33 protein-coding genes, 2 tRNA genes and 1 pseudogene are annotated in these 40874 nt (G+C 44.1%); 19 read left to right on the top strand and 17 right to left on the bottom strand.

Going from position 1 to position 40874, the window contains the following annotated elements; all coding sequences use genetic code 11:
• Both F6K52_RS02920 and F6K52_RS02915 read left to right on the top strand, forming a co-directional pair.
• The coding region (locus F6K52_RS02920) for a peroxidase family protein (protein ID WP_293073787.1) at nt 1-672 on the top strand (672 nt) is incomplete at its 5' end.
• Nucleotides 673-878: 206 nt separating this feature from the next.
• On the top strand, nt 879-2045 hold the full coding sequence (locus F6K52_RS02915) for a catalase (RefSeq protein ID WP_293073783.1): 1167 nt from the start codon (nt 879-881) through the stop codon (nt 2043-2045).
• Nucleotides 2046-2185: 140 nt separating this feature from the next.
• Here the strand turns inward: F6K52_RS02915 and F6K52_RS02910 are convergent, their stop codons facing one another.
• Nucleotides 2186-2893, bottom strand: coding sequence for a PEP-CTERM sorting domain-containing protein (locus F6K52_RS02910; RefSeq protein WP_293073780.1), 708 nt, complete (start codon nt 2891-2893; stop codon nt 2186-2188).
• Between the two features lie 276 nt (nt 2894-3169).
• The gene (locus F6K52_RS02905) at nt 3170-4489 is read right to left on the bottom strand and encodes an NAD(P)/FAD-dependent oxidoreductase (protein WP_293073777.1); all 1320 of its coding nucleotides are present in this window, start codon (nt 4487-4489) and stop codon (nt 3170-3172) included.
• Nucleotides 4490-4742: 253 nt separating this feature from the next.
• Between F6K52_RS02905 and F6K52_RS02900 the strand changes: the two genes are divergently transcribed.
• The gene (locus tag F6K52_RS02900; RefSeq protein ID WP_293073774.1) at nt 4743-4988 is read left to right on the top strand and encodes a hypothetical protein; all 246 of its coding nucleotides are present in this window, start codon (nt 4743-4745) and stop codon (nt 4986-4988) included.
• A 421-nt stretch (nt 4989-5409) separates the two neighbouring features.
• Here F6K52_RS02900 and F6K52_RS02895 read toward each other — a convergent pair whose 3' ends face one another.
• A complete protein-coding gene (locus F6K52_RS02895; protein WP_293073771.1) occupies nt 5410-5799 on the bottom strand; it encodes a RidA family protein in 390 nt (129 codons plus the stop codon).
• 708 nt (nt 5800-6507) lie between these two features.
• Between F6K52_RS02895 and F6K52_RS02890 the strand changes: the two genes are divergently transcribed.
• Nucleotides 6508-7071, top strand: coding sequence for a hypothetical protein (locus F6K52_RS02890; protein WP_293073768.1), 564 nt, complete (start codon nt 6508-6510; stop codon nt 7069-7071).
• 2 nt (nt 7072-7073) lie between these two features.
• The gene (locus F6K52_RS02885) at nt 7074-8126 is read left to right on the top strand and encodes a HAMP domain-containing sensor histidine kinase (protein ID WP_293073765.1); all 1053 of its coding nucleotides are present in this window, start codon (nt 7074-7076) and stop codon (nt 8124-8126) included.
• Nucleotides 8127-8145: 19 nt separating this feature from the next.
• Here F6K52_RS02885 and F6K52_RS02880 read toward each other — a convergent pair whose 3' ends face one another.
• A complete protein-coding gene (locus F6K52_RS02880) occupies nt 8146-9801 on the bottom strand; it encodes a HAMP domain-containing sensor histidine kinase (RefSeq protein ID WP_293073762.1) in 1656 nt (551 codons plus the stop codon).
• 377 nt (nt 9802-10178) lie between these two features.
• Here F6K52_RS02880 and F6K52_RS02875 point away from each other — a divergent pair, with 377 nt between their 5' ends.
• The 3 genes from F6K52_RS02875 (at nt 10179) to F6K52_RS02865 (ending at nt 14144) form a co-directional block, all read left to right on the top strand.
• On the top strand, nt 10179-11363 hold the full coding sequence (locus F6K52_RS02875; RefSeq protein ID WP_293073759.1) for an NAD(P)H-quinone oxidoreductase subunit H: 1185 nt from the start codon (nt 10179-10181) through the stop codon (nt 11361-11363).
• 567 nt (nt 11364-11930) lie between these two features.
• Nucleotides 11931-12275 (top strand): hypothetical protein, encoded by a 345-nt coding sequence (locus F6K52_RS02870; RefSeq protein WP_293073756.1) that lies wholly within the window; start codon nt 11931-11933, stop codon nt 12273-12275.
• Between the two features lie 600 nt (nt 12276-12875).
• Nucleotides 12876-14144 (top strand): MFS transporter, encoded by a 1269-nt coding sequence (locus tag F6K52_RS02865; RefSeq protein WP_293073753.1) that lies wholly within the window; start codon nt 12876-12878, stop codon nt 14142-14144.
• Between the two features lie 9 nt (nt 14145-14153).
• On the opposite strand, the gene F6K52_RS02860 is transcribed toward F6K52_RS02865, so the two are convergent.
• A tRNA-Arg gene (locus tag F6K52_RS02860) sits at nt 14154-14227 on the bottom strand.
• Nucleotides 14228-14302: 75 nt separating this feature from the next.
• On the opposite strand from F6K52_RS02860, the gene moaC reads away from it, so the two are divergent.
• On the top strand, nt 14303-14797 hold the full coding sequence (gene moaC / locus F6K52_RS02855; RefSeq protein WP_293073750.1) for a cyclic pyranopterin monophosphate synthase MoaC: 495 nt from the start codon (nt 14303-14305) through the stop codon (nt 14795-14797).
• 102 nt (nt 14798-14899) lie between these two features.
• On the opposite strand, the gene moaB is transcribed toward moaC, so the two are convergent.
• Complete coding sequence (gene moaB, locus F6K52_RS02850) at nt 14900-15421, bottom strand: molybdenum cofactor biosynthesis protein B (protein ID WP_364415763.1); 522 nt, start codon at nt 15419-15421, stop codon at nt 14900-14902.
• A 92-nt stretch (nt 15422-15513) separates the two neighbouring features.
• Between moaB and F6K52_RS02845 the strand changes: the two genes are divergently transcribed.
• Both F6K52_RS02845 and F6K52_RS02840 read left to right on the top strand, forming a co-directional pair.
• Entirely contained in the window at nt 15514-15792 is a 279-nt protein-coding gene (locus F6K52_RS02845; protein ID WP_070390954.1) for a 2TM domain-containing protein, read from the top strand.
• A gap of 252 nt (nt 15793-16044) precedes the next feature.
• On the top strand, nt 16045-16359 hold the full coding sequence (locus F6K52_RS02840) for a DUF3181 family protein (RefSeq protein ID WP_075896146.1): 315 nt from the start codon (nt 16045-16047) through the stop codon (nt 16357-16359).
• Nucleotides 16360-16495: 136 nt separating this feature from the next.
• Here the strand turns inward: F6K52_RS02840 and fba are convergent, their stop codons facing one another.
• The 3 genes from fba to F6K52_RS02825 all read right to left on the bottom strand — a co-directional run bounded on the left by fba (nt 16496) and on the right by F6K52_RS02825 (nt 19232).
• The gene (gene fba, locus F6K52_RS02835) at nt 16496-17575 is read right to left on the bottom strand and encodes a class II fructose-bisphosphate aldolase (protein ID WP_070390956.1); all 1080 of its coding nucleotides are present in this window, start codon (nt 17573-17575) and stop codon (nt 16496-16498) included.
• A 649-nt stretch (nt 17576-18224) separates the two neighbouring features.
• Nucleotides 18225-18296: transfer RNA gene (locus tag F6K52_RS02830), tRNA-Lys, on the bottom strand.
• Nucleotides 18297-18362: 66 nt separating this feature from the next.
• A complete protein-coding gene (locus tag F6K52_RS02825) occupies nt 18363-19232 on the bottom strand; it encodes an aldose epimerase (RefSeq protein WP_293073744.1) in 870 nt (289 codons plus the stop codon).
• Between the two features lie 992 nt (nt 19233-20224).
• Between F6K52_RS02825 and F6K52_RS02820 the strand changes: the two genes are divergently transcribed.
• Both F6K52_RS02820 and F6K52_RS02815 read left to right on the top strand, forming a co-directional pair.
• A complete protein-coding gene (locus tag F6K52_RS02820) occupies nt 20225-20464 on the top strand; it encodes a hypothetical protein (RefSeq protein ID WP_293073742.1) in 240 nt (79 codons plus the stop codon).
• Between the two features lie 34 nt (nt 20465-20498).
• A complete protein-coding gene (locus tag F6K52_RS02815; protein WP_293073739.1) occupies nt 20499-20810 on the top strand; it encodes a DUF6679 family protein in 312 nt (103 codons plus the stop codon).
• Between the two features lie 79 nt (nt 20811-20889).
• Here the strand turns inward: F6K52_RS02815 and F6K52_RS02810 are convergent, their stop codons facing one another.
• Nucleotides 20890-22521, bottom strand: coding sequence for an MBL fold metallo-hydrolase (locus F6K52_RS02810; RefSeq protein ID WP_293073736.1), 1632 nt, complete (start codon nt 22519-22521; stop codon nt 20890-20892).
• A 554-nt stretch (nt 22522-23075) separates the two neighbouring features.
• Between F6K52_RS02810 and F6K52_RS02805 the strand changes: the two are divergent.
• Nucleotides 23076-23468: pseudogene (locus F6K52_RS02805) on the top strand (UDP-N-acetylglucosamine 2-epimerase); the annotation flags it as partial.
• Between the two features lie 65 nt (nt 23469-23533).
• On the opposite strand, the gene F6K52_RS02800 reads toward F6K52_RS02805, so the two are convergent.
• The 5 genes from F6K52_RS02800 to F6K52_RS02780 all read right to left on the bottom strand — a co-directional run bounded on the left by F6K52_RS02800 (nt 23534) and on the right by F6K52_RS02780 (nt 32140).
• Nucleotides 23534-24301 (bottom strand): class I SAM-dependent methyltransferase, encoded by a 768-nt coding sequence (locus tag F6K52_RS02800; protein ID WP_293073733.1) that lies wholly within the window; start codon nt 24299-24301, stop codon nt 23534-23536.
• A 378-nt stretch (nt 24302-24679) separates the two neighbouring features.
• Nucleotides 24680-26599 carry a DUF4335 domain-containing protein gene (locus F6K52_RS02795; RefSeq protein WP_293073730.1) on the bottom strand — a complete coding sequence of 640 codons (1920 nt, stop codon included), beginning with the start codon at nt 26597-26599 and terminating at the stop codon, nt 24680-24682.
• A 354-nt stretch (nt 26600-26953) separates the two neighbouring features.
• Nucleotides 26954-27541 carry a DUF3038 domain-containing protein gene (locus F6K52_RS02790; protein ID WP_293073727.1) on the bottom strand — a complete coding sequence of 196 codons (588 nt, stop codon included), beginning with the start codon at nt 27539-27541 and terminating at the stop codon, nt 26954-26956.
• Between the two features lie 462 nt (nt 27542-28003).
• Nucleotides 28004-30688, bottom strand: a complete 2685-nt coding sequence (locus F6K52_RS02785; protein ID WP_293073724.1) for an endonuclease MutS2 — start codon at nt 30686-30688, stop codon at nt 28004-28006.
• A gap of 567 nt (nt 30689-31255) precedes the next feature.
• Nucleotides 31256-32140: a hypothetical protein gene (locus F6K52_RS02780; protein ID WP_293073721.1), complete on the bottom strand. Its 885-nt coding sequence runs from the start codon at nt 32138-32140 to the stop codon at nt 31256-31258.
• Nucleotides 32141-32440: 300 nt separating this feature from the next.
• Here F6K52_RS02780 and F6K52_RS02775 point away from each other — a divergent pair, with 300 nt between their 5' ends.
• Nucleotides 32441-32641: a hypothetical protein gene (locus tag F6K52_RS02775; protein WP_293073718.1), complete on the top strand. Its 201-nt coding sequence runs from the start codon at nt 32441-32443 to the stop codon at nt 32639-32641.
• Nucleotides 32642-32877: 236 nt separating this feature from the next.
• On the opposite strand, the gene F6K52_RS02770 is transcribed toward F6K52_RS02775, so the two are convergent.
• Both F6K52_RS02770 and F6K52_RS02765 read right to left on the bottom strand, forming a co-directional pair.
• A complete protein-coding gene (locus F6K52_RS02770) occupies nt 32878-34512 on the bottom strand; it encodes an amidase family protein (RefSeq protein ID WP_293073712.1) in 1635 nt (544 codons plus the stop codon).
• Nucleotides 34513-34620: 108 nt separating this feature from the next.
• Nucleotides 34621-34905, bottom strand: coding sequence for a transposase (locus tag F6K52_RS02765; protein ID WP_293073709.1), 285 nt, complete (start codon nt 34903-34905; stop codon nt 34621-34623).
• An 84-nt stretch (nt 34906-34989) separates the two neighbouring features.
• Between F6K52_RS02765 and F6K52_RS02760 the strand changes: the two genes are divergently transcribed.
• The 4 genes from F6K52_RS02760 to F6K52_RS02745 all read left to right on the top strand — a co-directional run bounded on the left by F6K52_RS02760 (nt 34990) and on the right by F6K52_RS02745 (nt 40266).
• Nucleotides 34990-35133, top strand: a complete 144-nt coding sequence (locus F6K52_RS02760) for an IS630 transposase-related protein (RefSeq protein WP_293073791.1) — start codon at nt 34990-34992, stop codon at nt 35131-35133.
• An 806-nt stretch (nt 35134-35939) separates the two neighbouring features.
• Entirely contained in the window at nt 35940-36641 is a 702-nt protein-coding gene (locus F6K52_RS02755) for an OB-fold-containig protein (RefSeq protein WP_293073705.1), read from the top strand.
• Nucleotides 36642-36757: 116 nt separating this feature from the next.
• On the top strand, nt 36758-38860 hold the full coding sequence (locus F6K52_RS02750; RefSeq protein WP_293073701.1) for an SPFH domain-containing protein: 2103 nt from the start codon (nt 36758-36760) through the stop codon (nt 38858-38860).
• A gap of 242 nt (nt 38861-39102) precedes the next feature.
• Complete coding sequence (locus tag F6K52_RS02745; RefSeq protein ID WP_075896321.1) at nt 39103-40266, top strand: GuaB3 family IMP dehydrogenase-related protein; 1164 nt, start codon at nt 39103-39105, stop codon at nt 40264-40266.
• Nucleotides 40267-40874: the final 608 nt, after the last annotated feature.

Raw genomic sequence — 40874 nt, 5'->3', positions numbered from 1 at the left:
TCCCCAGCGTTTACCAATCAGAAGTGGTATCGCCAGAATTGGATGACAGTGGAATTTGGTTTGGTATATCGTTGGCACAGTGCCCTTCCGGAGACTCTGACCTATGACAGCAAGCAAATTCCGATGATGGATAGCCTCTGGAATAATGAAATGCTGATCAATAAAGGCTTGGGACCATTGTTTGAAGAGACCTGTTCCCAACCAGGCAGCAAAATTGGTTTGTTTAACACCTCAGAATTCCTAATACCTGTTGAATTGAAAAGTATCGAATTAGGTCGTCAAGCTCAACTGGCTAGCTATAATGATTACCGGGAAATGTGTCAGTTTCCTCGGGTGACGGATTTCGATCAGATCACAGCTGATGAAGATACTCAAAGGGAACTAAAACGGTTATACGGTGATGTCAACAAGATTGAATTCTATGTGGGACTCTATGCCGAGGATGTGCCACAAAATTCAGCAGTAGGTGCCCTGGTTACCCGAATGATAGCAGTTGATGCGTTTTCCCAAGCATTGACTAATCCCTTGTTGGCAGAAAATATCTTCAACGAAGAAACTTTTTCTCAGGTCGGTTGGGAAGTAATACAAAACACCAATACTCTCTCAGAACTGGTAAACCGCAATAGTCCACAGCAAGATAAAAAGTATAAAGTAACATTTGACAATCCGTAAGCAAGGCATCGGGTATTGTCAAGCAAAAATTCAACAAAAAATATAGCTGGATCTGTGATTAAAAAATCACCATTAAAGTAAAATTTGAGTCTCAATACCCAGCTATATTATCACTAAAAGTGACAATAACCGAATGAATAATTCTGCTGAATAACGGAGTTTTTATTACCACCAATTCATGATTTTTTATATATAAAAAAATAACCATGAAGCTATTTACAGAATATCCCGAAAAGGACGAACGAAACTATTACGACCTTGTAGCCGAGCAAGTTAGGATTCAGATGGATAAGCTTTACAAGGATCAGGAACGGGCTTTGCGAGACACCCATACCAAAACCCACGCCTCGGTGGAGGGAAACCTAGAAATTTTTGATTTTGATGAACAGAAGATTAAAAGCGAACTGGCGAAACGAACTCGGCTTACTCAAGAACAACTCAATGGGATTTCCCTCAAGCAAGGACTTTTTGCGACACCGAAACAATATCCTGTTCAGCTACGATTTGCTAATGGGCGAACAAACGTTGAAAATGACTATGTCGCAGACACACGCTCAATGTCTGTGAAAGTGATTGGTGTTGAAGGAGAAAGCCTAGAACAAAGCTACGAACCAAACACTCAAGATATTATTGTTCAAAATGCCAAGATATTTTTTATCAAAACCATCAAATATTATTATGAATTTTTTGGATCCATAGTTGAGTCAGAGCAAGCTGCCCAGAAGTGGCTCAGGACTCATCCCAGGCAATTGCTAGCTCTAGCTAAAGTAACAGCTCGAACCCCAAAGAGTTTATTAACGGAACGGTATTGGAGTGGTTCTGCTTATGCCCTTGGACTCAAACCAGATTTTGATCAGTCTCAACCGGGCCTAGTTCCTGTTGACTATCCCGCTGTGATCAAATATGCCTTTAGCCCTGTTTCATGCCAGCCTCCCCATCAAAGCATGGGATATCAGTCCCGACCAGGTATTCCTAAACTTCCCTTCATCAATCGCGCCAAAGCTCTGGGATTAGATGAAAGCAAACCGGACAATTACTATCGAGATGAGCTGATCGAACAACTATCAAAAAGTGATGCCCTTTATTGCTGGGACTTTGGCATCCAATTCCAAACCAACCCGAAAATGTCCATCGATGATGTCACAATTCGTTGGAGTGAGAAGAAGTCACCATTTTTTACCGTTGGTCGCCTCACCGTCAAGCATCAGATCATCGATTTTGAGAAACAATACGACTCTGCTGAAAACCTACGATTTTCCCCGTGGAATGGCTTAGTAGTTCATCGTCCTGTGGGAGCTCTCAACCGGCTCCGTAATGTAGTTTATCCGATTGTGGCTAAATATCGTTATCAAAAACGGGGACTCAACTATTAGTCTTTCAAGTTAAGCATACATGTTAAAAGTAACAAGTAATATATTACTTGTTACTTGCTAATTTTAAATTTTTAAGTAACAAATAAGAAACACCCAAGAATTATACCCAGAGAATTATAACTATTCAAGGGGACTCCATATTAGTTGTTTTTTGGCAAGCCTCTGAGCCGGGAAACGATACTCCCGGTACCAATAACTAAAAGTCCCAATATCACTGAGGGTTCGGGAACACTGATAGGAACAGACCTGATACTCAGGGCATTAATCGCGAAAGGTACATCAACGCCCTCTTCTTTGGCATTCAGCACCAAGGTTTTGATATCACCACTGCTATCAAAAACGCCAGTAAAGATTACGCCGCCGCCAGCATTTATCTGGCTTACACCTGGACGTTCAAAACTTCCTAGACTATTTCCCAAGCTATCAAACGCTTCAATGGTTGCTATGTAGTCAAAAATTTCTATAGGATCAGATTGAATTTGTGTCCCAACACCAAAGACTGGAGTATCAAAGGTAATAGTCAGTGGACCAAGATTACCAAGACCTGTAAATAGAAGCGCATCCCCTACATCAAATGCACCAGGGAAAAAAGGAGTTTGATCAATACGCGCAAACTCTCCAGCAGGGATGCTGACATTTAAATTAAGACCCCCAGGTGAAGTCGCTGAAAATGGGTTAGGTAGGGTGGGTAAAGGTGGTCCTACAAGATCCTCAGGAACCTCAACTAGTTCAGACCAATCTAGGAAATCATTAGGGTTTAAGGCTTCTCTAGTATCTACAAATGTTGCGGCTTGGGCAGTACTTGTGAATAATACAGTTCTTATGACAGTTGCTAGTAATGTTTTCATACCAAATCCGGTTCATATATACCGTTTTTTTCAGTTATTAGTAAAGTATGATTTGACACTAAGTTTCTTATAATTATCTTTAGTATTTCCTATTGCCTATTGCCTTAAATGGATAAGCTTTTTTTCATGAATATGAGAATTTATATAGCTTACTTATCTAACTCATCACATCAATTATAGGTAATAAATTTTATGGTTTTTAATATGGCATCATTAAACCATATTTGGTATCACAATTGATTGAGAATTCCGATTAGATCGAGTCCAATTGAATAATTATACTTCTTTTAGAGAGTGTAAGCATTCAGCTTGTAATAATTTATCGTTCGACTTCTTCACCTTTGATATCCAGCCTTGAGCTGAACTCAAAATCTTTGAGTAAGGAACTGTGGTTTCGGATAGCATGTCAAAAAAGAAAGGTGAGCAATATTTTGGAAATACTTTGTTCATCATTCTTGCAAAATTCATTCTCAAAACATACTCAAAAAATAACCACTTGGATAAAGGAAAAGTATGCTCTGAGAGTTCTAATAAGGCTTGACCATCTGCGAGTCGATGCTTCGTAAACTCAGGAACTACCTTGACCAAGTTATCAGAATAATCATTCAAAAGTTTATTCAAAACTACTGCATCTTCTAAAGCCGAATTACAACCTTGCCCAATAAAGGGGGATACTGCATGAGCCGCATCTCCCATAATCAAAACGCTATCACCGTAGTGATAGCGGTTGCACCAAACTCTACTAACTTTAGAGATTGGTCGTTTAAGAAAAGCTTCGACTTCTACGTCAGAAATGCTCTTACCTATCTCTGGAAAATTATCACTAAAGAATTGCCGCACATCCTCTGTGCTGGAAAGACTTGTTACCTGATTGTTTTCGTGGGGAAAAAAAACAACACCGCTAACTGTCTTATTCCGTTGTGGTACTGCTAACATGGTGATCCGATCCTCCGTTCTCCATCCATGCATATTACCGAGTTTAAGGTTGTGTCCTTCTTCTGATGGGGCAGGTAAGAAGACCGTTTTGTATTGACTACGAACGTAGTTTTGTTCACACTTAAAGCCTTCTGTTTTCAGCAAATGCTTTCTTACCACTGAACCGCAGCCATCTGCACCAATCAACAGGTCATAATTAACGATTAACTCTTCTGTTGTCTCGTTCTCAAACGTCACAGTTTTCGCTTTCAAATCAACCTGAGTACATTTAGAGTTAAAGTGGATGTTAAGTTGACTGTCGTCAAATTTTTTCGTTAGTTGCTCTAACAGGTTAATCACCAAAGCAGTACGGTCAATACCAATCAGCGGTTTCTTTTTTGACACAAACTTACTCTTGCCATTTTTGATGTGAAAAATCGTACCTGTGATTTCTACCCCTTGAGCTTTAACGACTTCTTCTAATCCATCAATTTCTCTCAAAGCCCTCAGTCCACGTTCGCTAAGGGTGATGGGGTAGGCTCTGTAGTTAGAGAAAGAAATAGTTCTCGGATCACTGCGGCGGTCATAGATGTCGATTTTATAGTTACCACGAGGTAACAAGTAATGACACAGTAAAACTCCACATGGACCTGATCCAACAATCAGAACTTTTGTTGTCATTTTGTTAATCAGAAATGCACTTCACTTAAATAACTATCCTTGGAATGATCCAGGGCGATTTCATTATAAAAACTGCCAAAATATGTGTAAGGCCAAATTGGCTTGTTCTTTGTGCCTGATCCATATTTTCAAATCCTGTATCTCGATCAAGATTCAGAGCTAAAGTAACTTCTCAATTGCCCCTGCACCCCAGGGTAAACGCATCTTGTTGGGTAAGCGGGGGTACTTCTCAATAAACCTGGCCTTGTCAGCCATGGAAATTACCTATTACCTATTACCTATTACCTATTACCTATTACCTATTACCTATTACCTATTACCTATTACCTATTACCTGTTACCTATTACCTGTTACTTATTACCTATTACCTATTACCTATTACCTATTACCTATTACCTATTACCTATTACCTATTACCTATTACCTATTACCTATTACCTGTCACCTATTACCTATTATCTGTTATCTGTTACCTATTCCCTGTTCCCTGTTCCCTAAAATCTCGAAATTGTGTACCTCATAGCTATGATAATTGCTATATAGCAGTCGAAGCAAAGCTTAAGACATATTTCTGCTCCGAACCCGCCCCGCGTGGCCTACGGCGTTAGTCTCTACTCCCTGCTCCCTTTCAAGCAAAATACTCTGTCCTAAACTATACTTCCATTGCTATATAGTTTTTATTTAATTTTTAAAAAACTATATATAGGATTGAAAAAATTAGATGGGTTTACCCTGGCTAGGGCGTGTCTGCAAAGTAAATTCTCCAAAATATTTGGGTAGCGATCCCCCAGGGAGCTCGTTTCGTCAATAAGCTTGATTATGAGCCTGATTACTGAGCGATCGCCAAATTCCAAATTCAATATCAAATCGATTAGATAAATACCATTAATTTTTCTGTATAGATTAAGACAGGCAAGTCCTAAATCACAGCAATGCATTCAATTTCGACTAAAACATCCTTAGGTAGTCGGGAAACCTCAACACAGGCACGAGCTGGAGCGTCTTCCTCATTAAAGTATTTGGCATAGATCTGATTTACTGTCGCAAAATCATTCATATCTGCCAGAAATACCGTGGTTTTGACTATGTCAGGGATTTTAGCTCCAGCAGCGACTAGGATAGCTTCAATATTAGCCATTACCTGTTCTGTCTGCTTGGCGACATCATTACTACCAACAATCTCACCGGTGCTAGGGTCAAGGGGAATTTGACCAGCGACAAAAATCATTTGACCGCTGACTGCGATCGCTTGATTGTATGGTCCTACGGGTGCTGGGGCATTGGGGGTACGGATAATGTTTCGTGTCATGGTCTTCAGTCGTTCCAGGATGGACAAGTTAACACATTCCAACATAGCAGTTTGAGCATTCCCATCTCAGCCTTATCCCTGACCGATACGTCTTAACCTTGGTAGTAAGGAGATCAAGAATAGGGGGATGATGGGTAATAGTGGTATTAGTAGGATGAGGGGCAAGAAAGTGCTATGTCATCAATGCACCTCATTATCAGTAGTATCAGTGTAAGTATTCAGCTATCAGCTTAAGCGCTACGCGCACGCGTGCGCGTTCAGCTATCAGCTTATGGGCTACGGGCACGCTACTTGATGTGATCCATGAGCATAGGGCAAGCTACACCGAACAGCTTTTGAATAAAATCGTTAAGCATTGGAATAATGCTGCAGTGTTGTCACAGGGCTTGTGACCTGTGCCATAAAGCTGACTGCTGACTGCTGAGAGCTGTTCGCGCAGCGTGCGCGTAGCGCATATGCTTACGTATCAGTAATCAGCACTGACGCACCAAGACCCTTCAAACCGGGTTTATGGTTATAAATCAAAGGCTGAAATCCAGTAATTATATTAATAAACCCGATTTATGCTTAATTACTGTAACCATTAACTATTAACAATAGTAACAATTAACTATTAATTATTCTATACTGAGTCTAGATTTTAGAGAGGATATTTGCTACTAGTTAAACACCACAAAAACTAATAATTTTAAAAAAACTTGTATTTTAATGAAAAATAAAATCCTGAACACTATAGATGAACTAGGTATTCGATTTGTGCGTATCATCTGGTGCGACAATGCTAACATCATTCGTGGTAAAGCAGTCCACTGGAAAACCTTACCAGACTACCTCAAGCACGGTGTGGGTATTTCACCAGCTCAGCAAGCTGTACCGGTGATGTTAGATGCCCCAGTCCCAGGCAGTGGCTTGGGACCCATCGGTGAAATCCGCTTAGTACCGGATTGGGAAACCTTAACCTCCTTACCCTATGCTCCTGGTCATGCTCGTGTGTTTGGGGATATGGTCAACAATGGTAGCCCATGGCCGTATTGTCCGCGAAACTTCCTCAAAAGGATGGTAGCAGAAGCGGAAAGTGAGGGCTTACAAGTGGTTGCTGCATATGAAAATGAGTTTTACCTGCTGCAGCCAACTCCTGAGGGGATTCTACCGGTAGACAATAGCGTATTTGCCTCGACGCTGGCAATGGATCAACATCAGCAGGTGATTGACCATATTGCTGAAGCCTTGGTAGAGATTTACTCATTATCTGTCAGAACTACAGTAGTTTAATTGTGGCTTGCCAACCTGAGCTATCGGAATCTGAAAATCTAACTGATAGTGAACTCAGTCAAGCATTGTTAGCTGTTTTTACCCTTGAGCAACCAGTGATTCGGCAGTTCTTAGAGGGGTTAAGCACAGTTATTGGAACCACTACAGCAGACCAAAGCAGCCATTGGGAAACCCTTTTAGCTCCCCCGGAAACACTTAATACTACACTACTAACCCAGTTGTTGGTTAAACAAGTACAACGTACAGAAGAAATTGTTCAGGATACCCTGGCAACAGAGCCAATCGGAGAGGTTAACCCATCTCCCCCATCCCTGCCAGGGGTTACTGATCCGGTTGTGGTAGGGAAGAATTCCTTATCAAAGGTCGAGCCTTATATGAGTAATGAGATACTCCAGCGAGTGGCTCAGGAATTACGGACACCCATAACGAACATGAAAACTGCCCTGAAGCTGCTGGATGCCTCACAAATGAAGCTCGCCCAACGCCAACGCTATATTGGGCTTCTTTATAAAGAATGCGATCGCTTAAATTCTTTAGTGGCTGGATTGCTAGAACTGGTGCAGCTAGAGGGTGACCCCCAAACTGATCAAACCTTGCCGTTGCAGCTAGCAGAGATTGTTCCTGGTATTGTCAGCACCTATCAACCCCTTGCCCAAGAAAAAGGCATCCAGCTCGGCTACACAATTCCCGCCAATCTCCCCTCAGTCTTGTTTTCAGAGGTAGGCTTGAGGCATATCGTAATTAATCTGTTACACAACAGTTTAAAGTTTACTCCCGCTGGCGGTAAGGTTAGAGTACAGGCAACTCGTAAGGGGAAGTATGTTCAGCTAATATTTAGTGATACAGGCATTGGCATTGCTGAAAGTGACATACCTAAGATTTTTGACAGTTTTTATCGGGGTAGGTCAACACCTAGGGAAGACCTTGGTGCAGGGATAGGCTTAACCATTGTGCAACAATTATTACAACGGGGTGGTGGTTCGATTTCAGTAGTTAGTCGATTCGGGCAAGGCTCCCAATTCAAAGTGCTGCTACCAATTGCCTCTGAAACTTAAAAAATCGTTGAGGTAATGGTCAACCAATCCCAGGGAGGGGTGTCTTAGCCAGGTCAGCTAAGGGTAAAAATACTGTCATCACCTCACCCTGTTGGGGTCGTTGCTTAACAATTAGTTTGCCCCCCAACGCCTGGAATAGATTTTTGGTCACATTCAAATTCAAACTGATACTACCGGTTTCTGGCTGGAATGTCAGCAGCTGACCAAGGGACTTCAATGTCGGGCAATGGTCGTCAGCGATTGTTTCGTGATCAATCTGAGACTGGAATTGTAACTTCAGCTGATTTCCAGCAGGTGTAACCTGTAACTGGATATGACCCCCTGTTGGAATAGACCGGGTGAAATTTTCCATCAAGCCAGTTAGCACCTGATCTAGCAAGGCGGGATGACTGACCACTGTTGGCAACTGTTGCGGTAAGACTACATCTAGGGTTAAATTACGTCGCTGTGCTTGTTTTTGCCAGCGGGGGATGCTATTGTGAAAAACTCTAGCCAAAGATATAGAGGTCAGACTAACAGGGGTTTGCTTGGCTGCCGTGGTTTCTAATTCTACTGCCCGGAAAATCAACTCCATGCGGTTGATTTGTTCGCTACACTCATGGTCAATAATTTCTATACGCCGCATGACTTCTGGAGGCAAGTCACGACGTCTAAGCAGTAGTTTAGTCAGCGTGTGAATTGTCGTTAGGGGTGTCCGGATTTCATGGGTTAGAGCTCGGAGCAGCTCAAGGTCAGGTGTAGCTTCAGAATTTTCTTTTGGGTTAACAGCAGAGATTCTAGGAAAGCCTCGCGCTTCATTTTTCACCAATCGTTGCCAGTTAGGCTCGCTTCCTTTCTGTTTCTTGGCAAAGGGTGTACTAGAAGATCCATTTTGTGAGTGACTACCAGTTTTGACCGTATCCCTGTGATCCTGATGTTGTCTTGGCTGAACCATTGTTGACTCCGATATTGTCACCGGTATAGTCTGGCTCAGTTCTACTGAAGGCAGTTCTGGTAAATTCTTCAGAAGCCCACGACCAAAGTTCATTACAATGCGGTAATCGGGGGGTTTTGGCACAAATTTTTCCATTAAAGCTTCCAACTGCTTTAGAAGATGAGAACTGCTCAGTAATAGTCTACGGCGCAGTGATGCCCAAACAAGTTGGATATCCTCTGGGTCAAAGGAGAATTGAAAGCCTGGAACGCCAAAGTGGTCTTCCCCAGAGACCATGACTAAGCTAAAGTCTTTGGTAAAAACTAAACAAAACTGCTCGTTAGCTAAGGGGTCTCCTGGAAACAGGGGTAACCTGTGCGTCGTATTTTCTACAAATGGAGTAGTCTCAGGTTGAGCTGGAGGTAACTGGAAGGGCATAAAAGCCCAGGGATTCAAGGCGTCGTTCGTAAAAATCCCAGTCTCGAAACTTGCCAGTAGCTCTTGATCACTTAAGACTGGAGCAGGACCAGCTAGAATTAATCCTTGCTTCGAGGAGTGTTCGAGATTATGGCTTGTTGATTGGTTGTCTGAAACCCCTGGCAACAGCAACTGTTCCAAGGTAGCGATCGCACTTTGCCATTCCCGTTGAGCTTTAGCTGCTGCTGCCCTATGCTTAGGGCTAGCACCTTCTCTTGTCCTGTGACTGCTAGCACCTATTGAACAACTTTCAATCACAGTTGCTTGCTCTACTGAAACAGCCACCTTGTCATCGCTTCCAATTAGTTCCTTTTGGGATAAAATTTCACGTATACTTGGTAATAACCGCCATTGCACCACAATCCACCCCCGATGCACAGCTAGTGCAGTAATTCAAACTATCAACTCCTTTAATAAAGATGGTAATGTGATTGCTGATAGTTTAAAGATCGTAGAACCGAACTTCTACGTAGAAATTCCCGTTAACCTAGGCATTGGAAACAAGGAGCTTAAACAGAAATTAACAGTTTGAATTAAGAATATCAAATTTTTCTTGCATTGTTAGAGTTAACAAGATACACTACCTATCTGCCTCTGTTTTGGTAAGCTAATAGCTAGCGGCTAACAGCTAGCAGCTAACAGTTGGGGCAATTAATCAAAATATGGCAAAGATCGAGACCAGAACCGAACCCATGGTGATCAACATGGGTCCCCACCATCCCTCCATGCATGGCGTTCTCCGCTTAATTGTCACCCTGGATGGGGAGGATGTGATAGATTGCGAGCCGGTGATTGGCTACCTGCACCGAGGCATGGAGAAAATTGCCGAGAATCGCACTAACATTATGTATGTCCCTTACGTGAGCCGATGGGACTATGCAGCAGGGATGTTCAACGAGGCAATTACAGTCAATGCCCCAGAGAAATTAGCAGATATTCCGGTACCCAAACGTGCCAGCTACATCCGCGTGATTATGCTGGAGTTGAATCGGATTGCGAATCACCTGCTGTGGCTTGGACCATTCCTAGCAGATGTGGGTGCCCAAACCCCATTCTTCTACATCTTCCGGGAACGGGAGATGATTTATGATCTATGGGAAGCTGCCAGTGGACAACGGTTAATTAACAACAACTACTTCCGTATTGGTGGAGTTGCTGTTGACCTACCCTATGGATGGATAGATAAGTGCGAAGACTTCTGTGACTACTTTGACCCTAAAGTTGATGAGTACGAACGGTTAATCACCAACAACCCTATCTTCCGCCGCCGAGTTGAAGGTATCGGTACCATTAGTCGGGAAGAAGCGATTAACTGGGGACTTTCTGGCCCGATGCTACGAGGTTCTGGAGTCAAGTGGGACTTACGCAAAGTTGACCACTACGAATGCTACGACGACTTCGATTGGGAAGTACACTGGGAAACCGGGGGTGATTGCTTTGCCCGGTATGTGGTGCGGATTAGGGAAATGCGGGAGTCCGTTAAGATTATCCGTCAAGCCTTAAAAGGACTTCCCGGTGGTCCTTACGAAAACCTAGAAGCGAAGCGGATGGCAGAGGGTCGCAAATCCCAGTGGAACGACTTCGATTATCAGTTTGTGGGCAAGAAAATTGCCCCTACCTTCAAGATTCCCAAGGGCGAACACTATGTCCGTCTTGAGTCTGGGAAAGGAGAACTAGGAATTTTCATTATTGGTGATGATAATGTCTTTCCTTGGCGTTGGAAGATTCGTCCAGCCGATTTCAATAACTTACAGATTCTGCCCCATATCCTCACAGGAGTCAAAGTTGCCGATATTATGGCGATTCTCGGTAGTATTGACATCATTATGGGGTCAGTAGACCGTTAAGGTAGGTTAATTCTTTTAGCTGTCCGGCAAAATTCATCCCACACCTAATGCGTAGTATAGGTGTGGGATGAATTTTGCACAGGGTATTATAAAATTGCTATAATATATCTACTGGTAAACAAAGCCGAAAATGCTGGTTTGTCAGCCACCTAAGTTACTAAAAAATAGAACTTATTGTATTGTTCCGGTGCGGAGGGGCATCCCGTGTCGTTAATAAAGCTTGCCGAGTATCCGAACCGTTGGGTGGAGTTGGCAAGAAGCCCACACTTTAATCTTCGATTCAGTGTGGGAGTATGTCACGTAATAGGCTCAATGGCTCTAGGTTTTAGAGTAAGCGGGTTTTGGCAACGTTGATTAGCTCCGCCTCAGGTACGGAAGCTCTCAACTAATCGAGTATTCCTCCTATTCTTTGCATAGCTAGGAGGAATTTTTGATTTTAGGTGCGCTCTTACCATTAAGAATTAAATTCGCCACGGCTCACACCTGTTGTAAGACTGTGACCTTAAGACAGCATTTAGGGAATTCTAGGAATGTAGCTCCAAAGACTGAAGAGTAAATTTGCTGTCTATGAGTGAAAATCCCCCACCTATTAAAGTATTACGTCAGCGCCATGTAGGCTGGGATAAGCCTACCGAGGAAAATCTCAAAACTATTAAAACTATTGAGTTATTATGGAGTAATTTGTTCGAGGCAATTTTTGATCCCATTGAAGATAACTGGTTAGAGCATTGGCAAAAGCTATACAAAACCATTCTGGAGGTTTGTTCTGATAACGAAGAGCGCCGCATTACTCTAGTCTATCTGAGCAATGTTAAGGATTTGATAAAAGAAGCTAGGGAATGGAAAATGTTGGTGACTTACCTGGAGAATACTAAAGACTGGGCTAGAAAATCGATTATTAGAGGCTCGTGAACCGTTAAATAAAACAGTGAAAATAGTGAGGATTCCGGTAAGCCACAGGCTTTATTAAAAAAATCTCTGATAAAGTAAAACCTGTAAAGTTAATCACAACAAGACCGCTATCCCTTCTACAAACGCTTTCGGGAATACTTTTCTGATAATATACTTTTCTGATAATACTGAGCGCTCCATTATGCGCTACCAGTAGCCAAGCTTGACCTTAGTTGTTGCTGCCTTCGCGTAGCGTGACATGCATGTCAATCGCTTAGCGGCTCGATGCTCGCGCATCGCAATCCTAATTAATTTGTGAAGAATAATAGGTCGTGAGATTCTTCCCCCAACCTTGATCACACCATCACCCGATCACCCTGTCTAAGCCTCTGGGCAAAATGTTAAGAAGAGTAAACTAGAGAAGTAGTATAAAGTCCACTTAATTAATTCCCAAATAGTCCCAGGATTTTTGGGTGTTCGCGCTTTGGCGCTTTGGGTACTTGACAATTACCCAAAGTGCCAAAGCGCAAATACTCATTACCCGATAAGGACTATGATGATTAGTCAACCGGATTTTATCTAACTATCTCAAGTGCCAGTTTTCTCAGGATTATAGAGCGCGTGAAAGTTTTTCAGACCCTGGAAGGGCAGCAACGCCAAAGTTTGCTGATTTTATTTACTGTTGGTCTGTTGTTTTGGTCAAGCTTAACGTCTTTGTCGCCAACCCTACCGCAATATATTGAAGACTTGGGTGGGACTAAGCAACAGGTCGGGCTAGTAATGGGTTGCTTTGCCATTGGTCTGTTGCTGTTTAGAAACCCACTGGGGCGTATGGCAGACCTGCGCAGTCGCAAGTTGGTAGTAATTATTGGTACTAGCGCTGTAGCTTTAGCGCCTTTGGGCTATCTATTTACCCAGTCGATTAGGCTGTTGATGGTGGTTCGAATGTTTCATGGCATCAGTATTGCAGCCTTTACCATCGGTTATCTGGCTCTAGTCACCGATTTGTCCCCTGTTGACAAGCGGGGTGAGTTAATTGGTTACATGAGTCTGGTAACACCAATTGGTTTAGGTCTCGGACCAGCGCTGGGGGGTTTTCTACAACAAGAGGTTAGCTACACTGTTTTATTTTTAGTGTCTGCAGCTCTAGGTGGGCTGGGTGTGCTGTTAGGGAGTCAGATTCGTGAACCAATCAGGCATGCTACACCTGAGCAGCAAAGATCTCAATCTTGGTTAAGCTCTATTTCGCAGCTATGGGTCAAACTATGGCAGTTGTTAAGCAGCCCTGCTCTTGGAATTCCAGCTTTGGTCATGCTGTTGATCGGTATAGTATTTGGAACAATAGTTAGCTTTGTCTCTCTGTTTATTCGAGAGAGTGGTATCAATCTCAATCCTGGATTGTTTTTCACAGCTGCTGCGATCGCTAGTTTTGTGATTCGTGCATTAACTGGTCAGGCATCTGATCGGTATGGACGAGGAGTATTTATCACCGGTAGTGTGGTTTGCTATATCATCTCAATGTTGATGGTGTCCCAGGCTGAAACGGGAGTTGGATTTTTACTAGCTGGTTTATTAGAAGGAGCTGGCGCTGGACTATTCATACCAATGATGACTGCTTTGATGGCTGACCGCTCCTCTGCTAATGAACGGGGTCAGGTATTCGCTGTCTGCATTAGTGGGTTTGATTTAGGGATTGGTCTAGCTGGGCCGATCTTTGGTTATTTCGCCGACCTGTTAGGATATCGAGGAATTTTCTCCTGTAGTGCTGGTATAGCATTTTTGGCACTGATTATCTTTATGACCCAGTCCAACAAAAATTTATCCCGTTCCCTCAGATTCTCCATCGGTCGTGAACGGGATTTATATGCTATAGACACTAGGATGCCTTAGCTTAATGAACGGGCTAGGAGGGATTCGAACCCCCGACACCGTGGTCCGTAGCCACGTGCTCTAGTCCACTGAGCTACAAGCCCTTAACTGCTGCCACTTTTTTGTGGGTCAACAGTTACTTATCATAACACATAGATCAAAAATTTTGCAATACTCTTGTGGAAATCAATCGCTCGCTATCCCATCTCGATAGTCAAGGTCAAGCTCAGATGGTCGATGTTTCTGGCAAAGAGCTTACCAAACGTCAGGCAGTAGCCGCTGCTCAGGTACGGATGAAAACCGCAACCTTCAACACCATCCAAGGTGGTAATGCCCCCAAGGGTGATGTCTTAGGAACCGCTAGGCTGGCTGGGATTATGGCAGCAAAGCAAACTTCCCAACTGATTCCTCTGTGTCATCCCTTGCCCCTACACAAGATCGAAGTTCAAGTGGAACCGGACCCCCAACTACCGGGATATCAGATTCAGGCATCTGTGACTACTAAAGCTGAAACTGGTGTCGAAATGGAAGCACTAACAGCAGTTTCTGTTGCGGCTTTGACCCTTTACGATATGGCCAAAGCGTTGGAAAAGTCTATCGCGATTGAATCGATTCGCCTGTTGAGTAAGACCGGAGGTAAATCCGGGGATTACCAAATCTCAGGGGATTGCTAAGTTAAGGAATCAGCTCAAGTCAAGTTGGGTCAGCACTTAGCGCTGACCCACTGAGGCACTTAGTTGCCAATTACCCTTTGAACAGGAAATCTATGGCTAAGATTAGGTTTCTCGCAAACGTGGCATCAGTTCCACGAGATTACAGGGGGAATTGCCCAAATCGAGTTGGTCTTTGATAATCTGCTCCCAACCTGTCCGACAAGCTCCAGAAGATCCTGGCAGACAAAAGATGTATGTTCCGTTAGCCACACCAGCCAGGGCACGAGATTGAATAGTAGAAGTCTTAATCTCTTGGTAGGAAATCATGCGGAAAATTTCACCAAAGCCCTGGATTTCCTTATCCAGGAGGGGTTGAATCGCTTCAGGTGTACCATCTCGACCTGTAACACCAGTTCCTCCTGTAGTCACCACTACCTGTACCGATTCATCAGCAATCCATCGGGAAACCACCTCACGGATTTTGTAGATGTTGTCTGGAACAATAACCTTTTCCGCTAAGTGATGCCCCGCCTGGGTTAAACTCTCAACCAGCAGCTTACCCGACTTATCCGTGGCTTCGGTACGGGAATCGGACACCGTCATCACTGCCATATTTAAGGAAACAAACTGTTTGGTTCGGATCATGTTCAATCCAACATTAGGTTCTAAAATTAAATTAACTGACTAGGGTTGGTATCAGACCAAGCCGTTACACAACAAAAAACTGACAAATATCTATGCCTCCTCGTTGGCCTCGTAAACCTGATCGACGTGATCCAGCCTACCGTCGTCTAGATGACCGCATGAACTTTGCTGTACATGTGGCAATTTTTGCTGCTTGTAATTCCGGAGTGTGGTTCTTCAGAACTATACAGTATGCTCAATGGACTTGGGCATACTGGTTTACTGGTCTGTGGGGATTGATTTTAGTAGGGCATGGGGTTTATATATTTGCGATCGCAAACTATACCCCCCTGCCTACTCAAGAACCTCCAACCGAATCCCCTCAGGGATGAAATCACCCAAGATAATTGTAGTAATTGATTTTTTGTTGACTGTTTACGGTTAACTGTTTACGGTTAACTGTTTACGGTTAACAGAAAGCCAGCAAATAAACTCGGCTCTTTTAATTCAAGGTGATGAGCAAACTGTTTTGAGGGAAAGGTTAAACTTTACACCTTCAACTCTAACCCTTTAACTTTAAACCTTTAACTTTAAATCTTCCTTAGATATCCCAACATGTAATTAATTAGGAACAGCTAATTACCATGGCTAATCCAACTTCTACAGAAGCAATCGAAACTCTCGCTGCTGAAATTGGCGACAAGGTATATATAGATGTAGCCAAGTGGCATCTTTACCTCAGGGATGCCCATCTACATACCACTTTGGCTGAACAATTTTATCCCCTATTAATCGGTAACACTAATACAATCACAGAAGACCAGATGATGCCAATCCTGCAAAGCATTTCTGTGAAGCTAGGTGGTGGTAAACGGCAAGTTCCCCTAGCAGATTTGCTACCCATGCAGTGTCAGATGGATCTAATCGATATTCTCGAAGAGTATCAAAGACAGCTTTAAGTATCTGAAAATAGGCAATTTTCAAATAACTAATCACTAATAACAAAAAATTGGGTAACTTTAACAGCTACCCAAATAATTCTGCTTGTTCTTGGTTCACCAAAACAGCAAAGATTTGCCTGTGAAGCTTTAAAAATTAGGCAGTTACAGCCTTTTTCGCCACAGCACTTAACTCACCGTTGGCATACTTAGTTGCAAAAACATCGATAGTCGCTTGCTTGATCTTGCTAGCATTACCAGCAGTACCAAAGGCTTCGTAACGCTTCAAGCAAACCTGCTTCATATACTTGATAGAAGGCTTGAGGAAGTGACGGGGGTCAAAGTTAGAAGGATCTTTGGCAGCAGCTTCCCGGATAGCAGCAGTAATAGCCAAGCGGTTGTCGGTGTCGATGTTAACCTTACGGACACCGCTCTTAATACCCTTTTGAATTTCTTCAAGGGGTACACCATAGGTTTCAGGAATAGAACCACCGTACTGGTTGATCATGTCAAGCCACTCTTGAGGCACAGAGGAAGAACCGTGCATCACCAAGTGAGTGTTAGGCAGACGCTTATGAATTTCTTCAATGCGACTAATGGCAAGAATTTCTCCAGTGGGCTTGCGGGTGAACTTATAAGCACCGTGGCTAGTACCAATAGCTACAGCTAGAGCATCAACTTGGGTGCGCTCAACAAATTCAACTGCTTCGTCGGGGTCGGTCAATAGTTGGTCGCGACTCAGAGTTCCTTCAAATCCGTGACCATCTTCTTTGTCACCTTTACCGGTTTCGAGTGAACCTAGGCAACCCAGTTCCCCTTCAACACTAACACCGATAGCATGGGCAACCTTTACTACTTCGGCAGTAACACTGACGTTGTAATCGAAGCTGGCTGGAGTCTTAGCATCAGCTTCCAAGGAGCCATCCATCATTACACTGGTGAAGCCGTTACGAATTGCCGAATAGCAGGTGGCTGGGCTATTGCCATGGTCTTGGTGCATGGCAATGGGAATATGAGGGTAGGATTCCACCGCTGCTGTGACCAGATGGCGGAGGAAGTTCTCACCTGCATATTTGCGGGCACCACGAGAAGCTTGTAAGATTACCGGACTATCCGCTTCTTCAGCAGCCTGCATGATAGACAGGATTTGTTCCATGTTGTTAACGTTGTATGCTGGAATCCCGTAGCCGTTCTCAGCTGCGTGATCCAACAGTAGCCGCATGGGTACAAGTGCCATATTATATTCCTCCTAACTTTGTTTGTTAGCTATTCCGGCGAGAAGCCTCACGTCTGACACTCCCTAGTGACTCGTGAACAGAATCGCCAGTCCAGACATGTCAATTTAGTTGCTTCTAGACAGCGATGCAGCGAGGTAGCTCCTTCATGCGGGGGTTCCCCCCATGAGCGGCTACCGGTGCGGTCTTGGGGGTTCCCCCATGAGCGACTGCATCAAGACAGGTTAATTCTTTAGATAATCTTAAGATATTTTGCAGCTTTTATTCAAATTTCTTGATTAGATCATCTAGACAAAGCCGAGTCTATAAAACTTGACAAAAGTTACCAAATCTATATAATCCTCCCAAAGTCACCCTGGTATAAATCTGGATAAACAGTAAAGTGTAGGTAGTTTTGCCCTTGAGTTTTGAGAACAGGTCCTAACCTTTCTGATTGGATCAATAATTTAAGGTTTGTTGGGGCGAGCGGGTTCTGACCAGCCCAGGAAGTATTCCTGTTTTACCTAGTACCTCATAGTTACCTAATACCTAATACCTACCTAGTACCTCATAGTTACCTAATACCTACCTAGTACCTAATACCATTAGCCTCATATCTAGACTTATGTATCAGTAGACAATATATAAGGCTAACTAACAGTTAGCTAAAAATGGGTCGCCCGGGACTCGAACCCGGAACTAATCGGTTAAAAGCCGAGTACTCTACCATTGAGTTAGCGACCCGGTAAGCTTCTTTCAAACATACCTTTACTAAGAATATCACATTGATAAGGAAATGTCTAGGGAAATTTAGAAAAATTTCGCCGTTAGCCTCACCGATGTCTCACTACTCTCTCCGGGAGCTAAGTGAGTTAAATTTTCCCCAGTGTTAAGAGCGTTACGGGGAGCACTCCAAGGTTCAAGGCAATAAAAGTCCTTGCCTTGAACTGTCCAAAATACCAAGGTCGAGTAAGCGTCAGTGTAGGTCAATGTGATCGCTAATCCCCGTTCGCGATCAGTAACACTGGCAGTCTTATCACTAAGTTGTCCAAACGCTACATCAATTTCATCACAGCTAAAATCAAAACTGCCAGTGAAAGGATGTACTGCTTGGGTTTGCTTCTCCTGATACTCCGATGCAGGAATATCAAACTCCAGTTTAGTTTTGTCAGACGTCAAGAAGTAGGGATGGAAACCTGTGGAAAAGGGCATCGCTTCAGCGGAATGATTAGTATAGCGCTGATCAATGTCTAGGGTGTTGCCCTTTAATCGATAGGTAAAGGTAACTTCGAAGTCGAACGGATAGACAGAGCGAGTTTGGTCATTACTCTTGAGGGTGATAGTCAACACTGCCATGTCACTGGTTGCACTATCAGTCACCTGCCAAGGCAAATTACGGGCAAAGCCGTGTTGTTTTAGAGTATAGTCTTGGCCAAGGTATGTATAAGTATCATTAACTAAGTTTCCACAGATCGGGAAGAGGATGGGAATGCCACCCCGTACACTCAGATGAGGATCTTTAAAGCGTTCCGCATCAAGATAAAAAATCTCCTGACCTTGGATATTCCACCGAGTGACAATGCCACCCCGTTCAGGAACCACTTCTAATCGAGACTGGGCATTGTGGTCAGTGAGAATGTAAGTTTCGTATTGGTCTTGAGTGCGTACGATCTCAAACACTGGCTTTTCTCCCTTACGATTTAAAATCAGCTTTATCAGTTTATTGAGTGTCTTACCACTTTTGGTAACAGTAAGAGCCTATTTTTGAGTTACTCTGACTGCGACCGATGGCAGGTTGGCAGGTTGGCAGTTTTTTTTTCCAAATTCATGCTTAGTGCCAAGCACGTACAGGGATTAGTATGTCACAATGATGGGTATGTGGAACCTGTAGACACCTACCAAAATGCTTGCTTCTTGAACCAGAAGGCTTTAGCCACGCCGACGTTTATACTAAGCAGTAGGGTTTCTCCTGCTGTATCCTATAAATAGCCAAGTCGGTGACAAAGCTGACAGCTAAGAAGACTAAGGGGAACGGCACAGCTCTTTTTGAGCCAAGTTCGTTAGTAGTGTGTTTAAACAGCCACAAAGCGTGTGAGTAAAATCCTACTGTCAACGTTGCTAGTACCCGGTTTTTAACCCCATGAGCAACATTAGCTCACAATCCCCTATGTTTAACTTGGGGGAGTTTTCGGATTCTTACTCCATTGCCATCGATAGCAATACTAGTGGAATCTAAGTTTCCAAATAACTATAGAGTAACCATACCCCCAAACACCATCTCTGAAAGACTACAGCACCATTGCTTGCAAGCAGCAGAAATGGGCCCGCGGAGGTATAGGATACCGAGTTAAATCAATTAAGGGATGTAGCGCCGACCTGAGGGGATTTCCCAAATTCGCGTTCTGCATCAAGACAATGCATAAAAACAATGCATAAAAAAAGTAATCAATCACACGAGCAGCGTTGATCAACTCAAAATCGCTTCTAATGAATGCCTTACTCTCAAGCAATGAACATAAAAGACTATTAAGCTATTTTAATCTTTAACAAGGAATAGACAAACCAGCTTAATTCCATGTTAAGTTAACCAAAAATGATTTCAAGCCAACCCCTACCCTTTAGGGCTGGGGATACGAGGAGTGAGCTACAATTATTGCTAATCCTTTAAATTCTTGGAATCCATTTTTGCTGCTTATGGCGGCTCGACTACTCAAGTAAATGGTATTTTAGTCGCCAGAGCCAACAAAAAAAGGATCTGGAGTATTCCTACTCTGGTGGCTCAGGTTTATTTTAGCCTTCGATTGTATCTCATCATCGTTCCGGATGGAGAGAAACCCGCCAATTATATTCGTGGGAAGTATGTCAAAATAAAGTTGTTTCTAAAGAAACGCAACCGCTTACTTCACCAGTAAAACCAAGAGTTATCTGCAACAGGAGAAGCCGAATATGCTACACCGCAAGATTTATCAACTCTGCTGCGATGGTCGTGAGGTCTGCGTTTTCTTGCGGGATCAGCAACGTTGGATTGAACGCGCCCGCATTGTTGATATCGAGGGAGATTTAGTCACAATTCGTTATGAAACAGACGAAGAGGATGAGATCAGTTCTTGGGAAGAAATGGTCCGCTTGGAAAGCATAGGCTCTGTGAGTCACAAGCTAGCTTCTGTTTTCCGAGGTAATGTTGATCCGATAGTCTCTGATGATTGTCCGGAGGCTGAACAAATTCACCCCCGCTCCCAAGACTTAAATCAGGACTAGATTGTTAATTGTTAATGCACAACTGTTAAGGGAAAATTGATAACTCACAACTAGCTAGCAATTTTCCCTTAACTATTCGTTACTCAAGGGGTTCTATCCGTTCAAAAACTGGACAGTACCCCTCCAGTGTTACTTTAAAACCATAGAGAGCTGAGGCTGGATTCCAGCAGCGCTGCCCTCTTTGGTACAGACAATTACCACAACACTCGATATTAATTGGTATCTTGGCTCTGCCCCCTTGTTTGAGTAGTTCTCGTTGTGACAATCCCCGCAAGACCAGTTCTTCTCCTTGCCAGCGGGCTTCTACTAAACCAGTATCAGCGAAATTTTGCCAACGAGGATCCGTTGTGATCGCTCTTGAAAGAGTGATATAGACAAGTGTATCTAATTCATGCAACTCTCCTTCATAGTTTGTTTCCGTTGGTAGAGCTGGTCTGATAAAGGTATCACCAATGGGAAGTTCTACCAGTGTTCCTGCTGCTGGCGTATGGAGGTGATATCGATTTTGTAACTCTTCCAAACCAGCAAGATCAGCTAGGTAGGTAGGAGAACCGTGAACAAAAATCACATGTTGAGGTCGAAGATTATGAATCAACTGGGTGGTGCCCAGACAATCCCCATGTTGAGCCAGCAGATAAGTTTCAACCTTAAGACATCCGTACTCATCGATTGGATCCAAAGATTTAAGATGTTCCGGTTGTAGGACAACCCAAGAACAGTTCTCTTGCTGCCAGTACTCCCTCCAATCCATGTTTAAGTCAGTGAGGATAATACAGGGAGATTTACCGATAGCATCTCGCTGCTGGGGATCTAACCGCCGCACCCGAGGACGTACCCGCTCATCCCAAAACAAGGCTTGATGTCGGGCAAAATTTTGTACTGAGCTGGGAAAGTGAGACAGCAGTTCTAAGTAAGCATTACAACCAGCAGCCACGTTTCCATTGACCCAAATATCAAGGTCGCGTCCTGTAAAGTTGTGATGAGAGCGCAGGAGCATCAGGATTTCTTGACCTAGGCCTAAGGTAGGCACTGGCAACACAACTGAGTTATTGGTAGCAATGGCCTGCTCAATACGCTCTACTAGTTGATTTTCTTGTTGCCGCCGATGGGGATGTCGAGCAGTGCCATAACTGCCTTCTACAATTACCACATCCGGCTGTGTCCCCCTGAGGGATTCAAGGGATAATCCCTCCACCAGCCGTGAGTTAGACAGGAAAAAGTCACCGGTGTAAAGCAGTCGGTAAGTTCTATGGCGAGTGGTGTAAGTGAGTAAAAATGCTGCGGCTCCTGGCAAGTGTCCAGCTGGGAACAATTGAGCAGTCAGTCCCTCACAGAATTCTACAGGGGTAGCCCACGGGAGAGCTTGACAAAATGGGAGAATATCCTCAGGAGGCAGTTCCGGCCAGTTGAGTAGTAATAGTTGAGTCGTTACCTCACTGGCGTAGATTGGTAATTGTGGAAAAGTTTGGTGAAGAGCCAGCAATCCCTGACTATGGTCTGAGTGAGCGTGGCTACACAGGACTAAATCTGCTGGTGCTATCCCATCGATTTGTAGGGGCGAAATGTCTTCTAATCCACAATCAAGGAGAATGCGGTGTGGCCCCATCTGCACCAACAAACAAACCCCTTCTGCACCATGACCAACACCGTAAGGAAAGCAGGTTAATCGGTCATCCTGATCAGAGGATGCTACTGGGTGTTGATTGCTCATGAGCTTCAACTTAAGTTTTAGCTAATCCGGCTCAGTTAACCCACGTCTTACTAATCAGGGAAGGGTGAATGATTAAGCCTTGGAAGAGGCAGACAGAATCTGCGATCGCCAACAGAAAATAAGGTGGAACTATTTTTACTAAGGCTGCATCTTCCTTGAACGGAAAATTAAACAGATTCTTCCCCAGTCAAAACAAACGTGGTAGAGTTGTCACTCCGTACCAATTTAGAGGGGTTTGTATGCTCGATATACCCTATAGGTCACTCTGGAGTTTACAAGAACCCCAAACCCTAACCCCTAGGGTGGGTTTTGGGAGTTCTCACCTAGTTTCCCTCCTTTCGAGGTCAGAGTCAAGAGGGTATAAGGACTGGAACATGACCACAGTAGGGAGTTAACTAGGAAGGGACGGGTGAAATCCCTCTAACCTCTAACTCTAAGTGACGATTTCAATTTTTTGACACTACCTATGCCTAAAAGGAAGGGGCTTGGGAAAACCCCAGTCAGCCCCCTTACACTCCCCGCTCTTCCTTCAGCTTCTAGCCTTTGGTGGTTCCCTGAGGGCAATCTTGGGTGACCATGAGCGGGTATTTTTAACAGAACCGCTGGATTATGTGGAATTGGTAGCAGCGATGCAACGGTGTTATTTAGTGATGACTGATTCTGGGGGATTGCAGGAGGAAGCACCGAGTTTGGGTAAACCAGTGCTGGTATTGCGTAAGACCACGGAACGACCGGAAGCGATCGCAGCTGGGACTGGTAAGTTGGTAGGAACCGACCCAGAGCAGATGGTGAGGGCGGCAAGTTTGTTATTGAGTGATTCAGTAGCTTATCAGGGCATGGCAAATGCCATTAATCCCTTTGGGGATGGTCGTGCGGCGGAGCGTATCGTGAAGATTGTGGAGGATTACTTTGCTTGTAATCCCCCAATCCGACTTATTGGGCAATAACCGGTTTGTCTGCATCTTAGCTTCCCGGTTAGCCGAATTTTAGATAGGTTTCCCTGTCAGAATCACTATTCAAGTGAGTCTATTAAGGACAGCGGAACATCAGAATTTTTTTTGCCCCCTAGGGCAAAGTAATAGAGCTTTTCACCTTCGAGGGAGAACCGATGGCGATACCTTTTCAGATGATAGAGATCCAAAAATTCCGAGAAGATCAGTTTCCGAATGAGCTGTGAAAATCCAGAATTATCACTTGAATCAAGGAAGGTTTCTTTGATATTAAAGGCAACCCAGGCATTTTCGCTGATTACATTGAAGGCTTCCAAGAAAGCCTTTGCTGGTATGTCACCGAACCCAAGTGCTGCTACTGAAACCAGGCAGTTAGGTGACCAAGAATTGAGTTCATCACGATCTTTATCACTGAGATTGCAGAAATCCATCACATAGAATTCATCGTAGATTCCGGGACGATCTCGCTCAGTGGCAGCCTGGGCTTCGGGAATAATATCAACTCCGATGAGCCGTGAGACTCCGTGTTGTTTCAGCTTTTCACCAACTATCCCGTTTCCTGCCCCAAGATCAATTACCCGAAGCTCGTTGAGGCTCTGGTCCCCTTGAGAGACGGTAGACTCCAGGATATCCACTACAATTGACGGAGACTGGCACTTCAGACGCTCATATACAACCTGCTCGTATAATTCAGGAACTGCGAAGATCCGGTCATAGTCATGTAGACGGATCTTCTCCCTGGATTCTCCATTAACAAGGTAAAAATAGACCTGATCTTGGCCAAGCTCTCGAACATTTGTAGGTGGAAATTGGATTTTATGTTTCTTCATCACTTTCAAAATTCCTTTGAGTTTGAACCCAGATAAAAACTAATTGTGAACGGTACAGGATCCTAACAGCCAATGTCAGGGGCGCAAGACCAACTCAAGGCTTACGCAAAGACTCTAGATATAGAGTTTAGTTAACTTGCTTGTACGGACTTACTATGCCAAAATGCTACTTAAAACAAATCCCAAGATAGTTATACCTAGATTTTAAACTTCCCCATGCTAAATAATAGGAAGGTTAATAGGGTGAGACCCCACATTTTCCAAGGGAGCACACACAAAAAGATTGTCCAAAATTGCCTAACAATAGTTTTGAACATCCTAGGTAGGAAGGAATTTAACCTAATAGGTGGTAAGCAAGAGCCCCTATTACTAATTACGTCAATTCATCCCTTCCAACAAAGTTTGTACCTTACCATCTGGGTGTAGCAGCACCCGAATTTTTGGTATACCTTCCCCTTCTAAAGGGGACACAAAAGTTTCACCGAGCAGAGGTATGGGGGCGTTATCTATATAGGTTTTGGCTGCTTGCCCAAGGGGTATTATACGTCGGATTGTACCATTATTATTTAACCACAAACTATAGTTCAAGGTTTTCTGTAGCCCTTCGGGAGGTTGCCAGCGCTCCTGGAAATATCGTCTAGCTTCTGCTACCTGAGAAATCTTATCAAACAGGGTATTTTGAGATATTTGATTCGCAACAGTAGGCTTGGATGAGTTTAAAGAATCAGAAACAGGGCTATTCGGGAGATTCAGTCCAGGCACAGCTTGATCGATAACAGGGCTATTCGGGAGATTCAGTCCAGGCACAGCTTGATCGATAATTCTAGAGGTAGAAGGACCTCTAGAGAGAGTGGAAACATTCTGTTGAGGAGCAGGGATGGCTTGAACCGCCACATTAGTAGTAGTAGACCTAGAAGAAGTAGAAGTAGAAGAAATCGAAGCAGTAGAAGTAGAAGAAATCGAAGACTCGGCCTCAGGGATTACCACTGTTTCTGTGGGGATCGATAAACTTTCTCTAGGGGAATCCTGAGTTGCCACCTCAGTAGGAGAGGGCGCTGGTTTAATAACTGGCAATTCTGACACAGTTTGTACTACAGCGATGGGACTAGGTGGAGTTGGTTTGGGTTGGGTATTGGCATCAGCAGCAGGTACATTAGTTTGACTAGCCTCAGAAAGACGTGCCTCACCATTACTAGCCCCAGAAGCAGCAGGACTAACAGCAGAACTAGCTACAGGACTAACAGCAGAACTAGTAGCACTTAGTTGAGGAGAGTCTGGTTTCCTAGCTGGAGGAGGAACAATTGTGAGAATCGGACGTGAATTTGGGGGTGAGGCTATTGGTGGCGGAGTGCGTACTGGAAGAGAGGGTGGCTTAACAGGAGGCGGTGGGGCAGTGCGTACTGGAAGAGAGGGTGGCTTAACAGGAGGCGGTGGGGCAGTGCGTACTGGTGGAGAGGGTGGCTTAACAGGAGGCGGTGGCGGTAACTTGGTTCCTGGGGATAAACGTGGTGGCACTGACGGAGTTGGGATGGGAGTGCTCGGTGCTGGGGGAACCTGGGAGATAGCTCGCTTTTTACCAATTTTGCTGGAGTCTAATGGTGTTGTTTGTGATTCTGCTGTTGTTAGTGTTTTTGCTTGCTCAACAGGCTGAGGTTTATCAAGCAACTTAATCACTGCTGCTGTTACACCCACTGCCAACAGCATCGATGCTGCTGTACGCATCCAACCCGATGATTCGGGTTTCCAACTGGGCTGATTGAGTTTTGGTAGGGATACTACTTCAGCGGCATATTCATCCAAAGCGGTAGCTAGATCAAACAGCTGTGTAGCACTTAAATCAACCACTGACCCAGATTCTTCATTAGCCAGCTTACCCAGAAACAGGCTATGGCTCAGTAACCCTTTCGATTGCAGATGGATTTGCTGAGTTGCAACTGTTGTGGCATTTTCTTCCTGAGGGGTTGGAAGAGTTAGCACAGTTAAGGGAGCAACCTCAGCCGATCGCGTAGCGTGGCCTACGGCCTTAGAGTTACCAGAGGCAACCAGTTGGTTTGGGGACGGCTCAAGGAAGTGCTGAACATAGCCATCTACCGCTTCATACAACACATCTAAATCTTCTGCGTTGCCTCGTAAGGTTACCTGTTGTTCTTCTGGCTTGCGGGGGTCATCAAAACGCAACTCAAACCGCAACTTCTTCACCACAGATTGTCCCACCCAGCGAGATAAGGGTGAGCGGTTTGCCCAAATTGATAGGGTACAGGTAGGAGGAGTGTAACGTCGCAGGACTATGTTGGTCATTGGTGATTATTTATTAGTCATTTGTTAATTGTTAATTGTTAATTGTTAATTGTTGATTGTTGATTTCTATAGCATTTCCAAAGAAATCATAAAACCCAATACTGATTTATCATAACACCAAAAAATCCTCGTTCACTGCACCCCTTATTAAGGGCAGTAGGGGGGATTACTGTTCCGTTCTTTAATCAATTAACTTTTCCCATCTCAACTGACAATGCTATAGCTGTTCTCATTACTATGAGGTACACAGTATTTTTAACTATTCCAAAATTTTATAATTCCTAATCCTTCACTACCCATAATTTTGTACCTCATTAATTTAATAAATAGTATAGATTTTAATCTATACAATCCTTAAGATACTTTACCTAATAGGGCTAACCATAAACGTTGATGACCTTTAGAACCACTATAGAATAGTAAATTGATTAATAGTTTAAGAGCCAGTTGCTTTAGACTATCAGTTGATACCTTTTCTTCTTGGGTCATCCGTTCTCGGTAAGTGTTGTTAAAGTTATCTAAATAATCTCCCAATAAAGCAGCACGATGAGGTTCACTGTTTTGTTGTGTCATTTGTTCGAGTAAAGCCACCGCACGACGGATTAATTCTTGATGGTTTTTAGCCAAGTGACAGATGATTAAAACTAGCGATCGCGCTTCCTCCACATCCAGCTTTTTCCGACCTCCTGAACTTTTGCGCAGAGGATTAGACTGACGCAGACGCCACAATGCTACTCGGTCTGTGATCATTGAGTCTAAATTTAATTCAGCAGCAGCTTGCAGCATCTCCTCTGAACCAATACCTGCTAGAGCTTCTAGGCTAAGCAAGACTAAATCTAGCTGGGTTTTGATATTATCGAGATCGATTGAGTCTGCGGCTTGACTCAGAGGCAAATCCTCCCAAGCAGGAGGTGATTTTGGCGTCTTGACAGTGGAAACCATAATTTTATTTTAGTGAAGCAAATCCGGTTTACCCGTCGCTGTTACAGGTTTGGAAACAGGACTACCAAAGATTAAGGTATGTTTCCTGCTGGTAAAGCTTTGGTTGGAGGTTATCTGGTTGAATGTTGAAGGTTAGTAAGGTTATCTGGTTGAACGCGCACGCGTGGCCTTTTGGCCAAGGTTGAATGTTTAAGGTTGTCTAGTTAAATGTTGAAGGTTATCTGGTTGAACGCGCACGCGTGGCCTTTTGGCCAAGGTTGAATGTTGAATGTTGAATGTTGAATGTTGAATGTTGAATGTTGTCTGGTTGAACGCGCACGCGTGGCCTTTTGGCCAAGGTTCAAAAATGCATTGTAACCTGCTAACCTGCTAACCTGCTAACCTACTAACCTGCTAACCTGCTAACCTACTAACCTGCTAACCTGCTAACCTGCTAACCTGTTAACCCGCTAACCTGTGACCTTATTTAAGGTAAGCAACGGTAACACCAGTCCCACCCTCAGATTGTTCGGCTAGCTTAAAACGCTCCACGAGAGGGTGCTGTTCCAAGAAAGCGTGGACACCTTGTCTTAATCGACCAGTTCCTTTGCCATGAATAATCCAGAGTACTCCAAAGTCTATCGCTTTAGATATTGCTTGGTCGATGTCAATCTCTGCATTAGCTACCCGACTTCCTCGAATATCAATGGTATTTTTCGAGGTGCGCACAGCCGTAGCTGGCCGCGAGACTGGGGTTGGGGCTGGAGCTGGTTTTGATGTAGTTTTTAGCACATTTTCGGGCTTTTGTCCATCCAAGGATTCCACATCTGTTAGAGCAACGGTCATTTTCATTAAGCCAAAGCGTACCGTTAGCTCCCCATTATCTGCAGCACTGAGGATCTCGGCTGTCTGATTCAATCGGGGAATGCGAATGCGATCGCCTACTTTGGGACGGAATCCTGGTTTTGGTTTAGGAGGCGGTGCGGCTGGGATTTGACGCTGGGCAATTTCCTTAAGAGCGTTTGTGGCTTTTTGGGCATTTTGAGCAGTTTGGGAGCCTTGCTGCAACTGGCGAATCACTTGGGCAATTTCTTTCTTAGCTTGTGCGATCGCATCTTGCACAGACCGTTCCTGAGAAAGCTTCAATTCCCGTTCCCGCTCCTGCAAAAGTTTTGCCCGTTCAGATAGTTTTTGATGGAGAGATTCAGCTTGTTGCAGTAACTGATTAGCTTCTTGGGCTTTAGTTTCCTGAGTGCGCCGTTGAGCTTCTAAACCGGCAATTACCTCATTCACATCTTCCGAAGCTCCCCCCAAAAGGGTTTGAGCCTGATCCACCACCGATGGGTTTAACCCTAAGCGCCTAGCAATACTCAAAGCATTGGAGCGACCAGGAATACCCCACAATAGACGGTAAGTGGGTGACAGGGTTTGGTCATCAAACTCCACCGAGGCATTCTCAAACCGCTCGTCTTGATATTTTAGTGCTTTGAGTTCCCCATAATGGGTAGTCGCAATGGTTAATTGTGTTGTGTTTGCCAGGTATTTCAGTAATGCGATCGCTAATGCACTACCTTCTGCCGGGTCAGTCCCTGCTCCTACTTCATCTAATAGCACGAGTGACGCACGAGGAGTTGAAGGTTGTTTAAGGTTGGCCGGTTGTTCGCGTAGCGTGGCCGTTCGCGCAGCGTGGCCTACGGCCTTAAGGCCAAGGTTATCTGGTTGAAGGTTATCTGGTTGAAGGTTATCTGGTTGAAGGTTATCTGGTTGAAGGTTATCTGGTTGAAGGTTATCTGGTTGAAGGTTATCTGGTTGAAGGTTATCTGGTTGAAGGTTATCTGGTTGTTCGCGAAGGACTTTCAACCTACCAACCTGAAACTCTTGAGAACCTCCAACTTTCAACCTGTCAACCTGTAACTCTTCTTTTCGGGTAGTTATCGCCTCAATAATCCGACTAATTCGGCGAATGTGACCCGAGAAAGTGGATAAACTCTGTTCTATAGACTGCTCATCTCCAATATCTGCCAGAATTTGGTCAAACCAAGGCAGTTCTACTGGTTCCCTTGCTGGCACAAATAAACCCGCTTTTGCCATCAGTGCCGCTAAACCAAAGGTTTTCAACGTAACAGTTTTACCGCCAGTATTCGGACCGGTAATAGCAACTACCCGAATGTAGGACTGAATCTGGACATCAATCGGAACCACTGATGTTCCTTGTTCATGTTTTTGCTGCCACACCAGTAGGGGATGGCGCAGTTGCCGCAGAGTAATGCTTTCATTCTGATTGCGGTCAATAAATCTGGGGGGATTGGCTTCTAACCACAGACTATACCTTGCCTTAGCGGTAGCTAAATCTAGGGTAGTTGCTACAACCAGCAACCGTTCTAAGTCTGGCTTAACTGCTGCTACTTGTTCAGTCAAGGCACGACGTACTGCTTCCGATTCCACTTGTTCTTGCCGCCGCCGGGTTCGCAGTTGATTGCCTAAGCTAACAATAGCCTTCGGTTCCACGTATAGGGTGGCACCGGTACTAGAGGTATCGTGAACAATACCAGGAATAGAATCTTTCTGGGGAGCTTTAACCGGGAGTACAAACCGATCACCCCGTTGAGTAATTAACTGTTGCTGTAATGCCCCCCCTTTACGCTGGACAATCCCCTGGAGGATTTCATAAATTCGGTCTCGTAATGATTTCATCTGAGTCCGAATCCCTGCCAGCTTCGGGGTTGCCCGGTCAGCTACATCCCCCCGGTCATCGATACAACGGTGAATTTCTTGTTCAAGTTCTGGGTAGGTGCGGCTGTCAGCCACCAGTTCCTTGAGAATTGGTACATCTTCTTGGTCTTCAATAAACCGCCGTAGACGCCTCACACCAGCTAAGGTTGTTGCGATCGCTAATAGTTCCTCACCAGACAAAATGCCTTGGAGCTCTGCTCTATCAAGAGATTCACCAATATCTTGAATGCCGTCAAAGGTTAGTCCTGTGTCTAAACTCGTTTCCAGTTGGTAGGCTTCTTTGGTTTGGGCTAGCAGGTCTAGGCTTTCCCGTTGAGTTGCTGGGGGTTGGAGATAACGAGCCGCAAAGGCTCCCAGCTTAGTAGCCGCAAACGTTGCCAGGTGTTGGCACAGGCGGGACCATTCCAGTAGTTCTAAGGTTTCAGATTGAATCAAGGCTCAGAGACAAACGCATACCTCAATTGTATTATCCTATAATTCGGTTAGTAGTGGGAAAGTTTTGCTAGATCAAATTACCAATTACCAATTAAATAAGTATTGAGCAGTCAGCGATTAGCGCTGATAGCTGATAGCTGATAGCTGTTCGCGTAGCGTGGCCAAAGGCCTTTAGCTGATAGCTGATAGCTGTTCGCGTAGCGCTAATCGCTGATAACTGTTCGCGTAGCGTGCGCGTAGCGCATTAGCTGATAACTGATAGCTGATAGCTGATAGCTGATAGCTGTTCGCGTAGCGTGCGCGTAGCGCTTTAGCTGACTTAATTACTAATTGCCATCTGAAAAAGACACAAAAACCCCAAATTGGGATATGCTGGAATAAGTTGATGTATGCCCTACCAGATTTATCCTAAATTCTCCTTCTTCAGATGGTTTAATCGTATGGTAGGGCTTCCCTAAGGTTTTTAGCTCCAGTAAGAGTACTGTAACTTACGTACTAAGCCCTGAGTGGAGCAATTGATTTTATCCACTTCATCCGATTATCTCATCATTTCAGCATTATCAAAAACTACTTGTGGGATAACGATCTGCTGGTGTTATCCGGTAACGTAGGAGTAGGTTTGTACGGCAGAGGAATATACTGTACCGATGGACGTCCACCTTGAGGTTGGGGGTACAAATCCATTAGTTTATAAATAGCTTTAGGTAGACCAACCGTGACAGGTAGACCTAGTTCAGAGGCTTCCTCGACAGTAATCGGACAGTCATGGGTAATTTGACCAGTGGTAAGAAAGTCAATAATTCTATCGATGTGTTCTGGGTCAATCTTCTGCTTAGGAATATCGTCTAGCAGTAGCGTTCGCACGAAACGTTGCACCTGCTTCATGGCTTTGGCTGCCAAATCGGCCATCATCAAGGTTTGATCCTCAATACTCTCAAGGGGCTTTTGCTCCACAACTCTGAGAATGCTAGCAGCAGCAGTATTCCCTAATTGAGGGTCAACTGGTCCAAGGACAGCATTGGCATCCATCACAATTTCATCAGAGGCTAGGGCTAACATGGTACCACCACTCATGGCATAGTGAGGTACAAAGACAGTAACTTTAGAAGGATGACGAATTAAAGCTCTAGCAATTTGTTCTGTAGCCAGCACCAATCCCCCAGGAGTATGTAAAATGAGATCAATAGGTACATCTGGTGGAGTTAGACGGATTGCCCTGAGTACTTGTTCAGAATCTTCAATAGATATGTAGCGGGACACAGGGATGCCAAACAAGCTAATAGACTCTTGTCGGTGAATCAGTAAAATTAACCGACTTTTGCGGTTCTCCTCAAATTCTTGCAAAGCTCTAAAACGTCTATATTGCATCTGGCGACGTTGCCACAAGGGCTGCAACGAGGAGATGATTAGAAAAATCCAGAACAGATCAAAAAAGTTAAAGCTAAAGTTCATCGCTTACGTAGAGGTATCTAGTAGTTGTACCCTTTAGTTTTCCCGTTCGAAGGGATGCTTTATTGCTAATTTTTAGTTTTTTTGGCTTAGTTTTGTGGGCTGATGCCTTGCTAGAGAAAGCCAGACTGTTTTTAAGTCTTCAGGAAGTCCTGATAATAGTGTGTCCTATCACCTGTAGTTTAAGCAACGCCAAAACTCCTGTAAGTTAACTTAAGTGAAGTTTTGTTACAAAAAGCCAAGCTTAGTCATAAAAGTTAAGGGTTAACCCTGATTAGTATTTAGTGACTCAATCGAGAGTATATGCCCTTACTAATCAGTTTGGTGATTGCTGCAGTAGCTACTTACCTTTCTGTTAACACTACAGAAGAAATATTGAAAGTGGCATCATTATTAGTTGTGATAATTTGCCTGTTCCTAAGCTTTGTTTTTGCCCCACTACTAATTAAAGTGTTGATTCTCGGAATTTTCCTAGTAATTCCGAAAATCCCCAGGAAATCTTAAGTCTTGTGGCTGAATGCTTAAACCCACATTCCCTAGGTTGGAGAGGAGATTATAAAAACCCCTACAATAACTCGTAGGGGTTTGTGAATGATTTCTATTGATTTATTGGTTGTTACTAGATTGCTGAATCAGGTCATCTAAAATAGTTCCGATTCGCGCGCTTAGCAGCACTAGTAGTACCTTGATACTCAGTTAGTTTTGATTTGGTCTAGATCCCAAAAAATCTCAGTTACCCACTAATAGTCAAAATTTTCACCGGGCAAAGCAGGAGTGCTTGTTGGAGGTCGCCGAAACTGGGTTGCCTGTTCGTAAGCATAAGCGAATCCCAGTAAGGTAGGCTCACTGTAAGGCTTACCAAAGAAAGTCAGTCCTAGGGGTAATCCCTGCTCAGTAAAGCCCATTGCCACAGAAATGCCGGGAAAACCAGAAACATTGGCTAAGTACCCTGGTATGTAGGGGTCACTTGAAGCACATTGATAGGTTGGATCCTCGACATTATAGAGCGGACCGGCAGGACAAGTCATGGTGGGCCAAATAATCGCGTCGAGATTTTGGGCAGTCATAATCGATAAAATCTCCTGGCGAACCCTAGGAAACTCGAAATGGAGAATATAAAGATATTCGGGATCAGCCAGTTCTGGATGCTTTAGAGATTCTTCAAACCCTCCGACGCGACCGGGATTGAGAGCCTGTTCTGAATTTACTAATGGGTTAGATAAGCTCATCGAATACATTTCCCTTAGGGTGTCAGGGAATGGAAGCTGGAGGTTTTTGAGGTAACTATCGATCTGGGGTTCAAACTCAGCCTCTGTTACCGGTGCCATGAAAGGCCAGAGGTTTTCCAATTTGGGAGAGAAATCCACCGACTCAACTGTTGCACCTAATTCCCTCAGCTTAGCAACTGCTGCATCAGTTGCAGCATCTACCTCAGGGTTCCCACCCCGAAAATCAATCGCCACCCCAATTCTTGCCCCTTTTAGGGCTTGTTTATTGAGAAACTGGGTGTAGTCCTTATATGTTTTCCCTTCACTGTCCAGGGTACGGTAATCATTGGGATCAACCCCTGCCATTACACCCAAAGCGATCGCTGCATCTGTCACGGTTCGAGCTATAGGGCCCGCACTATCAAAGGAGAGGGTTAGGGGGATAATACCATCTCGACTAACCAATCCCTGAGTGGGTTTGATACCGACAAGACCTGCTACTGCTGCAGGGCCACGAATTGAGCCTGAAGTATCGCTTCCGGTGGCTAAAACAGCAAAATTTGCCGCAATTACAGCCCCACTGCCTCCACTCGAACCCGAAGGATCACGAGTTAATTTGTAGGGATTGCGTGTCAGTCCCCCAAGGGAACTGTAACCTAGCCTACCATAGGATTCAGCAAATTCACTCATGTTTGCTTTACCAAGAATAATGGCTCCTGCCTCTCGCAACTTCTTAACAGTAAAAGCATCATCGGGGGGTAAGGAACCTTCCAGCAGCACCGATCCTCCTGTTGTGGGTAAATCGGTAGTGTCATAGTTATCTTTCAGAATGATGGGGATGCCATGTAAAGGACTTCGTGGTCCTTTCTGCTGGCGTTCTTGGTCTAACGCCCTTGCTTCTTTAAGGGCATTGTTATTGATAGAAATTAGCCCATTAATTTTCGGCCCCTGATCGTCATAGGCTTCAATACGATTGAGATAAAGTTGCACTAATTGTTCAGAAGTGAGTGCATTCTTCTCAAAAGCACGGGTTATCTCTGCGATTGTTGCTTCCCTGAGACGAAAGGTCTCAGCGACTGCCTCTGAGGGAAAAGTACTCAGACCTAACATGAAAAGATAAGTCAGCCCTTGTTTAGCTATTTGCCACCAGGTCAGTTTTTGTTTCATATATAAATTGAAATTGCCGCATCAAGAATATTACTGATTGAACTAAGAGGATATTTGAAAAGTGATCAGAGGTCAAATTTTATGCCAAGCGGCGATCCATGATCCGTATCATAGCCAGATAAATGAATGTCTCTGATGTTTGAGCCAATAACTCATAAGTCTGTGACCATATCGAAAGCATCCCATCAGCCAACCAAAAGTGCGCTCCACTACCCAACGCTTTTTAAGCAGTACGAAGCCTTTGGTCTGTTGGGGTAGGAGTAAGAATTGTACCATCCAACCGCACAAATCCATGACCCACATGATGAAAGGCTCACAACTATTGCCTCCATCAACCCAAATCAGATACAACCGCGAGACCGCTTTGCCGATCTGTTTGACCTTGTCGAGCACTCGTTTACCTCAAATTGTTCCGTCCTATAGCAGTCGAAGCAAATAATAGGACATACTAGTCATCAAGTCAATTTTTGTTAATTAATTAATAAAAATCCAGTTTCTTACAGTTACGATTTAAGAACAAAAGTCATGAGTGCTATTGACGATGGCATGGGAAAAACTCAAGCTAGTCGTCTCTTGAAAATTATCCGAAATACAATTATCTGCTTAAAAAAGAGAAAGTAAACAGCCAATTATAGGCAAAAAGAGAGTTATAAAAATATATAAAAACCGAAATTTAGGGGTTTTTTATATATTAATATTTTTAAGGGTAATTAACTCAAAATAAAATGGCAAAAAAGTGGCAAAAATAAATTATTAATATCACTATAAATAAAGCTTGATTAAATAGTTGTTTACGAAAAAAACTTACGGCTATCGAGAAAATAATGAATAAAAAAGGCAAGATTTTCTAGATAAAATTTCTAAAGGGTCGCATCTAAGCGGTCTTGGGGTTTTCCGCCATGAGCGACTGCCGTGGTCTTGAACGTGATAGGTGATTTCGTTGAGTTAGCTTCGAGCTTTGGGCTTGCCCCGTTTGTGATCATGGGGTTTCGACACCACAGTGCAGGTCTCCAGTCGATGCCAGGGTAAGCGCTGTTCAAATTGATCCTCTGCAGCCCATGCATCTGGCTCACAGGTAAACTCTTGCACGCTCAATTTCTGTAGTTTGGTTTGCCAGTGGGGTGTTGCAATGGCTAAGTTTCTTCTGCAGTTGCTTGAGGTCAGACTCCTTGCGCTTCTGAGTTTCTACCACAAACCAGTGTTGTTGCACTTCTGGGTATTTGCTAGATATTCTCGGATCGGCGATAGCCTTCTATTCCTTTCTCAGTTAATTCTGATTGTGAGACTTTAAAGTGCGGAATATCGGCTAATGGTTAATCTTTCAAGAACATTAAAAATACTTACATTTTCCCGATTTCCAAGAAACCAGTCGTTAGGCTGGATATATAGAGCAACAATTCATTCAAAAAACGCGATCGCATACACCCATGCTATTTGACCTAGCCAACCTCCCCTACTGGATCTTTTTGGGTATGGGAGTTCTACTGTTTCTGTTAGTAATTGTTTCCGGTGGCGGAGACGATGACATGGATATAGATGCAGATGTAGATCTGGATGTAGATCTGGATGTAGATGTAGATATCGGTACTGATACAGATACTGATGCCGATGGTGAAGGTGGTATTGAGATTCTAGGATGGCTAGGTATCGGTAAAGCCCCCCTAATTTTACTCTTGGCAACAGACTGTAGCCTTTTGGGACTTTTCGGCTGGATGTTCAATGTCATGATTGGTGGTCTTACTGGCAGTATTCCCACGGGGTTTTTAGCTGGGGTGGTATCAGTAATGTCATTGTTCTTGACCCTAGTTACCGGAGGATTCATCTCTCGACCAATAGGAAAAATTTTCGCCTCCTTTGGAGAAGATACCAGTAGCGATCGCTTTATTGGCTGTCACGGTACAGTTTCTTCTGCCACCATTCCCAAGGAAAACCAAGGCAAAATCGGTCAAGTCGATGTTCTAGATCCAGCTCGTAATTTAGTTACAGTCAATGCCACCTTACCAAATTGGGCAACAGTTACTCCTAAACGGGGGAACCAAGTATTAGTGATTGACCGACACCATCATAACTATCTCGTAGTGGTTAAAGATAGTGCTGATCAGCAAGCCTGGTTAGACAATGCCCATTAGTTACCAAGGGTGTACAACCTGCTGTGATGTATATCAGTTGCTCAAGATTATCAAAATTTTTTTCATCTTCCCTGATTAGTATATATAGCTCCATTTATCTTAAATCTATTTTAGCCATGTCAAACTCATCGATGAATACAACAGTGCAAAATGTTCCGGTACAGTCATCTATAGCCCAGCTTCCTCCTGGAATTCTATTTTTCCCTGGTGTGATTGGAGGTCTGATTGTATTATTGCTATTAAGCATCTGGGCTTACACCAGAGTTTATGTCATCACCCCCAACAACGAAGCATTTTTGCGGACAGGTGGTGTCTTTGTCAAAAAGAAAACGGTTATTCTCAGTGGCGGGTGTGTGGTTTTGCCAGGATTTCATGAACTTACCCGTATCCCACTCAGAGAAATTTCTATTGATGTTGAGCGGACAGGTAACCTAGCAGTTCGGACCCAAGACTACCTGCGGGCTAATATGCGGGTAACCTTTTATGTCTGTATCAATGCCAATGAAGAAGATGTGATTACTGCTGCCCAACGACTGTCTCGTGAAGGTAAAATTTCCCCCGAAGATATTAAAGAAGCTATCGAAAAACGGGCGGATGATGCTATTAGAGCAGCAGCCAAGAAAAAGAATTTGGCAGAAATTGATTCCGATAAATTAGGATTTGCTGATGAAGTGTTGAATTTGATTCAGCAAGACTTAAGAAAAGTCGGATTAACCCTCAATAATATCGCGATTTCTGAAATAGAAGAGAGTGATACCTACGATACGAATAACTTCTTTGATGCCCAAGGAGTACGTCTGCGCACGGAAACCATTCAACAATCAATTCAGCAAAAAACTGAAGTTGAGTTAAATACCAAAGTTGCCATTGAAGAGAAAGAACTAAACGCTGAAAAGCAATCCCTACGCATTGCCCAAGAACAAGAAGAAGCGAAACTGGCACAAAAGCTTGAGGTTGAAGCCCTAAAAGCCCAGCGTGAGCGGGAAATAGAAGAAGCTAAAGCCACAGAAGCAGCCACAATTCAGCGGACTAAAATTTTACAGAATAAGTCTGTAGAAGAGGAAGAAATTCGTAAACTACTGGCCTTGCAGCAAAGCCAAATTGAAGCAGATATCACCCTAGAAGAACGGAATAAAGCCCTTAAGGTAGCACAAACCCTGCAAAAACAAGAAGCGGAATTGGCAGAAATTAATCGTCAGAAAACCTTAGAAGAGGAAAAGATTCAACAACAGCTGGCAGTTCAAGCTAAGAAAATTCAGGCAGATATTGAATTAGAAGAACGGAATAAAACCCTCAAGGTGGCACAAATCCTGCAAAAACAGGAAGCAGAAGTAGCAGAAGTTACTCGTCAGAAAACCGTCGATGCTGCCTTGCTGAATTCTCAGGTAGAATTGGCAGAAGCAGAACGAGAGTCAAAAATTGCTCAACAAGACGCTGCGATCGCAATTTCCGAAAAAGAACGCGATCGCTTCAATTCCGAAGCCGAACGAGCTCAAGCTGAAGCCGCTGTAGCCACCGCTACGGAAGTAGAAGAAGCCGAACGGCAACAACGCCTTTCTATCATTGCTGCTGAACAAGAAGCCGAACAACGGCGGATTGGTGAGCAAAACGTGATTGAAATCGATGTATTCCGCCGCTCTCGTCAAGCTGAAGCAGCCAGACAAGCAGCAGAACTAGAAGCTGAGTCGATCCGCACCCTAGCAGAGGCAAATCGAGATAAAGCCTTAGCAGAGGCAGAAGGTAAACGATCCCTGATCGAAGCCGAAAATTCCATCAGCGATGCTCAGCTAACTGCTAAAATCATCACTACCATATGGCCAGAGTTAGCCCCTCAACTACCAGAAATTGCCAAAGCCTTGGCTCCCCAGCCAGGAATTTTGGGAGATACTCGGATTTACTCCTTCCCCGGTGTCAATGGCAATAATGGTAACGGAGCTAGCAGTGTAGGTGACATCAACAAACTGCTACTGTCTACCACTGGCTTATCAATGATTAATGGTTTGTTAGAGGAAGGCAAGCTAGGGCCATTGATTAGTCAAATCCGCCAGATGATTACTCACAACAGTAGCACAAACACCAGTAATACAATCAAACCAAAGGATAAGAAAACCCCGACCACGGATATCATCCCATCACAGGCAGCAGCAACCTCAAACCTTACCGAAAAAAACCACCTTACCCACCCAAGCATCAAGAAACCTAAATCAGGGAAAGGCTGAAGTATGAAGGTAAGCATTCAGCGGTCAGTCCTCAGCCGTCAGCTCTTGGCCACGCTACGCGAATAGCTGATAGCTGATAGCTGTTCGCGTAGCGTGGCCAAAGGCCTTTAGCTGAATGCTTACGTATTAAGAATTCATAATTGATACTTCATGCTTCACAATTCATAGTTTCTTTGTATAGTTCGAGCAATCTTCGCTCCAATTTGATAACCTAGCTAAAATAATCTCGGAAGAAAAACAGCGTGGATATTCAAATTGGGCGAGGTAAGATAGCTCGCAGAGCCTACGGCATAGATGAAATTGCACTTGTTCCCGGACAGCGGACACTCGACCCCAGTTTGGCTGATACTCGCTGGCGTATTGGTGGTATTGAACGGGAAATTCCCATTATCGCCAGCGCTATGGATGGGGTGATTGATGTGTCCATGGCAGTCAAGTTGTCCCAAATTGGGGCAATGGGGGTTCTCAACTTAGAAGGGATTCAAACCCGTTATGCTGACCCATCACCGATTCTAGACCGCATTGCCTCGGTGGGAAATTCTGAGTTTGTTCCCCTGATGCAGGAACTTTATAGTTCACCGATTAAGCCAGAATTGATTACCCAGCGAATTCGGGAAATCAAAGACCAAGGTGGTATTGCAGCTGTGAGTCTGACCCCTGCTGGAGCCAGTAAATATAGTCAGGTAGTGGCAGAAGCTGGTGCTGATTTAATGTTTGTTCAAGCAACAGTCGTTTCAACAGCTCACCTGTCACCAGAGTCTATCAATCCCCTGGATTTGGGACAGTTTTGTCAGGATATGCCCATGCCAGTAATTTTGGGGAATTGCGTGACCTACGACGTTGCCCTCAATTTGATGAAAGTTGGGGCAACTGCTGTCTTGGTGGGTATTGGTCCTGGTGCTGCTTGTACCTCTCGGGGTGTCTTGGGTGTAGGTGTACCTCAGGCAACAGCAGTTGCCGATTGCGCTGCTGCCCGTGACGACTACTATCAGGAAACCGGTAACTATGTGCAAGTGATTGCTGATGGCGGTTTAATTACAGGAGGTGACATCTGTAAGTGTATTGCTTGTGGTGCTGATGGGGTGATGATTGGTTCTCCTTTCGCCCGTGCCAAAGAAGCTCCCGGACAAGGATTTCATTGGGGGATGGCAACCCCTTCCAGCGTGCTACCCCGTGGGACACGAATTAAAGTCGGCAGCACTGGCACACTTGAGCAAATTCTGACTGGACCAGCCCAAATGGATGATGGCACCCACAACCTTTTGGGAGCATTGAAAACCAGTATGGGAACCCTCGGAGCAAAAAACCTCAAGGAAATGCAACAAGTGGAAGTAGTGATTGCTCCTTCTCTGCTAACAGAAGGGAAAGTATACCAGAAAGCTCAGCAGTTAGGTATGGGGAAATAATATAGTGTCCAGTTGAATACTTATCATTCTTGGTTGTTCATCAATAATTAATTGAAAAATTGAAACTTGATCATTGACAATTACCAAATATTATGGTAATTGATAAATTTAACAGCTTTTCTACAGGTTTCTAAAGTTAACGAACAACTGTTATCAATAGTTTGAGCGCTGAGTATATATACTTATCGCAACCACTGCCAATCGTCAAAATTTTTCGACTGGCTTGGAAATTGCTGAAAAAAAATAAACGGTGACATACAATGGAAAAAGCGGAGACAAATGTTTCCGTTCACTCCTCACACCACACTCCGCCCGGACAGAGTTCGGGCGGTTCCTTATTTTGATAATTTTGAAGGTTTAAGGTTTAAGGTTCCGTTCGCCTTTGGCCTTAAGGCCAAGGTTGTTTGGTTGTTCACCTTTGGCGTTCGGTTTAGGGTAGGTTGAGAAGATAACCTGTAACCTGTAACCTGTAACCTGTAACCTTCAAGCTGTAACCTGTAACCTGTAACCTTCAAGCTGTAACCTGTAACCTGTAACCTTCAAGCTGTAACCTTCAAGCTGTAACCTTCAAGCTGTAACCTTCAAGCTGTAACCTGTAACCTGCAACA

This window comes from Moorena sp. SIO3H5, assembly GCF_010692395.1.
Lineage (GTDB): Bacteria > Cyanobacteriota > Cyanobacteriia > Cyanobacteriales > Coleofasciculaceae > Moorena.
This window is presented reverse-complemented; position numbering and strand designations above follow the sequence as displayed.

Bases quoted from the DNA above. Each gene is read 5' to 3' on its own strand.
- F6K52_RS02890 (WP_293073768.1), top strand. From the start codon at position 6,508: ATGAAAAATAAAATCCTGAACACTATAGATGAACTAGGTATTCGATTT.
- F6K52_RS02895 (WP_293073771.1), bottom strand. From the start codon at position 5,799: ATGACACGAAACATTATCCGTACCCCCAATGCCCCAGCACCCGTAGGA.
- F6K52_RS02910 (WP_293073780.1), bottom strand. From the start codon at position 2,893: ATGAAAACATTACTAGCAACTGTCATAAGAACTGTATTATTCACAAGT.
- F6K52_RS02905 (WP_293073777.1), bottom strand. From the start codon at position 4,489: ATGACAACAAAAGTTCTGATTGTTGGATCAGGTCCATGTGGAGTTTTA.
- F6K52_RS02840 (WP_075896146.1), top strand. From the start codon at position 16,045: ATGGCTAATCCAACTTCTACAGAAGCAATCGAAACTCTCGCTGCTGAA.
- F6K52_RS02790 (WP_293073727.1), bottom strand. From the start codon at position 27,541: ATGGTTTCCACTGTCAAGACGCCAAAATCACCTCCTGCTTGGGAGGAT.
- F6K52_RS02845 (WP_070390954.1), top strand. From the start codon at position 15,514: ATGCCTCCTCGTTGGCCTCGTAAACCTGATCGACGTGATCCAGCCTAC.
- F6K52_RS02770 (WP_293073712.1), bottom strand. From the start codon at position 34,512: ATGAAACAAAAACTGACCTGGTGGCAAATAGCTAAACAAGGGCTGACT.
- F6K52_RS02780 (WP_293073721.1), bottom strand. From the start codon at position 32,140: ATGAACTTTAGCTTTAACTTTTTTGATCTGTTCTGGATTTTTCTAATC.
- F6K52_RS02755 (WP_293073705.1), top strand. From the start codon at position 35,940: ATGCTATTTGACCTAGCCAACCTCCCCTACTGGATCTTTTTGGGTATG.
- F6K52_RS02810 (WP_293073736.1), bottom strand. From the start codon at position 22,521: ATGAGCAATCAACACCCAGTAGCATCCTCTGATCAGGATGACCGATTA.
- fba (WP_070390956.1), bottom strand. From the start codon at position 17,575: ATGGCACTTGTACCCATGCGGCTACTGTTGGATCACGCAGCTGAGAAC.
- moaB (WP_364415763.1), bottom strand. From the start codon at position 15,421: ATGATCCGAACCAAACAGTTTGTTTCCTTAAATATGGCAGTGATGACG.
- F6K52_RS02900 (WP_293073774.1), top strand. From the start codon at position 4,743: ATGGAAATTACCTATTACCTATTACCTATTACCTATTACCTATTACCT.
- F6K52_RS02775 (WP_293073718.1), top strand. From the start codon at position 32,441: ATGCCCTTACTAATCAGTTTGGTGATTGCTGCAGTAGCTACTTACCTT.
- F6K52_RS02750 (WP_293073701.1), top strand. From the start codon at position 36,758: ATGTCAAACTCATCGATGAATACAACAGTGCAAAATGTTCCGGTACAG.
- F6K52_RS02875 (WP_293073759.1), top strand. From the start codon at position 10,179: ATGGCAAAGATCGAGACCAGAACCGAACCCATGGTGATCAACATGGGT.
- F6K52_RS02915 (WP_293073783.1), top strand. From the start codon at position 879: ATGAAGCTATTTACAGAATATCCCGAAAAGGACGAACGAAACTATTAC.
- F6K52_RS02815 (WP_293073739.1), top strand. From the start codon at position 20,499: ATGCTACACCGCAAGATTTATCAACTCTGCTGCGATGGTCGTGAGGTC.
- F6K52_RS02795 (WP_293073730.1), bottom strand. From the start codon at position 26,599: ATGACCAACATAGTCCTGCGACGTTACACTCCTCCTACCTGTACCCTA.
- F6K52_RS02870 (WP_293073756.1), top strand. From the start codon at position 11,931: ATGAGTGAAAATCCCCCACCTATTAAAGTATTACGTCAGCGCCATGTA.
- F6K52_RS02800 (WP_293073733.1), bottom strand. From the start codon at position 24,301: ATGAAGAAACATAAAATCCAATTTCCACCTACAAATGTTCGAGAGCTT.